Raw genomic sequence first — 56,947 nt, 5'->3', positions numbered from 1 at the left:
GTCGGCTGATCGCGGTCAGCGCCCACGGTGCGGCGGAGTCGCACGACCGCTCGCTCTACTGCCTGGCGCTGTGGGCCGCGCTCCCGCACAAGATGCGCGACAAGGAGCGGATGGAACAGGCCATCCGCGACTCGGGGACGGACTGGACGGTGGTGCGCCCGGCCGCGCTCAACGACAAGCCGTACACCGGCAGGTACCGCACCGGGACCGACCTGAAGATCCCGCTGACCGCCGCCGTCGGCCGCGTCGACCTGGCCGACTTCCTGCTCCGGGAGAGCGCCACCCCGGCGTACCTGCGTCAGTTCCCGAGGATCGCAGCGTGACCGCCGAACCACCCCCGCCCGGCCTGACCGACCACACCGGCTCAGCGGGCCGCACGGGCCGGGCCGACCGCACCGGCTCGGCCGGCCGCACCGGCTCGGCCGGCCGCACCGGCTCGGCCGGCCGCACCGGCTCGGCTGGGCATGATGAGCTGGCGGGGCGGGTGAGTTTGGTGACCGGGGCGACCGGGGGTATGGGGCGGGTGATTGCCACTGAGCTGGCGCGGCGGGGGTCGGCCGTGGTGGCCGTGACTCGGAGTCAGGGCAGTGGGGACAAGCTCAGGGAGTACGTCGCGAGTCAGGTGCAGGCGGATCGCGTGGAGGTTCTGGTGGCGGATCTTGCGTCCCGGGACGATCTGCACGGGGTCGCCGAGGGGTTCATGGCCCGGCACGGCGCGTTGCATCTGCTGATCAACAATGCGGGTGCGCACTACCGGGAGCGTCGCGTCGACGAGCGGGGCGTCGAGATGCATGTGGCGGTGAATCATCTGGCGGGGTTCACCCTGTCCGGGTTGCTGCTCGGTGCGTTGCGGGCGGCCGGGCCGGCCAGGGTGATCAATGTGGTGTCGGCGACCATGGGGGACACCCGTCAGGTGAAGATCTTGCCGCGGCCCCGGCCGGTCGATCTCGACCCGGATGCGCTCGATGATCTGCGTGACGTCAATCCAGCGGACGGATTCGAGCCGTTCAGCGCGTACGCCCGGGCGAAGCTGCTGACCCTCATGAGTGGCTACCACCTGGCGGAGGAGTTGCGGGGCACGGGGGTGACCGTGAACGCCGTACATCCCGGGCTGGTCGCCACGCCGATCATCGGTGACATCGCGCCGGGGGTTGCCAGGCCATTTCTTCCGCTGATCAGGCGGTCGCTGCTGACCCCGGCGGAGGGTGCCGCGTCCGCGTTGTGGCTGGCGACCGCTGCGGATCTGGAGACCACGACCGGGCGGTACTTCAATCGCACCACGGAGGCGGTCTCACCAGCGGTTTCGTACGATCGTGGGCTGCAACAACGGGTCTGGGCTGCGTCGGCCAGGGGATTAAGCATTGACTTAGGTTGGCGTTGACTTCCGGGGCTGAGCGCGGAGCATGGCGGCATGCAGGTTCCCGCTCCGTTCGAGTATGCCCGCGCGACCACGGTGGACGAGGCCGTCGCCCTGATGGGGCGGTTCGGTGACACCGCACGGCTGATCGCCGGCGGGCACAGTCTGCTGCCCATGATGAAGCTCCGGCTGGCCAACTTCGACTATCTGATCGACATCAACGATCTGCACGGCGAGCTCGGGTTCATCGCCGTCGAGCCGGGGGTGGTGCGGATCGGGGCGCTGACCCGGCATCGTGAGCTGCTCGACTCCGCGGAGCTCGCCGGCGTCTTCCCGATCTTCCGGGACGCCGAGCGGGTGATCGCCGATCCCGTGGTCCGCAACCGGGGCACGCTCGGCGGGTCGTTGTGCCAGGCCGACCCGTCCGAGGACCTCTCCGCGGTGTGCACGACGCTCGACGCCTCCTGCGTGATCCGGGGTCCGCTCGGCACCCGCACGGTGAGCATGGCGGACTTCCATCGCGGTCCCTACGAGACCGCGGTGGCCGACGGGGAGATCCTCACGGAGGTGCGCTTCCCGGTGCGCGATCGCGGCGGCAGTGCGTATTCGAAAGTGGAGCGCAGGGCGGGCGACTGGGCCGTGGTGTCCGCGGGGTCCGCGGTCTGGCTCGACGACGGCGGCCGGATCGCCGACGCCCGGGTCGGGCTCGCCGCGGTGGGGCCCAACACCACCGGCATCCCGGAGATCTCGGCCACGCTACGCGGCGAGGAGCCTTCCGACGAGGTGTTCGCGCGGGCCGGCGAGATCGCCGCGCGGAGCTGCGAGCCGGCCACCGACCAGCGTGGCAGCGCCGAGTACAAACGTCATCTGGCTGCGGAGCTGACCGTGCGCACCCTGCGCACGGCCGTTGCCCGCGCCGCCCGCGGGGAGGCCTGAGTGCAAGTCACCATGATCGTCAACGGCGACGAAGTGACCCGGGAGATCGAGGGGCGGCTGCTGCTCGTGCACTTCCTGCGGGACGTGCTCGCGCTGACCGGGACCCACTGGGGCTGCGACACCAGCAACTGCGGCACCTGTGTGGTGTGGCTCGACGGGGAGCCGGTCAAGTCCTGCACGGTGCTCGCGGCCATGGCGGGCGGCCACGAGGTGCGTACGGTCGAAGGCCTGGCCGTGGACGGCAAGCTCGACCCGGTGCAGGAGGGTTTCATCCAGTGTCACGGGTTGCAGTGCGGATTCTGCACGCCGGGGATGCTGATGACCGCCCGTGCGCTGCTCGACCGTAACCCCGACCCCAGCGAGGGCGAGATCCGCGAGGCCATCTCCGGCCAGATCTGCCGCTGCACCGGGTATGCAACGATCGTGCGCTCCATCCGCTGGGCCGCCGTGAACGCCGCCTCGGAGGTGACGTCGTGACCGATACGAGACAGCGGTCCTTCGAGGACAACGATCAGAAACCGATGGGCTTCGGGCGCATGCTGCGCAAGGAGGACCCCCGTTTCGTCCGCGGTCGCGGGAGATACACCGACGACGTGCAGCTGCCCGGCATGCTGCACCTCGCGATCCTGCGCTCGCCGTTCGCCCACGCCCGGATCGTCAGCGTGGACACCTCCGCCGCGGCCGCGTTGCCGGAGGTCAAGGCCGTGATCACCGGCGCCGACCTGGCCGGGCTCGGGCTGGCCTGGATGCCGACGCTCTCCGGTGACGTGCAGGCCGTGCTCGCCACCGACAAGGTCCGCTTCCAGGGCCAGGAGGTCGCGTTCGTCGTCGCCACCGACAGGTACGCAGCCCGCGACGCCCTCGAGCTGATCGACGTGGAATACGACGTGCTGGATCCGGTGATCGACGTGCGGCAGGCGCTCGCCGAGGGCGCCCCGCTGATCCGCGACGACCTCGACGGCAAGACCGACAACCACTGTTTCGACTGGGAGACCGGTGACGCCGACGCGACGGCGGCGGTGTTCGCGAAGGCCGACGTGGTGGTCAGTCAGGATCTCGTCTACCCGCGGGTGCACCCGGCGCCGATGGAGACGTGCGGCTCGGTCGCCGACTTCGACCCGGTCGAGGGCCGGCTGAAGCTCTGGTCGACCACGCAGGCCCCGCACGCGCACCGCACGCTCTACGCGATGGTGGCCGGCATCCCCGAGCACAAGATCCAGGTGATCTCCCCGGACCTCGGTGGCGGCTTCGGCAACAAGGTGCCGATCTACCCGGGGTACGTCTGCTCGATCGTCGGCTCGATCGTCACCGGAAAACCGGTGAAGTGGATGGAGGACCGCTCGGAGAACCTGATCTCCACGGGTTTCGCCCGGGACTACATCATGCGCGGGGAGATCGCCGCGACCCGCGACGGGAAGATCCTGGCGATCCGGACCAACGTCCTCGCGGATCACGGCGCCTTCAACGGTACGGCCGCCCCGGTCAAGTATCCGGCGGGCTTCTTCGGGGTGTTCACGGGCAGCTACGACATCGAGGCCGCGTACTGCTCGATGACGGCCGTTTACACCAACAAGGCGCCGGGCGGCGTGGCGTACGCATGCTCGTTCCGGATCACCGAGGCGGTCTACCTCGTCGAGCGGATCGTGGACTGCCTGGCGTACGAGCTGGACATGGACCCCGCCGCGCTGCGGCTGAAGAATTTCATCCAGCCCGACCAGTTCCCGTACATGAGCAAGACCGGCTGGGAGTACGACTCGGGCGACTACGAGCCGACCATGCGCCTCGCCATGGAGCTGGCAGGCTACGACGAACTGCGCAAGGAACAGGCCGAGAAACGTACGCGCGGGGAGCTGATGGGTATCGGCATCTCCTTCTTCACCGAGGCGGTCGGTGCCGGGCCCCGCAAGCACATGGACATCCTCGGACTCGGTATGGCCGACGGTTGCGAGCTGCGCGTGCACCCCACCGGCAAGGCCGTCGTACGGCTCTCGGTGCAGACGCAGGGTCAGGGGCACGAGACGACGTTCGCGCAGATCATCGCCGAGGAGATCGGCATCGCGCCGGCCGACATCGACGTGGTGCACGGCGACACCGACAACACCCCGTTCGGGCTCGGGACGTACGGCAGCCGCTCGACGCCCGTCTCCGGGGCCGCCGCCGCGCTGGTCGCCCGCAAGGTCCGCGACAAGGCCCGGCTGATCGCGTCGTCGATGCTCGAGGTCTCGGTCGCCGACCTGGAATGGGAGAAGGGCTCGTTCCACGTCAAGGGTGACCCCGGCACCGCGGTCACCATCCAGGACATCGCGATGCGCGCGCACGGCGCCGGCGACCTGCCCGACGGCCTGGAAGGCGGGCTCGAGGCGCAGATCTGCTACAACCCGTCCAACCTGACCTACCCGCACGGCGCCTACATCTGCGTCGTCGACGTCGACCCGGGCACCGCCGTGGTCAAGGTGCGCCGCTTCATCGCCGTCGACGACTGCGGCACCCGGATCAACCCCATGATCATCGAGGGGCAGGTCCACGGCGGGCTCACCGACGGCGTCGGCATGGCGCTGATGGAGATGATCTCGTTCGACGAGGACGGTAACTGCCTCGGCGCGTCCCTGATGGACTATCTGATCCCCACGGCCCTCGAGGTGCCCGACTGGGAGACCGGCTTCACCGTGACCCCGTCACCGCACCATCCCATCGGCGCGAAGGGGGTGGGGGAATCCGCCACCGTCGGATCCCCACCGGCCATCGTCAACGCGGTCGTGGACGCGCTGAAGCCCTACGGCGTCCGTCACGCCGACATGCCACTCACCCCGTCGCGGGTCTGGGACGCGATGCGCGGCACCGCGCAGCCGCCGATCTGATGGCGACCATCACGGACCGCGTCGCGGCCCTCACCCTCCAGCGCCGCCCCTTCGTCCACGCCACCGTCGTCCGCGCCCAGGAACCCACCTCCGCCCGCCCCGGCGACGCCGCCGTCATCCTCGAGGACGGCTCCATCGAAGGCTTCGTCGGCGGCCAGTGCGCCACCAGCACGGTCCGCGCCGCCGCCCTCGACACCCTGCGCGACGGCCGCACCCTGCTCCTGCGCGTCCTCCCCGAGTCCTCGGCCGAGTTCCCCGAGGCACCGGGCGCCCTCGTCGTGGTCAACCCCTGCCACTCCGGCGGCGCCATCGAGATATTCCTCCGCCCGGTCCTGCCCGCCCCGATCCTCCTGGTCGCGGGCGACACCCCGATCGCCCGCGCGGTCACCTCCCTCGCCACCTTCCTGGAATGGGAGGTCACCCCCGCCTCCCCGCCCGCGCCGGATTCCAGCTCGACCGCCCCGGATCCGCATGTCGCGGGCCTGCCCGCTTCCGGCCCGCACATCGCCGGGCCGTCGTCCTCCGGCCCGCACATCGCCGGGCCATCGTCCTCCGGCCCGCATGTCGCGGGCCCGTCTCCTTACGGTCCGCATGTTGCCGGTCCGTCCCCTTCTGGTCCGCACGGCGCTGGGCCGTCCGCCCTGGGCTCGGAGGGTGTCGGGCCGGGTGAGGTCGGGCCGGGTGCTGCGGGGGCTGGGGCAATTGCTGCGGTGGTGGCGGGGCTGGGGGACGGGGACGGGGAAGCGGTGCGGGCGGCGCTTGATGCCGGGGTCGGGTTTGTGGCTCTGGTGGCCAGCCGGCGGCGTGGGGCGGTGGTGCTCGACGGGCTGGGGCTCACGGGTGCGGAGCTGGCGCGGATTCACACTCCGGCGGGGCTCGACATCGGGGCGCGTACGCCGCAGGAGATCGCCTTGTCGATCATGGGTGAGGTGGTGCGGGCCGTGCGGGCGGACGGGCTTGCCGCACCCGCTGCCGCGGTGCTGCCGGGGCCGCGGACGGAGGTCGACCCGGTGTGCGGGATGACCGTGGTGGTGGGTCCGGGTGCGGTGGTTGCCGGCGATCATTACTTCTGCGGTACGGGGTGCCGCGACGCGTTTCTGGCCAGGGCCTGATGATCACGGGGCTGGTGCTCGCGGCGGGGAACTCGGTGCGGTTCGGGGGTGGGCGGGCGAAGCAGCTGCTGCCGTACGGTGGGCGTACGTTGCTGGAAGCGTCCTTGACCGTGGCTCTGAGCGCGGGGTTCGACGAGCTGATCGTCACGATCAGGCCTGAGCTCGCTGAGCGGGTTGATCTCGGTGGGGCGAAGGCCGTTCCGACCGTGGGTACGGGCTGCGGGTCGTCGGTCAGCGCCGGTGTCTCAGCCGTGTCGCCCCGGTCCGACGGCATCGTGCTGCTCCTCGGTGACCAGCCCGGGGTGAGTCTTCAGGCGATCCACGCGGTGCGGTCCACCGGGGCGCCCGTCGCCGTGGGCCGCTACGACGACGGGCTCGGGCATCCGTTCTGGTTCGGGCGGGCCCTGTTCGGCGCGCTGCGGGCGCTGCACGGTGACAAAGCCGTCTGGAAGCTGTTGCACAGCGGGCCGTTCGCCGAGGTTCCGGTCGCGGGGCCGGTGCCGATCGACGTGGACACCCCGGCGGACTACGAGAGGCTCCTGCGTGTTCGCTGATCCCGCCGACGTCCGGCGCCGGCTCGACACGGTCGACTACCTGGTCGATGACGGGCTCGCGATGGCCCTGTTCCTGGCGTCGCGGCTCGGTCGTCCCCTGCTGCTCGAGGGCGAACCGGGCGTCGGCAAGACCGCGGCGGCCAAAGCGCTGGCCCGTGCGCTAGGCGCGGACCTGATCCGGCTGCAGTGCTACGAGGGGCTCGGCGTCAGCGAAGCCCTGTACGAGTGGAACCACCAGCGTCAGCTCCTCGCGATCCGGCTGGCCGAGGCCCGCCGGGAGAAACTCGTCGAAGCCGACCTGTTCACCGCCGAGTTCCTGCTCGACCGCCCGGTCCTGCGCGCCGTCCGCCACCCCGGGCCGGTGCCCCCGGTCCTGCTCATCGACGAGATCGACCGCGCCGACGACGAGTTCGAGGCGCTGCTGCTCGAATTCCTCGGCGAGCACGCGGTGTCCATCCCCGAGCTCGGCACGTTCACGGCGGTCCGGCCACCCACCGTCGTACTCACCTCCAACCGCAGCCGCGACCTGCACGACGCCCTGCGCCGCCGCTGCCTCTACCACTGGATCGAATACCCGGCACCGGCCCGCGCCACCGAGATCGTCCGCCGCACGGTCCCCGGCGCCCCGGCCACCCTGATCGGCGCCGCCGGTGCCTTCGTCGCCCGCGCCCGCACCCTCGAGCTCGACAAGGCCCCCGGCATGGCCGAAACCATCGACTGGGTCGCCGCCCTCACCGTGCTCGGCGTGACCGACCTCCTGGCCCCGGGCCTCCCCGCGACCCTCGGCGCCCTCGCCAAAACACCGGACGACCTCACCCAGCTCACCGCCGCCTTCCCCGAGGGGACCCCATGAAGATCACCAACGAGTTCACCGTCCACACCCCGATCGACCACGCCTGGACCGTCCTCACCGACCTGGCCGGCATCGCCCCCTGCATGCCCGGCGCCCAGCTCACCGGAGTGGACGGCGACACGTACGCGGGCCGGGTCAAGGTCAAGGTCGGGCCGGTCATCTCCGACTTCGCAGGCACCGCCCGCTTCGTGGAGAAGGACGACACGACCCGCCGCGCGGTGATCGACGCCCGCGGCCGGGACGCCCGATCGGCCGGAAACGCCAGCGCCGTGGTGACGGCCCAGCTGCACCCCGCGGGCGACGACACGGTGGTCAGCGTCGACACCGACCTCAAGGTTTCGGGCAAACTCGCCCAGTTCGGCAGCGGCATGATCAAAGAGATCTCCGGCAAGATCCTCACCCAGTTCGTCACCAACCTCGAAGCCAAACTCGCCGAGCCGTCCACGTCCGAGCCGTCGGCTTCCGGGGTGGGTTCGGGGGCGTTGTCTTCCGGCGTTTCCGGCTCGGGTGTTTCTGGCTCAGATGCTTCTGGGCCGGTGGCTTCTGGATCGGATGTTTCTGGATCGGATGTTTCTGGGTCGGATGTTTCTGGGTCGGTTGCTTCTGGGTCGGTCGCTTCCGGTGGGGCGGCCGATGCGACCGGTGCTGTCCCGGTGCTCGCGCCTGTCCCGGCTGATGAGGATGCGACATCGTCGGCGGTCCCGACCACGACCGCGCCTGAGTCGTCCGCGGCGGCGGCGTCGGCGACACCTGCGGCCCAGCTTCGATCGGCTGCGCCCACCGTCGCGGCGGCGGCATCGCTTGAATCGCTGGCGCCCGCCGCAGGGGCCATTGTGGACCCCTCCGCCGCCCCTTCGGTTCACGCGGCGAGTTCGTCGGACGCGGGTCCTTCCGGCACCTTGCCGGACCAGGCAGCGAAGTCGCCCGAACCGGAGGCGCTGGACCTCATGGGGTTCGCGGGGCGGTCGGTGGTCAAGCGGATCGTGCCCGCGGTGGTTGCCGTGGCGGCCGTTGTCGGGGTCGTCGTGTGGCTCGTCGCTCGCAAGTAGGTCAGTGCCACGTCGGGTGGTTCATCGCTCGGAGTGGGGCTGACGGGCGGTGACCGGGTTGGGCTTGCGGTTGGTGAGGGGGAGCGGGGGAGGCGGTGGGTGGGGTGATGGCGGGGGTTGATCGGGCGGCTTTTGCCGTGGGGCTGGTGGAGCGGTTGCGGGGGGCTGGGGTTAGGGGTGGGTTGACCGGGGCGGGGGATCTGGTTCGGGCTTTGGAGGTTGCGGTGCCTCGGGATCGGGGGGAGTTGTACTGGGTGGCCCGGGTGACGTTGGTGCGGCGGGAGGGGGATCTTGGGGTTTTTGATCGGGTTTTTGCCGGGGTGTTCGAGGAGGCTGCCGCGTTGGTGGGGCCGCGGGGGGAGATGGGCGGTGGGGGTGGGGCTTTTGTGAGTGTGCCGGCGGGTTCGGGCGTACCTGATGGGGGTGGGTTGCCTTGGGCTACGCGGCCGGCGGTTGTCGCTGATGCTGCGGTGGGTGGTGAGGGGGTCGCGGTTCCTCGGGTGCGGGCCAGTGCGCTGGTGGGGCTTGCTGACCGTCCGTTTGAGGAGCTGGACGCTGATCACGTCGCGTTACTGGGGGAGTGGTTGCGGTCCGTGACGTGGCCGGTCCGGCGGTCACGGCGGCGGGAGTACGGCGTGACCGGGCGGGGGATCTCGGTGCGGGCGACGCTGGGGCGGGCCCGGCGTACGGGGTGGGAGCCGATCGTGCTGGTGCGGGCGCGGAAGGTGCTGCGGGCGCGGCGGATCGTGCTGGTGTGTGACGTGAGCCGGTCGATGCAGGCTCAGGCGGAGGCGTACCTGCATCTGTTGCGGGCGTTTGCGGCGGTGACCGAGGCGGAGGTGTTCGCGTTCGGGACGTCGCTGACGCGGTTGACGGTGACCCTGCGTGGTACCGATCCGCGGGCGGCGGTGGCCCGCGCGGGTGAGCTCGTCACGGATCGTTTCGGGGGCACCCGCATCGCGGGGTCGTTGCGGTCCTTGCTCGCCTCGCATCACGGTGACCTGGTGCGGGGGTCGGTGCTGGTGATCGGGTCCGACGGGTGGGACAGTGATCCGCCCGGTGAGCTGGGGGCGGTGATGGCACGGCTCGCGCGGCGCGCACATCGGACGGTGTGGCTCAATCCGCGGGCCGGTGCGGACGCTTTCGCCCCGGTGACCGGTGGGATGGCGGCTGCCCTGCCCTTCTGCGACCGGTTGCTGCCCGCCGCGACCTTCGCGGACCTCGCCACCGCGATCCCCGAGATCGTGACCTCCCGGATCTCGCGCCGGCTTTGAGGGCAGGCTTGAGGGCAGGCTTGAGGGCAGGCTTGAGGGCAGGCTTGAGGGCAGGCTTGAGGGCAGGCTTGAGGGCCGGCTTTGAGGGCCGGCTTTGAGGGCAGGCTTTGGGGCAGGCTTGAGGGCAGGCTTGAGGGCAGGCTTTGAGGGCCGGCTTTGAGAGCAGGCTTTGGGGCAGGCTTGAGGGCCGGTTTTGGGGCAGGCTTTGAGGGCCGGGTCGCGGATCGCTTGCCGGCGTGGACGGCGCAGGCACCGCCGCGGTGGCACGCTGGGGCCGGGCTGCGACGGGCCTGGTTGATCACCGGGCCTCAGCCCCACCGGCTGGAGAGCGGCGTGGGCCGGTTCAGCTCCAGAGGGTGACGTGGATCGAGGGTTTGAAGTGGCCGACCGTGACGCCGGCGCCGCGCATCATGGCCTGGATGGCGCGGGGGGTTGAGGCGAAGCGGCTGAGCTCGGCGGCGGGGGAGGTGCTGTCGCCGGTCAGGAGCAGGGAGTGCCAGACCGCGTCGAAGGCGACCTGGGGGCCGGTGAGGTGGACGAGGTCGCCGCGGGCGACGTCCTGGGCGATGGTGAAGGAGAGGCCGGCGGTGATTCCCTTGCCGCGCTTGACTTCGGTGAGGGCGGCGGCGTGGCTCTGGAAAATCTGCTGGTGGTCCTCGGGGACGCCGAGGCGGCGCAGGATGGACGGGACCAGGCCGGCCTCGGCGGCGGCGGAGGGGCCGAGCAGCCAGAGCTGGTCGCGGAGGCGTTGCGGGCCGGCGGGGATGCCGGCGAGGGGGTGGCCGGGGGCGACGGTCAGGATGACCCGGTAGTTCATCACCGGGCGGCTGGTCAGGGCCGGGTCGGGGGCGCCGGGGTGCGGGCCGATGGCGATGTCGGCGGAGCGGGAGAGCAGCAGCGACTCGAAGTGGGCCGGGTTGCGGACGCTCAGCTCGACGTCGAGGTCGGCGGCGCGTTTCGCGAAGAGCTCCAGCAGGCCGGGGGCGGCGTGCTCGGCGAAGAGGCTGGACGCGGCGATGCGCAGCAGGCGCCGGCCGCGGCCGGCGGCGCTGACCTCGAGCACCGTGCGGTCCTGCAGGCCGAGGAGCTCGGTGGCGCGGCTCGCCAGGCGCAGGCCGCCGGGGGTGAAGGCCAGCCCCGCCGCCGTACGCGTGAAGAGCTGGTCGCCCAACTCCTTGCGCAACTGTCCGATGTGCAGGGAGACGGCCGACTCGGAGACGCCGAGCCCGGCAGCGGCCTGCTTGACCGAGCCCTGACGCACGACCGCCGAGTAGGCCCGGAGCTGTGTCGGCGTCATGACCCTGCACCCATTCCGGAAATCTATCGCGGTACGGGACGCCGTGGCGGTCCCGTGACCCGCCCTGTGGATAACTCCCCGCAATTGCCCCGGGCCGATCCGGTGTCGGTTCTGCGGCATACGCCGTCCGGGACTTCGCGCCGGTGACGTCGCCCGATAGGGTGCTTTTCTGTCGGGGGTGAAGGGTCCGCGCGTGCGGGCGCGCGGGGCGAGGCCGGGGGCGTAGGAGCACTGCATGGCGGAGGAGCGGACCACCTCGCTGCGTCCGCGTGACCCGCGCCGTCTCGGGCCCTATGAGCTGCTCGCGCGGCTCGGCGAGGGCGGCATGGGCACGGTCTATCTCGGCCGGAGCGCGGGCGGGACATTGGTCGCGGTGAAAATGATCCGTGCGGACCTCGCCCATGACGACGAGTTCCGGCGGCGGTTCCGCAGCGAGGTCGAACGGGTACGCCAGGTACCGCCGTTCTGCACCGCCGAGGTGCTCGACGCCGACCCGGACCACGAGCAGCCGTACCTCGTCGTGGAGTACGTCGACGGGCCTAGTCTCGCCGAGGTGGTGGAGGAACGCGGGCCGCTGACCTCGGCCAACCTGCACAGCGTGGCGATCGGCGTTGCCACCGCGCTGACCGCCATCCACGGCGCCGGGATCATCCACCGCGATCTCAAGCCGCGCAACGTGCTGCTCGCCCCGGGCAGTCCCAAGGTCATCGACTTCGGCATCGCGCGCGCCCTGGAATCCACGGCTGCTCACACCCGTACCGATCAGATGGTGGGCACTGTCGCCTATATGGCGCCCGAGCGGTTCGGCGACGATCCGGCGGCGGTGCTGACCACGGCGGCCGACGTGTTCGCGTGGGGCGGGGTCGTGGCTTTCGCGGGCACCGGGCGTACCCCCTTCTCTGCCGGATCGCCGCCTGCCACCGCGGCCCGGATCCTGACCCGGCCGCCTGATCTGTCGGGTCTGAGCGGGCAGCTGCACGACCTGGTCGCGCACTCCCTGGAGAAGGACCCGGCCAACCGGCCCACCGCGCGCGAGCTGCTCGACCTGCTGGTCACGAGCCCGCAGCAGGCCGCACCGGCCGCGGCCGCCCTCGCCCATCAGCCCGGTCTGGCCGTCGCGGCGCACGAGGCGCAGGCCGCCACCGGCTACCACTCGGGGCGGCAACTGACCGCGATCGCGCCGCTGCCGGAGATCGTCGGCTACACCGAGGACTCGATCGTCACGCAACCGGTCTCGGAGGTCGGCTACAGCGAGGACACGATCATCACGCAGCCGGTCTCCGGCGCCGGCATCTTCACCCGCGACCGGCACCCGCGCCGGCCGTGGGTGCTGCCGTTCGCGATCGTGCTGCTTATCGTCGCGGTGCTCGCGACCGGTGGCATGGCGGTGGCGTTCTGGCCCACCGGCCGCTCGTCCGGCGGGGTCGCGGAAGGCCCCGACGAGCAGGCGCCCGTGCTGGCGGACGCGCTGACGCAGGAGCGGCTGTGGCAGCCGTCCGACGACGCCGGGGAGAAGGCGAGCTGCTCGTTCCGCGGCTCACTGGTGGTCCACCGCGAGACCAAGGGCGTCTTCCGCTGCCGCGGGCCGGCCGACGCCGAACCCGACAACCTGCAGGCCGAGGTGGGTGTCCAGCTGCTCACCCGCAACAGTTGCGCCGCCATCTGGGTGCGTTTCAGGGTCAATCAGGGCTATCAGGTACGCGTGTGCGAGCGCAACGTCTACGTCGGCACCCACAAGGGCGCTGACATCGAGGTGCTCAAAACGTTCCCGCTCGACGACAGTCCCATCGGGGTCGGGGCCCCGCCGACCCGCATCACGATCACGGTGGCCGACGACGTCCTCGAGGTGCTGCGCGACGGCGAGCTGGTGGGCGAGGTCGAGGCCGACGACAAGGCTATGCGTACGGGCAGAGTCGCGCTCGGCATCTACAACGAGCAGTACGCGCCGGTGCAGGGACCGTACGAGGTGGCGTTCAGCGACATCAAGATCTGGCCCGTGAAGCGCTAGTCACGTGTCGTACTCGCCGCAGTCCCAGGGGGCCGAGAAGGCCATGTAGTCGCCGGGCTGGGCGGTCACCCACCAGATGTCGTCCGCCGTCGCGGGGGCGGTGGCGATCAGGCCGAAGCTCTCCCCGAACTCCTTCACCTCGAACGGCGCGACCTCGATGCGGTCGGAGGTCACCTTGCCGAGCTCGTCGAGGCGCTGGCGCATGATGCGTTTCGTCTCGGCCCTGGTGTCCGCCTCGTCGATCTCGGCCTTCGTGAACGTCCCGTCGGCGGTGAAGAGGTAGAGCGCCACGAAGCCGCGGGCGTTGTCATCGCCTTCCGTGCCGGGGTCGAACGGCTCGGTCAGGAAGAACTGCCCGCCGTCTGCGGTGTGGCCGATGTGCTTGGCCTCGAAGCCGTTGTGATCGATCGCGACCCTGGTGGGTGGTCCTTCGTCGCCGGTCGCTGTGCAGTCGCCGGTGCCGGGGCCGGGGCCGTCGCCTGCGGCGATGCCTTGCACGATGGTGCCGCAGCCGGCGCTGAGTGTGAGCGCGGCCAGGGCAGCCAGCATCGCTACGGCACGTCGGGTCATGATCGGAGACTGTATCCGGGCGGGGCGGATCTCACTTTCGGCCGATCCGGCTCGGTCCGGGAGCCGATCCCTGTGCGTTATCGGCTGTTTAGGGTCTTTACCCGTGACCCTCTTCGTGTACGCCCCAGTCGCCGGGTTCCTGCTCGGCTTCCTGGACTTCGTGTGTATCAAGTTCGTGCCGTTCCCGCTGGGGGACCTGGGCAACTCGCCGGCGGTGTGGGCGGTGGCGGCGTTTCTCTTCGTGCTGCTGGGGCGGCGGTGGCGTGCGGTGCCCGCTGTCGCCGGGGCGTGCGTGATGCTCGTCGTGGCTTCGCCGAGCTATTACCTCGCGGCGGCGTTGATCCAGCACGACGACTACGCGGTGATGGGGAACTCCACGACGGTCATGTGGATGGGGTTCGGCGTCGTGGCCGGGCTGGTGTTCGGGGGCGCGGGCGCTTTGGCGCGTACGCGAATTGTTGCCCTCGCCGTGCCTGTCGCTGTTCTGGTCACTGAGGCAATACGTCTCACACTGCGGATCGGCGGCCCGGACTATGGCATCGAGCCGCTCTGGACCGCGCTGCTCGAGGTCGGCATCGCGGTGGGGCTGGTGGTATGGCTCGCGCGTTCCTGGCGGGAGCGGGCCCGGGTCGTCCTGACTGCGGTGCCGCTGGCCGCTGCCGGGTTTGTGTTGTTCTCCGTCGCCGGCTTCGCGTGAGCGGTCCTCGCAGGGGCCGTATGCCAACGGCACTGCGTTGGCTGAACCAACGGCGGTGCGGTGGCTGAACCAACGGCGGTGCGGTGCGGTGGGATGGGCTGACGTGGCTGACGCCCAGGCCGGGGTGGCCTGGGCGTCAGTCGTTCAGCTGGTTCGTTCGCCGGCGGTTAGCCGGGGGGTGGTCAGTGGGCGATCACCGGGGCGGCGTCAGGGTCGACGTCGAGGGGGCCGCTGCGGAAGGTGACCGCGGAGATGACGGCGCAGAGCAGGAAGAAGCCGGCTGACCACCAGAAGACCGTGTGGTAGCTGTGGATCATCGCCAGGGCCTGGGCCTGCGGGCCTTCGGCGGCGTGGTCGATGGCGTAGTTCGCCGCGGCGGTGGCGGCGAACGAGCTGAGCAGCGCCGTGCCGATGGAGCCGCCGATCTGCTGCATGGTGTTGATCATCGCGGAGGCGACACCGGCGTCGTGGTGCTGGACGCCGGAGGTGGCGGCGTTCTGGGTCGGCGCGAAGATCAGGCCCATGCCGAGGCCGGTGACGATCAGGCCGGGCAGGACGGCGGTGACGTAGCTCGAGTCCAGGTTGATGCGGGTCAGGTAGACCATGCCGGCGGCGGCGATGAGCGCGCCGAGCGGGACCAGCGGGCGCGGGCCGATTTTCGGCGTGAGGATGGAGCCGGCCGTGGTGGCGGTGAGCATGATGCCGGCGAGCATCGGCAGGAACGCCAGGCCGGTCTGGATCGGCGTGAAGCCCAGCACCGCGGTGAGGTAGTAGGTGAGGAACAGGAAGACACCGAACATGCCGGCACCGGCGATGCCGACCGCGGCGTACGCGCCACCGCGGTTACGGTCGAGCACGACGCGCAGCGGGAGCAGCGGGTTGGCGACGCGACGCTCGATGAGGACGAACACGGTCAGGATGACGACGCCGGCGATGATGAACCCGAACGTCTTGGGGTCGCTCCAGCCGTCGCTCTCCGCGCTGCCGAGACCGTAGACCAGCGCGACGAGGCCGCCGACCGCGGTGACGATGCCCGGCCAGTCGAGCCGGTCGCGGTTCTGCACCGGCTCGTCGTGCAGCTTGAAGATCGCGCCGAGCACGGCGGCCGCGGCGAAGAGCAGGTTGACGTAGAGGCACCAGCGCCAGGACGCGTACTCGGTGAGCACGCCGCCGAGCAGCAGCCCGACCGCGCCGCCGGCACCCGAGATGGCGCCGAAGATGCCGAACGCCTTGCCGCGCTCGGTGGGCTCGGTGAACGTCGTCGACAGCAGCGAGAGGGCCGCCGGGGCGAGCGCGGCACCGAAGGCGCCCTGCAGGACGCGGGCGATGATCAGCATCTCGATGCCGTTCGCGGCGCCGCCGAGCGCGGAAGCGAGGGCGAAGCCGATCAGGCCGATGATGAACATCTTCTTGCGGCCGACCGAGTCCGACAGGCGCCCGCCGAGCAGCAGCAGGCTGCCGAACGCCAGGGCGTAACCGGTGACGACCCACTGCCGCCCGGAGTCGGAGAAGCCGAGGTCACCCTGGGCGGTGGGCAGCGCGATGTTCACGATCGTGGCGTCGAGCACCACCATCAGCTGGGCCATGGCGAGCACCACGAGTGCCCACCATCTGCCGTTGCCAGTCGACGCCCGGTCCTGGACCGGGGCCTGCCGTGCGGTGGTCGTTGTCATGGGATTCCTTCGCCGTCGAGCTAAGTTGAGGTTCGTACTCCGCATTCGGAACGCTAGCCACAAAGTTGAGGATCTGCCTCCGGTTGTTGCACTTCCCACATAAAGTTGAGGGGCTCGCTCCGTTTGTTAACCTGGGAAACATGTCTGTCATCGGCAGCGCGCTTCCGGACTCTCAGGTGGCCCTGGATCCTCAAGTGGCCTCCTCGGAACCTCAGGTGGCCATGGATTCTCGGGTGGCCATGGATTCTCGGGTGGCCATAGACGCTCAGGCGTCCACGGATGCCCAGGCGTCCACGGAGTCTTGTCGGCCGTTGCGGCGCGACGCGGAGAGAAACCGCCTGCGCGTCCTCGAAGCCGCCCGCGAGGTCTTCGCCGAGCGCGGCCTCGCCGCGACCCTCGACGACGTGGCGCACCACGCCGGTGTCGGTGTCGGCACCGTCTACCGCCGCTTCCCGACGAAGGAAGCGCTGGTCCACGAGGTGCTCAAGAGCCGCTTCGACGAAATGGTCGAGATCGCCGAGCAGTCCCAGCACGCACCGACCGGCTGGGACGGGCTGACCACCCTGCTGCGCCGCTCAGCCGAGATCCACGCCGCCGACCGCGGCCTGCGCGACGTCGCCCTGAGCGCAGGCTTCGGCACCCACGACCCGGCCAAAAAAGGCGAGCGCATCATCCCGTACGTCCAGCAGCTCGTCGACCGCGCCCAGTCCGAAGGCACCCTGCGCCGCGACATCACCATCCAGGACCTGCTCGTCGGTCTCCTGATGGTCAGCGAGGTGGCACACCACAGCCGGACCATCCGCCCGGACGCCTACTCGCGCTACCTGCAACTCTTCATCGACAGCCTCCGCCCGTGCCCCCACACCGGCGACCTCGGCAGCCCCCTGACCCGCGAGGACGTCGACACCCTCGCCGCCCAATGGCTCCCCAACTGCGACCCACGCCGCTGACCTTGGACACCAGAAAAGGCGGCGGGTACGCCGTCCGCGTACTGGGCACACTCGCCCTGGCAGCGGGATTCCTCGTCGCGGCGATGAACGCGGTGGCCGACAGCGTCGGCCGACGCGTACTTCTTCGCCGGGCTGCTCGTGATCAGCGGGCTGGGTCTGCGGCTCGAGGCCGCGATACGCAACCGGCCCTGACCCGCGGCCTTCCGTCCTCTACACCCGGCCGAACCAGGTCATGGCCTGGCCGTGGCCCTCGACCCAGGCCAGGGGGACGCCGTCCAGGGCGAGGACGTTGTGGAGGCGGTCGTCCGGTGGGGCGGGAAGATCGCGGAAGGGCAGGACCTCCGGTGCCTCTATGGAGATCCAGTGCGCGGGGAGATTGCGCACCAGCGTGGTGAAGGCGGACTTCCGCTCCGGCGGCACCTGGTAGAGCACCGACGTGTGGAAGATGACCAGCGCCGCGTGCGGCGGGGCCTGCCCGGCCAGGGCCGCGAGGTCGTCGACCAGGTCGCCGGTGACCAGGTGCGGCGGGTCGGCCGCGGCGATCGTGGCGGCGGCGCGCAGGCGGGTGCGGCGGTGCGTGTGCTCCGGCCAGATCAGGGCATCGAGCCAGGCGACGTCCGCGGGATCGGTCACGTCGAGCGGATGGAGATCCATGCCCGCACGCCAGACGACCTCGGGCAGCCGCGCCGCCGGCATCGCACCGGTCACCGCGCAGTCGAGAACCGGTGGCAGGTGTGGGGTCCCGGGCTGGACGGAGGTGCTGGTGTCTGCGCGGCCGGGAACCGGCGGCGGGTGATGGGGGCCGGGCTGGACGGAGGTGCTGGTGTCTGCGCGGCCGGGAACCGGTGGCAGGCGTGGGGTCCCGAGCTGGGCGGAGATGCTGGTGTCTGCGCGGCCGGGAACCGGTGGCAGGTGTGGGGGGCCGGGTTGGCCGGGCGTGCCGGTGTAGCGGTAGGCGTACTGGTCGGGGAAGAGATTCAGGCCCGCTGAGGCGCCCACTTCGAGCAGTGCGAGGGGCTGCCTGAGGGATGCCAGGACCGGAAGCAGCGGGGCGCAGCGCCCGGGTTCGTTCGTCTGTGTCGACCGGGCCAGGAGTTCGGCCAGGACGGCCGGCCAGTGGGCCAGGGTGAAGTCGTGGAAGGCGCGCGGGTCGTCGACCGGGCCGCCGAGCAGGCGGATCACGCCGAACAGCAGGTTCGGTTGTTGTTTGGCGGGAGGGAGCCCGGTGAGCAGGGTCAGCAGGGCGGTGTCGGCGCTGACCGCCGTGGCCAGCCGCTCATAGGTGGGTGAGACGCCCCGGGCCTCCCGGACGGCGAACTCAGCGAACCGCTGCCCTGCGTGCATGTGCGTGCCACCTCCGGGACGGGAACGGGCGCGCCGCGTGGAGCGGCGCGCCCGGTGGTTGTCAGTCCTTGGTCAGACCGGCCCGGCGCAGGGCGTCCGCCATCGCGCCGCCGTTGAAGTTCTGCGAGGACTGGCCCGCGCCGCGCTGCTGGCCGCCGCCCTGGCGGGGCTGGCCACCGCGGCCGCCACCCTGGCCGCCGCCTTGACCGCCGCCCTGTCCGTCACGGCCCGCGCCGCCCTGCCCGCCTCGGCCGCCGCCGTCACGGCCTGAACCGCCCTGGCCGCCGCGACCGCCGCCGGGCTGGCCGCCGCCCTGGCCGCTCTGGCCGCCACGTCCGCCCGGACCACCGCGACCGCCGCCCTGCCCACCACGCCCGGCGCCGTCACGACCCGCGCCGTCACGGCCCGCGCCCTCACGGCCCGCAGCGGGCTGGGAGCCGTCGCGGGGGCCGCTGCGGCCGCCCTGGCGGGGTTCGTCGGTGAGGCGCATGGTGAGGGAGATGCGTTTGCGGACCGGGTCGACCTCGACGACGCGGACCTTGACGACGTCGCCGGATTTGACGACCTCGCGGGGGTCGGTGACGAACTTGGTGGACAGCGCGGAGACGTGGACGAGGCCGTCCTGGTGGACGCCGATGTCGACGAAGGCGCCGAAGGCTGCCACGTTGGTGACGACGCCTTCGAGGATCATGCCGGGGGAGAGGTCGGCGATCTTTTCGACGCCGTCGGCGAAGGTGGCTGTGGTGAAGGCGGGGCGGGGGTCGCGGCCCGGCTTTTCGAGCTCCTTGAGGATGTCGGTGATGGTGGGGAGGCCGACGGTGTCGGTGACGAACTTCTCCGGGCGCAGGGCGCGCAGGATGGGGCTGTTGCCCATGGCTGAGCGCAGGTCGGTGCCCGCGTCGGCGAGGATCGTACGGACGACGGGGTAGGACTCCGGGTGGACGCTGGAGGCGTCGAGCGGGTCGTCGGCGTCGGGGATGCGCAGGAAGCCCGCGCACTGTTCGAAGGCCTTGGGGCCGAGGCGGGCGACCTTCTTGATCTCGGTGCGGCTGCGGAACGGGCCGTTGGCGTCGCGGTGCAGGACGATGTTCTCCGCGAGGCCCGCGCCGATGCCGGAGACCCGGGTGAGCAGGGGGGCCGACGCGGTGTTGACGTCGACGCCGACGGCGTTCACACAGTCCTCGACGACGGCGTCGAGGGAGCGGGAGAGTTTCACCTCGGACAGGTCGTGCTGGTACTGCCCGACGCCGATCGAGCGCGGGTCGATCTTCACCAGCTCGGCGAGGGGGTCCTGCAGGCGGCGCGCGATGGAGACCGCCCCACGCAGGGAGACGTCCATGCCGGGGAGCTCCTGCGATGCGTACACAGAAGCGGAGTAGACCGACGCACCCGCCTCCGACACCATGACCTTCGTGAGGTTGAGCTCGGGGTGCCGTTTGATCAGGTCGGCGGCCAGCTTGTCGGTCTCGCGGGACGCGGTGCCGTTGCCGATCGCGACGAGGTCCACATTGTGCTCTTTGGCGAGCTGCGCGATCGTGTGGATCGAGGCGTCCCACTTGTTCTGCGGGACGTGCGGATAGATCGTCGACGTGGCGACACATTTGCCGGTGCCGTCGACGACGGCGACCTTCACACCCGTACGGAAGCCGGGGTCGAGACCCATCGTCGCGCGCGTGCCGGCGGGCGCGGCAAGGAGAAGGTCCCGCAGGTTGGCCGCGAAGACCCGGACGGCCTCGTCCTCGGCCGCCTGCCAGAGGCGCACCCGCAGGTCGGCACCGAGGTGGATCAGGATGCGGGTCCGCCAGGCCCAGCGCACCGTGTCGAGCAGCCAGCGGTCACCGGGGCGGCCGTGGTCGCTGATGTCGTGCCGGCCGGCGATCGCGGCCTCGAACGCGGGTGCGTCGTCCTCGTCGGCGGTCGGCTCCATGGTGAGGTCGAGGACCTCCTCCTTCTCGCCGCGGAACATCGCGAGGATGCGGTGCGACGGGAGCTTCGTGTAGGGCTCGGCGAAGTCGAAGTAGTCGGAGAACTTGGCGCCGTCGGTCTCCTTGCCCTCGCGGACCTTCGCGACCAGGCGGCCCTTGGTCCACATGCGCTCCCGCAGCGAGCCGATCAGGTCGGCGTCCTCGGCGAAGCGCTCGATGAGGATCGCGCGGGCGCCCTCCAGCGCGGCGGTCGCGTCGGCGATGCCCTTCCCGGCGTCGACGAACGACTCCGCCTCGGCCTTCGGATCGCGCGAGGGATCGCCGGCGAGCAGGTCGGCGAGGGGCTCCAGGCCGGCCTCGCGGGCGATCTGCGCGCGGGTGCGCCGCTTGGGTTTGTAGGGCAGGTAGATGTCCTCGAGGCGGGCCTTGGACTCCGCGGCCAGGATCTGCGTCTCGAGGGCCTCGTCGAGCTTGCCCTGCGAGCGGATCGACTCGAGCACCGCGGCCCGGCGCTCCTCGAGCTCGCGGAGGTAGCCGAGACGCTCCTCGAGAACACGCAGCTGCTGGTCGTCGAGGGTGCCGGTGACCTCCTTGCGGTACCGGGCGATGAACGGGACGGTGGCGCCGCCGTCGAGCAGTTCGACCGCCGCGGTCACCTGGCCCTCGCGGACCTGGAGCTCCTGGGCTATGCGCTGATGGATGGCTGTCGTCACGGCACCGATTGTGTCGGAGGGGTCTGACACTTGTCGCGGCGCCCCGCGTTTCCGGGCTGCATGATCACCCGGCCGGGCGCGGTGATCATGGTGCCGCGGTCGCTCTCACATCGCTTTGAACTGCCCAGATCGCTGCTTCGGTACGCGAGGACGCGCCGGTCTTGCGCAGCAGGTTGGACACGTGCACCGTGACCGTACGCACAGAGATGCCGAGCGTTCGCGCTATCTGCTTATTCGTCATGCCTTCAGCCAGGCACCCGAGCACCTCCCGCTCCCGCGTGGTCAGCTCACCCGGGGCGGGCTCCGCGGGCTGACGCTGCCGCACTCTGCGCCCCGCGGGCTGCTGGAGGAGCTCCGTCAGCCCGTTCAGATCACCCGCTTCGGCGAGCAGCTCGGTCAGGCGATAGGGATTTCCCCCGGTCCGCCGCCAGACCGCCTCGCTGACGTCGGCACAGGGCGTGCTCTGCGCGTACACATGGTCGAGAATGTGACCGACGTGGCCGGCGGTCAGGGCACCCAGATGGCGCCGCACGGCCCCGGGTGCCCCCGCAAGCCGTTCGAGCGTGCGCACCGCGAGCTGGGGATTGACCGCCGCATCCGGGGGCCGCGACGTGATCAGCAGCAGCGCGGGAAGCTCTGCGCCCGCCAGCTCGGCGATCAGGTTCAGACTCGCGGGGTCAAGTGCATGAAGATCTTCGACCATGAGTACGCTCGGGCGACCGCCCACCAGGGCGCGAACCGTGGTGACGGCAAGGCGCAGGAGCGCGTCCGGTGTGTAACGCTCCCGGGGGACATCCGGATCCTGGGCGAGCCACGCCAGCGCCTGCGGCGGCACCGGAAGCCGCGGAAGCGGGCCCTGACCGGCCAGCACCGCGGCCAACCAGTCGTAAGGAGCGGGAGAATGCAGCCTCGCCGAGCCGAAGAGCGTCACCTCGGGCGTCGTGACCTGCACGGCCGCGGCGGCGAGCGTGCTCTTGCCCGTCCCCGGCAGCCCCGTGACCACGGCGGGCACGCACCGGCCCCGGCTGAGGGCCTGCTCCCAGGCACGCCGCAGCTCCTCGAGGGCCTCCGCGCGACCCACCATCGGTACCGGCATCACCACCCAACACTACGTAGTACGTACTACAGACTTCTCTCCCGCCCTTTGGCAGGGTTGTGACATGAGCTTCGTGCTACGGGCGGTCGCCGCCTCCGACCAGGGACTGGTCCGCTCCAACAACGAGGACGCGGTCTTCGTGGGCGGCAGGCTCCTCGTCGTCGCGGACGGCATGGGCGGCCTGCCCGCCGGCGAACTGGCCAGCGAGATCCTGGTGACCGCGGTCTCGGTCGTCGACGACCTGCCGGACACCGGCGAGCCGCTGCAGGACCTGATCGCGGCCCTGACCACCGCCAACGAGCGGATCGAGGCGGCGGTCAAGGACGACGACGCCCGCGACGGCATGGGTACGACGGTGACGTCCCTGATGCTCGCCGGAGATCGCGCCGCGGCCCTCAACGTCGGCGACTCCCGCTGCTACCTGCTGCGCGACGGCGTCCTCACCCAGATCACCAAGGACGACACGTACGTCCAGGCGCTCGTCGACCAGGGTGTCCTCTCCCCGGACGACGCCCGCCGCCACCCGCAGCGGGCCCTGGTCACCCAGGCGGTGCAGGGCGGCCCGTTCCGCCCCGCCGGCCGGATGGTCCCCGTCAAGGCCGGCGACAGGTTCCTGCTCAACAGCGACGGCCTCAGCGATTACGTCGACGACGAGGTGATCGCGGCCACGCTGCGGTCCTTCCCGGACCGGCAGGTCTGCGCCGCGGAGCTGATAGCCCGCACCCTGGAAGCTGGTGCCCCCGACAACGTCACGGTCATCGTCGCCGACGTCGAAGAGGCCTGACACCGTTTTTCCAGGAGGGGCTTTCCCCTTCCCCTTTCTGGACGCCGGGCGGGTGTCGCGCGGTGCCGGGCCGGGTGTGCGGCCGGATGTCTCCGGGTGTGCGGCCGGATGTCTCCGGGTGTGCGGCCGGGTACTTACGGGTGTGGGGCCGGATGTCTCCGGGTGTGCGGCCGGATGTCTCCGGGTGTGGGGCCGGGTGCCTTCGGGTGTGGGGCCGGGACGTAGGGTCGGTGGGTGGTGATCGAGACTGAGCGGCTGGTGCTGCGACGCTTCCGGGAAGACGACGCCGCCGTGCTGGCGGCCTACCGGTCGGAGCCGGAGGTCGCGCGCTACCAGTCCTGGAACTCGCCGTACTCGCTGGACAAGGCCCGCTACTCCGTTCAGACCATGGTCGCGGCCGACCCCGCGATGCCGGGCTGGTTCCAGTGGGCGGTAGAACTGGCCTCCGCGAAGACCCTGATCGGCGATGTCGGCGTCAATCTGGCCGACAACCTGAAACAGGCCGAGATCGGCTACACCCTCGCACCCGTCCAGCAGGGCCACGGCTACGCCACGGAAGCCGTCCGCGCGATCCTCGACCACCTGTTCAAGATCCAAGGCCTGCACAAGGTCTCGGCGGAGTGCGACGCCCGCAACCTCTCCTCGGCAAAACTGTTGCAGCGCCTGGGGTTCACGCAGGAGGGGCTGCGCCGCCAGCACACCTGGATCAAGAACGAGTGGACGGATGATCTGCTGTTCGGACTGCTCGCCGGCGACTGGCTCAGCCGCTCCTGACGGCCGGCGATGCGTTCTGACGGCCAACGGTGCGTTCTGACGGCCAACGGTGCGTTCTGACGGTCGGCGGGCCTTCCTGACGGCCTAGCGGGCTACTGACGGCTGTCAGCCCGTTCGACGGCCGGCGGCGTTTCCGGTGGCCGGTTTCAGGGCTGCGCGTTCAAGGCCGCGTATTCAGGGATGCGTATTCAGGGCCGCGTGTTCAGGGATGCGTATTCAGGTCGCGGACGTGCCGTAGGCCGGGACGTCCGTTGAGCATGACCTCCTCCCCGGTCGGCACGAAGCCGGTCTTGCGCAAAACGGCGCGCGAGCCGGCGTTGTCCAGCGCAGCGTCGGCGACCAGCCGTCGCAGCCCGTAGTCGTCGCGGGCGGCCACGAGAATTCTGCCCACGCCGTGGGTCGCGGTGCCGCGCCCGGTTGCGCGCTCGGCCACCCGGAACCCCAGCACCGCCTGCCCGTCCTCGACGTCGATCAGGTTGAACCGTCCGAGCACCGTGCCGGTGTCGTCGACCAGAACGTGGAAGTGGCAGACCCCCGTGTCCTGCTCGTCGAGCAGCGCGGCATGCCGGGCGGCGAACTCGGCGAAGTAGCTGTCGCCGCGATCCGGGATGGACCGGGCGAAGAACTCGCGGTTCTCGCGCTCGAACCGCATCAGCGCATCGGCATGGTCAGCTCTGAGCCGCTGCAGGTGGGGCATCGCAGGACCCTAACAACATCGCCGCCCCACCCGCCGCCGTGTTTCGCCGCGCGGGGCCGGGGTCAGGCCTGGACGCCGGCGATGTTGACCATCCATTCGATGCCGAACCTGTCCTTGCAGGTGCCGAACTCGTCGCCCCACATCTGCTTCTCCAGCGGCAGGGTGACCGTGCCGCCGTCGGAGATCTTCTCCCAGTAGCCGCGCAGCTTGCCCGCGTCGTCGCCGCTGAGGCTGACGGCGATGTTGTTGCCGGGGACGTGCTCCATACCGGGCGGGCTGTCCGCGCCCATCAGGGTGAAGTCGTCGTCGTTGACGAGCATGCCGTGCATGACCTTGTCGGCGAGGGCCGGGTCGGGCGCACCGAACTCGCCGAACGTGCTGATGTCGAGCTTGCCGCCGAAGACCGAGTGGTAGAACTCCATCGCGGCGCGGGCCTTGCCGTCGGCGAAAGCGATGTACGGGTTGAGGCGTACGGGCATGATCGGCTCCTTTGCCGTCGGGAACAATCGCACGATAGCGCTGATGGCCACCGGTCGTGGGATGCCTGTGGACAACGCACGGACGGGTGACAGCGACTTGTCCACAGGCTCGGTTTTCGAGCTGGACAGGCGCAGCCCGGCCGGTTTTGAATGGCGTCCACGTCCGAAAGCGCGAACGGGGAGACACCATGAAGCTTCTGCTCACCTCGGGTGGCGTCACGAACCCGAGCATCAACGCGGCGCTCGTGCAGCTGCTCGGTAAGCCGATCGCTGAATGCCATGCCCTCTGCGTCCCGACAGCGCAGTGGGGTCACCCGAAGTGCGGTCCGTCCTCGGTGCGGGGCTTCGTGGCGGACCCCGATTCGCGGCACCTGACCAGCCTCGGCTGGGCGTCGCTCGGTGTCCTCGAGCTGACGGCGCTGCCCACCATCGGCGCGGAGCGATGGGTCCCGTGGGTCCGGGAGGCCGACGTGCTCCTGGTCGACGGTGGCGACGCGACGTATCTGAGCCATTGGATGCGGGAGTCCGGGCTGGCCGGGCTGCTGCCCTCGCTGACCGGCAAGGTCTGGGTGGGAGTGAGCGCCGGGAGCATGGTGATGACGCCCCGGATCGGCACGGAATTCGTCAAGTGGCCGTCCGCGCCGGACGACCGCACCCTGGGAGTCGTCGGCTTCTCGATCTTCCCGCACCTGAACGCGTTCCCTGAGAACACCCCGGCTGACGCGCAGCGGTGGGCCGCCGAGATCGGCGGGCCGGCCTACGCCATCGACGAGCAGACGGCCATCAAGGTTGTCGACGGTTCCGTTGAGGTGATCTCCGAAGGGGAATGGACGAAGTTCGGGTGACACGGCGGACGGGCACCTCCGTGGGGAGATGCCCGTCCGTGGGTGACGAGCGTCAGCCCTCGTAACGCAGCCAGACCGCGCCGAGCGGCGGGACGCGCAGGGATGCCGAGGCGTTCAGGCCGTGCCAGGGGATCTCCTCGGCGTGGACCTCGCCGAGGTTGCCCACACCCGAGCCGCCGTAAAGGCTGCTGTCCGTGTTGACCACCTCGCGCCAGACTCCGGCGCGGGAGAGCCCGATGCGGTAACCCTCGTGCGGGACCGCGGAGAAGTTGACCACACAGGCGAAGGCGTCACCGTTCGGCGCGAAGCGCAGGAAGGAGAACGTGTTGTGCTGGGAGTCCTCCGAGGTGATCCAGCGGAAACCGCTCGGGCTCGTGTCCTGGGTCCACAGCGCCGGGGTGTCGCGGTAGGCGCGGTTCAGGTCCTTGACCAGCCGGTGGATGCCGCCGCCGCGGTTCTCGTCGGCGATCAGGTCCCAGTTGAGGCCGCGGGACTCGCTCCACTCCTGCTCGTCGCCCATCTCGGCGCCCATGAAGAGCAGCTGCTTGCCGGTGAAGGCCCACATGAAACCGAGCAGGGCGCGCGTGTTCGCGAGCTTCTGCCACTGGTCACCGGGCATCTTGCCGGTCAGCGAGCCCTTGCCGTGCACGACCTCGTCGTGGCTGATGGGCAGGACGTAGTTCTCGCTCCAGGAGTAGACCGTGGCGAAGGTCATCTGGTGGTGGTGCCACTGGCGGTAGATGGGCTCCTTCTCCATGTAGGAGAGGGTGTCGTTCATCCAGCCCATGTTCCACTTGAAGCCGAAGCCGAGACCACCGAGGTGGGTGGGGCGGGTGACACCCGGCCACGCCGTCGACTCCTCGGCGATCGTCACCACACCGGGGTTGTTGCGGTAGACGGTTGCGTTCATCTCCTGCAGGAAGCTGATCGCTTCGAGGTTCTCGCGGCCGCCGTACTGGTTGGGGACCCACTCGCCTTCCTTGCGGGAGTAGTCCAGGTAGAGCATCGAGGCAACGGCGTCGACCCGCAGGCCGTCGGCGTGGAACTCCTCGCACCAGTAGAGGGCGTTGGCGACCAGGAAGTTCCTGACCTCCTTGCGGCCGAAGTCGAAGACGTACGTGCCCCAGTCCGGCTGCTCGCCGCGGCGCCAGTCGCCGTGCTCGTAGAGCGGGGTGCTGTCGAAACGGGCGAGCGCGAACTCGTCCTTGGGGAAGTGGGCGGGGACCCAGTCGAGGATCACGCCGATGTCGGCCTGGTGCAGCTTGTCGACGAGGTAGCGGAATTCGTCGGGGCTGCCGAAGCGCGAGGTCGGGGCGTAGTAGCCGGTGACCTGGTAACCCCACGAGCCGCCGAACGGGTGCTCCATGACGGGCATCAGCTCGACGTGGGTGAAGCCGGTGTCGATGACGTAATCGACGAGCTGCTCGGCGAGCTCGACGTAGGACAGGCCGGGGCGCCACGAGCCGAGGTGCACCTCGTACGCGCTCATGGGCTCCTGGTGCCACTGCTTCGTGGCCCGGGTCGTCATCCAGTCGGTGTCCTGCCAGTCGTACGAGGATTCGTAGACGACCGACGCCGTGGCCGGCGGCACCTCGGTGTGCTGGGCGAGGGGGTCGGCCTTCTCGCGCCAGACACCGTCCTGCCCGAGGATCTTGTACTTGTACTTGGCCCCGGCGGCCGCGCCCGGGACGAAGAGCTCCCAGACGCCGGTGCTGCCGAGCGAGCGCATCGGCCAGCCGTCGTAGGGGCCCCAGCCGGTGAAGTCGCCGATGACCTGCACACCGCGGGCGCCGGGCGCCCAGACGGCGAAGGCGACACCGGTGCCGCGGGGGTGGGCGCCGAGGACGGTCCACAGCTTCTCGTGCCGGCCCTCACCGATGAGGTGCAGGTCGAGCTCGCCGAGGGTCGGCAGGTGACGGTACGGGTCGTCGTCGACGGTGCCGTCGGCGTCGATGCGGTAGTCAAGCACGGTCCCCGGCACCTCGACGGCGAAGATGCCGTCGGGGTGCACCTGGGTCATCTCCGTGCGCTCGTCGTCCAGCACGACGGCGGCCGTCTTGGCGCCCTTGCGCATCGTGCGGATGATCGTGCTGCCGCTGCCCGTGGGATGTGCGCCGAGCAGCGCGTGCGGGTCATGGGTGTTGCCCGAGACGACGGCCGCCAGGAAGCGCTCGTCCCCGGCCATGGACGGCGTGGATGCGGTCTTTCCTATCATCGGTGCGTTCCTCCGGGGGTGGGTGTGGCGGGGTCAGCCGACGAGGCGGGCGATGGACCGCAGCGGGATGCGCAGCCATCCGGGCCGGTGCCGCGCTTCGTACGCGGCCTCGTAGACCGCCTTGTCCAGCTCGTAGGCGGCGAGCAGCGCGGCCTGTTCCCGGGGGTCGGTACCCGAGGCGGCGGCGTAGCCCTCGCAGAAGGACGCCCGGTTGCGGTCGACCCACTCGCGGGCGCGGGCGGAGAGGTGCTCGTCGTCGGCCTGGTCGACGAGCAACTGGTAGGCGGCGTATTCGTAACTGCGCAGCACACCGGCGACGTCGCGCAGCGGGGAGTCCGGCAGCCGGCGCTCCTCCAGGGGCTGGCCGGGCTCGCCCTCGAAGTCGATGAGCAGCCACGCCTCGGGCGTGCGCAACACCTGACCCAGGTGCAGGTCACCGTGGACCCGCTGGACGGTGACCGGCTCGCCGGTGAGCTTGCGGAAACGCTCCTCGATCACGGGGACGGCGTCGCGCAGCTCGGGCACGGACGCCGCGGCCGAGGTGAGCCGTCCGATCACGACGTCGACCGGGAACGGCGACGGGCCGCTGCCCAGCTCGTCGGCGAGGGTCTTGTGCACCGTCGCGACGGCCTCGCCGAGCCGGTAGGACTCGCCCGCGAAGTCGCCGCCCACCTCGTCGGCGCGCAGTTCGGCGTCGGCGAACAGGTCACGGGCGCTGGCGGTGGCCATGGCCCAGCCCTCGGCCGAGTTGGCCGCATACGCCGTGACCATGCCGAGCGGGCACGGGCCCGAGTCGGTGGTCACCTCGAACGAGCCGAGCAGCCGTGCCACGTGCGGGTTCCCGGCGCGGCCCAGCACCCGGTTGAGCTCGATGTCGGGGTTGATCCCGGACTCGACCCGGCGGAAGACCTTGAGGATGGCCTCCTGCTCGAAGATCACGCTGGTGTTGCTCTGCTCGGCGTCGAAGACCCGGGGCGCGGCGTGCAGCGGCAGCTCGACATCCGGCTCCCTGGTGAAGATCAGGTTGCCCGCGGTGGCCGACGAGTCGACCAGGCCGAGCAGGAAACGCGCGGCGTCCGGGTCGTAGAGGGCGTCGTAGCCCGTACGGTCGTCGTCCGTGCCGATCGTGGCGACGGTGCTGTACTCCGAGATCGGGCCGTTGTCCCACGCGACCAGGATCTGGTAACGCTCGGAGCTGCCGTCGGTGTAGGTGGCGTCGACCAGCACCAGGTCCAGGTCCTCGCGCAGCGGGGTGCTTGAGGATGGCACGGCGGAGGCCAGAGTCCGGTTACGGCCCGCGTACCAGCGTTGCTGGGGGAGCCATTCGGCGAAGGGCAGCGTCATTGCTTCTCCTCGGACCCGCAGAGCTGGAACCAGTAGAACCCGTGGCCGGGCAGGGTCAGCAGGTACGGCAGCTGGCCGATGCGCGGGAAGTTCACATGACCGGTCAGCTCGACCGGGGTGTAACCGTTCCAGTGCTGCAGGTTCAGCTCGATGGGCTGGGGGAAGCGCGAGAGGTTGTTGACGCAGAGCACCACGTCGTCACCGTCCTCGCGCAGGTAGGCGAGCACCGACGGGTTCGAGCCGCCGAGCTCACGGAACGTGCCGGTGGCGAACGCGTCGTGGCGGCGCCGGACCGCCAGCATGGTCCTCGTCCAGTTCAGCAGCGACGTGGAGCTGTCCCGCTGGGCCTCGACGTTCACCGACTGGTAGCCGTAGATCGGGTCCTGGTTGGCGGGCAGGTAGAGCCGGCCCGGGTGAGCCGTGGAGAAGCCCGCGTTGCGGTCGGGTGTCCACTGCATCGGCGTACGCACACCGTCGCGGTCGCCGAGCCAGATGTTGTCACCCATGCCGATCTCGTCGCCGTAGTAGAGGACCGGCGAACCGGGCAGCGACAGCAGCAGGGCGGTGAACAACTCGATCTGGTTGCGGTCGTTCTCCAGCAGCGGGGCGAGCCGCCGGCGGATGCCGACGTTGGCCTTCATCCGCGGGTCCTTGGCGTACTCCGAATACATGTAGTCGCGCTCTTCGTCCGTCACCATCTCGAGGGTCAGCTCGTCGTGGTTGCGCAGGAAGATGCCCCACTGGGCCATGTCCGGGATCGCCGGGGTCTGGGCCATGATCTCGGAGATGGGGAAGCGCGACTCGCGCCGCACCGCCATGAAGATGCGCGGCATGAGCGGGAAGTGGAACGCCATGTGGCACTCGTCGCCACCGGCGTCCGCGTCGCCGAAGTACTCGACCACGTCGGCCGGCCACTGGTTGGCCTCGGCGAGCAGCACCCGGCCCGGGAACTCGTCGTCGATCACCTTGCGGCAGTGCTTCAGGAACTCGTGCGTCTCGGGCAGGTTCTCGCAGTTGGTGCCCTCGCGCTCGAACAGGTAGGGCACCGCGTCGAGCCGGAAGCCGTCGATGCCCAGGCCCAGCCAGAAGCGCAGGACGTCGAGCATCGCCTCCTGCACGGCCGGGTTGTCGTAGTTCAGGTCGGGCTGGTGGCTGAAGAAACGGTGCCAGTAGAACTGCCGGCGCACCGGGTCGAACGTCCAGTTCGATTCCTCGGTGTCGACGAAGATGACCCGGGCGTCCTGGTACTTCTCGCTGGTGTCGCTCCACACGTAGTAATCGCCGTAGGGGCCCTCGGGGTCGCGGCGCGACTCCTGGAACCACGAGTGCGTGTCGGCGGTGTGGTTCATGACCAGGTCGGTGATGACCCGGATGCCGCGCTTGTGCGCCGCGTCGAGCAGGGCGACGAAGTCGTCGACCGTGCCGAATTCAGGCAGCACCTTGTAGAAGTCACGGATGTCGTAGCCGCCGTCACGCAGCGGCGAGTCGTAGAACGGCGGCAGCCAGAGGCAGTCGACGCCGAGCCACTGCAGATAGTCGAGCCGCTCGATCAGCCCGCGCAGGTCGCCGGAGCCGTCGGCGCTCGAGTCGTAGAACGCCCGCACCAGCACTTCGTAGAAGACGGCGCGCTTGAACCAGGTCCGGTCCGCGGGCAATGTCCGGGCATGCTCGAAGTCGTCGGCGGTGGGGTGCTCGACCACACCGTCCTCGACGTGGCTGCCCTCAGCGGGATCGTGCTCGACACTCTCGTCGAGTTCGCTTGTAAGGTCCATCAGACGTTCACCTACCCCACCCCGCAGGAACTGAATCGCGTACGCCGCCGGCGCGCTCAATACCGGCCCCGGCTACTTCGCCGGGGACCGGTTCACTACCCGCCAGAGCCGTTACCGGCGCGGGCGTACTACGAAGACGTGTGCCGGCTCGACGAAGGGGTCGATCCGGACGGCGTTGTGCTGGCCCCACTCGTACGAGGCGCCAGTGATCTGGTCGACCACGTCGAAGCGCTCGTGCCAGTCCATGCCGAGGGCCGGCATGTTGATCGTCGTATTGCCCCACTGCACGTCCTGCGAATCGAAGGAACAGATCACCAGGACGGTGTTACCCGTCTCAGCGTCGCGCTTCGACCAGCAGAGCAGCTCGTTGTTGTCGATGTCGTGGAATTCGATGTTCCGCAGCCAGTGCAGCGCCGGGTTCTCCCGCCGGATCTCGTTCAGGCGGGTGATGTACGGCGCCAGCGAGCGCCCGGCCTTCTCCGCGGCGGCCCAGTCCCGCGGCTTGAGCTCGTACTTCTCGTTGTCGATGAGCTCCTCGGACCCCGGCCGGGCCACGTGCTCGAAGAGCTCCAGACCCGCGTACATGCCCCAGGACGGCGAGAGCATGCTCGCCAGGACGGTGCGGATCTTGAACATCGGCGGGCCGCCGTGCTGCAGCGTCTCGTGCAGGATGTCCGGGGTGTTGGGCCAGAAGTTGGGGCGCATCCAGTCGATCGACGCCTTGAGCTGCTGCATGTACTCGCGCATCTCGCCGGCCGTGGTGCGCCAGGTGAAGTACGTGTACGACTGGGTGAAGCCGACCTTGCCGAGCCCGTTCATCATCGCGGGGCGGGTGAACGCCTCGGCGAGGAACAGCACGTCCGGCTCGACCGCCTTGACCTTGGCGATGCACCACTGCCAGAAGCTCAGCGCCTTGGTGTGCGGGTTGTCGACGCGGAAGATCTTCACGCCCTGATCGACCCAGTGCAGGACGACGCGCAGGACCTCCTCGCGCAGGCCCTTCGGGTCGTTGTCCCAGTTCAGCGGGTAGATGTCCTGGTACTTCTTGGGCGGGTTCTCGGCGTACGCGATGGTGCCGTCGGCGCGGGTGGTGAACCATTCCGGGTGCGACTTGACCCACGGGTGGTCCGGCGCGGCCTGCAGCGCGAGATCCATCGCGATCTCGAGGCCGTTGTCGGCGGCCGTCTTGATGAAGGCGCGGAAGTCCTCCGGCGTGCCGAGCTCGGGGTGGATCGCGTCGTGACCACCCTCCTCGGCGCCGATGGCCCACGGCGAGCCGACGTCCTCGGGGCGGGGGACCAGCGTGTTGTTGCGGCCCTTGCGGTTGATCCGGCCGATCGGGTGGATCGGCGGCAGGTACAGCACGTCGAAGCCCATCGCGGCGACGGCGGGGATGCGGCCGGCGGCGGTGGCGAACGTGCCGTGCTTGATCGGGGTCGCGTCGGGGCCGACCTCGGCGCCCTCGGAGCGGGGGAAGAACTCGTACCACGAGGAGTAGAGCGCGCGCTGGCGATCGACCCAGATGACGTACGAGCGGGTGGTGGTCACGAGCTGGCGGACCGGGTTGTGCCAGAGCAGCTCTTCGAGGTCGAGCGCCAGGGCGACCCGGTTGAACAGCGAGCGCTCGTCGTCACGCAGCGCGGCGGCGGCCTCGCGGACCCGCTCCTCGTCGGCGTTCGGGACGATCTTGGCGGCGAGGTCGAGCAGGCCGGCGCCCTCGGCGAGGTCGTTGGCGAGGTCCTCGAGACCCTGGCCGGCGCCGATCTTCTTGGTGACCGCGTTGCGCCACGTCTGGTACGGGTCGTCGAACGCCTCGATGGTGAAGGTCCAGCGGCCGACGCGGTCGGGCTTGATCACCGCGTGCCACTGGTCGAGACCGGGTTCGCCGGGCTCCAGGCGGGTGAACGGCTCGGACTCGCCGTGCGGGCCGCGCCATACCACGTTCACGCCGAGCGCGTTGTGGCCTTCCCGATAGGACACCGCGGAGATCGGCACGAGTTCACCGACCACCGCCTTCGAGGGGTAGCGGCCGCAGGATACGGACGGCGTCACGTCTTCGATGGGAAAGCGACCGGTCATGATCTCCACCGTAATCAGAATGCGCGGGAGCGGGCTCGGCGACGGGCGAAATGCAGCAGCCGTCCACGCAACTTCTCCGCAATGGAGGAACCGCAAACGGCCGGGCACCCGGTGGATGACAACCTACCGGAGCCGCGTTACGGGGAGTCGTCGAGGCGCGCCCTCGCGCCGCCCAGAAACGCGGTCAATTCCTCGCCGTGCCACACCCGGGCGGGCTCCTGGTCCCACGCCACCGACCTGGTAATCCGCGAAACGGGCAAAGAGCCACAAATGGCCGCAGCGGCGAGGACGACATTGCCCAGCTTGCGCCCGCGCAGCATTCCGGGAGGAGCGATCAGAACGACATCCGCAAAGGCGGCACGCAAAGTAGCCGCTTGAATGCGCGAATAGGCGAGCGGTTTCACATCGGTCAGGTTCATCGCCAGCACCCCGCCCGGCCGCAGCAACCGCGCGGCGGCATGCGCGAACGAGGTCCCGGCGACGCTCGCCGGCATCGCCGCGCCCTGGAACACGTCCACGACGATCGCGTCATAGCCCCCGGTCCCGCCGTCCGCATCGGGCGTGGCGCCGGCGAAGGCCTGGGTGTCGGCGAAGGGCCGCGTGTCGGCGAAGGGCCGCGTGTCGGCTAAGGCCTGAGTATTGGCGGAGGGCCGGGTGCCGACGAAGGCCTGAGTATTGGCGGAGGGCCGGGTGTCGGCTGAGGCCTGAGTGTCGACGAAGGTTCGGGCGTCGGCGATCTCGATCTTGATCTCCGGGGGCCAGGGGAGGGTCCGGGCGACCGCGGCGAGCAGCAGCGGGTCGAGCTCGACCACCGTCTGGTCGGAGCCGGGGCGGGTCGCGGCGACCCAGCGCGGCAGGGTCAGGCCACCACCGCCGAGATGCAGGATCTTCATGGGTACGCCCGGAGCGCGCGCCAGACGCAGGATCGTCGCCAGCCGGCGCACGTACTCGAAGGCGAGGTGGGCCGGGTCCGCCAGGTCGACGTAGCTCTGGGGCGCGCCGTCGACGGTGACGGTCCAGGCGCGGTCGTGGGCCGGATCGGGCTCGAATGTCGCGTTTCCCGAGGTGGTGCGGGCGAAGACCGTTGCCCGTCGGTTGCCGTGCGTTGCCATCGGGGCGAGGCTACTCAACCGCAGGGCCGGGCGGCCGAGAGGTATCTCGACGCGCCCCACCCGAGGCCGCGCCCGTCTGCCCCTGGGGGAGTCAATGCCCGGTCCCGGTCCGTCCACCGCCCTGTCACCGGTCATCGCCGCGAGCACCCACTGGCTCGTGCGCGCTTACCCGGCGACCGGCACCGACCAGGCCGCCGCCACCCTCAACGAGCTGCAGGCCCGGCAGGCGATCACCGTCGCGGCGTGGCTGCGCTACCCGACGCCCGTCGACGCGGAGCTGGTCAACATGGCCGGGCCCGGCGGGTCGGCGGCGCTGGACTGGCGGATGGGCAGCGAGCCGGAGGACGAGATGGCCGAGGGCGAGGGCTGGCGTACCTGGGTGGATGAGGTCGTGGTCAGCTGGGCGGCGTGCCTGCTCTCCGACCCGCTGCTCGCGTCGCGTGCGGTGGACGCGGTCGCGGCGGCCGTACCGTTGAAGCCGCTCCCGCAAGGTGAGCGGCCCCGCCCGCGCCGGGTGACCGACCTGCCCGCCGAGTTCCGGCGGCTGACCGCCCCCGATCCCCGCGACAGTGCGGCCGCGGCCCTGCTGCGCCACCCGGACCTGCTCGACTCGGTCGCCGGACTGCACCGCGACGACCTGCTCTACCTGCTCCCCGCCCCGGGCAGCAGCGTCCCCGCCTGACCTGCTCCAGGCGGCACTCTTTCCGGCCGGCCGCCCCGGGCGGCTCTCTCCCTGGCTGCGCCGCCCCGGGTGGCACTCTTTCCGGCCGGGTCGCCCCGGGATGCCCGCAACGGATCCAGCTCCCGAGCCGCGGGGCGGTGTCCCCGGCCCGGGCTACTCGGCCAGGCGTGCGGGGAAGCCGCCGCGGGCGATCGGGCCCCAGGACTCGATGGTGATCCGGATGAGTGCTTTGCCCTGCTCGCGCATGGCCTGGCGGTACTCGTCCCAGTCCGAGTGCTCGCCGGCGATGACCCGGAAGTACTCGACGAGGGGTTCCAGGGCCTCGGGGAGCTCGAGGACCTCGGCGACGCCGTCGAGCTGGACCCATTCGCCGCCGAAGTCGTCCGAGAGGATGCAGACGGTGACGCGGGGGTCGCGGCGGATGTTGGCGACCTTGGCGCGCTCCGGGTAGGTGGAGATGACGACGCGGCCTTCGGTGTCGACGCCGCAGGTGTTGGGGGATGACTGCGGGCGGCCGTCCTTGCGGGTGGTCATCAGGATCGCGTGGTGGCGGGGGCGGATGAACTCCAGGAGCTCGTCGCGGCCGACGCGGTTGTTCGTGGCGATGGTCCTTGCCATGGTCAGTGCACCTCGGGGGCGATGGCGGGCTGACCCGCGATGACCGCGGCACCGATGATGCCGGCGTTGTTGAGCAGTGTCGCCGGGACGATCGGGGTGCGGATCTCGATCAGCGGCAGCCACTTGTCGGCCTTCTTGCTGACCCCGCCGCCGACGATGAACAGCCGCGGCGACAGCAGCATCTCCACGTGCCGCAGGTAGTCCTGCACCCGGCCGGACCATTTCTCCCAGCTCAGGTCGTCCTGCTCGCGGGCCCGGTCCGAGGCGCGCACCTCGGCGTCCTTGCCGTCGATCTCGAGGTGGCCGAACTCGGTGTTCGGGATCAGCGTGCCGTCGAGGAACAGCGCGCTGCCGATGCCGGTGCCGAACGTCAGCATCATGACCAGGCCCTGCTGGTCGTGGTCGCCGAACGCGACCTCGGCGACGCCCGCCGCGTCGGCGTCGTTGAGGACCGAGACGGGCTTGCCGAGCCGCTCGGTGAACAGCCGCGCCGCCGGGGCGTCGAGCCAGGACTTGTCGACGTTCGCCGCTGTCCGGGTCACCCCGTCGACGACGACGCCGGGGAAGGTGACGCCGACCCGCTCGTAGCCGTCGAAGCGGGCCGCCACCTCGGCGACGGCCTCGACCACGCTGGTGACGTCGGAGGGCTGCGGCGTCGGTACCCGGAAGCGCTCCGCGAGCAACTCGCCCGTCGCAGTGTCGACCGGGGCACCTTTCACGCCGGAACCGCCGATGTCGATGCCGAGGATGGTCATTCGAGTTCTCCGTCTCCAAGGTGTTTCCGGCTGTTTACCCACACGCACCCGGACTCGAATCGTGCCATCGACCGACATCCCCCTTGCGAGGCCCCAGGAGAGCAGTGCATACTTGCGTTACAACCTATAACGGTTGCGAGCGATGAACTCTAGAAGGAGCACTGATATGGGCAACAGCATGATCGAGGTCGTTCTCCCCGGCATCGTCGAGCCCGAGGGTCTGCAGCTGCGCGAGCGGGCGATCCCGGCGCCGGGTCAGGGTCAGGCGCTCGTGCGCGTGGAGGCCACGGGCGTCAGCTTCGCCGAACAGCAGATGCGCCGGGGCCGCTACTACGACCAGCCGCCGTTCCCGTTCGTCCCCGGCTATGACCTGGTCGGCACGGTCGAGGAGGCCGGGCCCGGCGCGGACCCGGCCCTGCGGGGCCGCCGGGTCGCCGCGCTCACCAAGACCGGTGGCTGGAGCAGCCACGCGGTGCTCGACGCCGCCGACCTGGTCCCGGTGCCGGACGGCGTCACCGCCGTCCAGGCCGAGACCGTCGTGGTCAACGGCATCACCGCCTGGCAGATGCTGCACCGCCTCGCGCACGTCCGCGCCGGGCACACCGTCGTGGTGATGGGCGCCAACGGCGGCGTCGGCTCGATCCTCGTGCAGCTCGCCCAGCTGGCCGGGGCCCGCGTGATCGGCACCGCGTCGCCCCGGCACCACGACGCGCTGCGGGCCGCCGGCGTGGTCCCGGTCGACTACCGCGGCGACGTGCCCGCCCAGGTCCGCGCGATCGCTCCGGAGGGCGTGGACGCGGTCTTCGACCATGTCGGCGGTCCCGGCCTCACCGGTTCGTGGAAGCTGCTGCGCCGCGGCGGCACGCTCGTCTCGTACGGGAGCGCGTCGACCCGCGACGACAGCGGCAGCAAGCAGCTGCCCGTGCTCAAGCTGCTCGGCCGGCTGTGGACGTGGAACGCGCTGCCCAACGGCCGGCACGCGTACTTCTTCAACGTCTGGGGTGGTCTGTGGCGCAAGGACCGTTTCCGCGCCAAGCTGCGCGCGGACCTGACCGCGGTCCTGGAGGCGATGGCGGCGGGCAAGGTCACCGCGGCGGTCGGCGCCGAGCTTCCGCTGGCCCGAGCGGCCGAGGCCATGCGCCTGGCGGAGTCGAAGACCGTCGCCGGCAAGGTCGTTCTCACCCCCTGAGCGCTTGTTCCGGAACTGCACTCATACTTTCGGCTAGGCAGGGCTCGACCGAGCGGTTAGCGTGAGAGGGAGTGAACGGTCGCCGCGTGCGGGCACGGCTCTCTGCCCGCTGATGGAGGACCTCATCCGATGACCCTTACCGCCTCGCGCCGCGCCTCCTCCGGCAGCGCCGCCGATCTGCTGGCCGAGATGGCAGCCGTTCCCGCCGGCGACCGCCGCCGTCCGGCTCTGCGTGACCGGGCGATCGAGGCCTGGCTGCCGCTCGCCCGCCACCTCGCCCACCGCTACTCCGGCCGCGGTGAGCCCACCGACGACCTGTTCCAGACCGCGACGGTCGGCCTGATCAAGGCCGTCGACAAGTTCGACCCCGACCGTGGCGTCGACTTCGCCGGCTACGCGATCCCGACGATCATCGGCGAGATCAAGCGCCACTTCCGCGACCGTACGTGGTCCGTGCGCGTCCCGCGCCGCCTGCAGGAGCTGCGCCTCTCCATCACCGAGGCCAACGCCACCCTCACCCACAGCCTCGGCCGCTCCCCGACCGTCCCCGACATCGCCGTGCACCTCGGCGTCACCGAGGAAGAAGTCCTGGAAGGCCTCGAAGGCGCCCGCGCCTACAACGCCACCAGCCTCTCCACCCCGATCAGCGCCGACGGCACCACCGAGCTCGGCGACACCCTCGGCGGCGAGGACCACGAATTCGAGGTCGCCGAAACCCGCGTCGCCCTCGGCCCGGCGCTGGCCCTGCTCGACGAGCGCGAGCAGAAGATCCTCACCCTGCGCTACTACGGCAACCTGACCCAGTCGCAGATCGCCGACCGGCTCGGCATCTCCCAGATGCACGTCAGCCGCCTGCTGACCAAGGCGCTGGCGAAGTTGCGCACCCAGCTGCACAGCGCTCTTTAACCGCGTCGCCCGGCGTTCCCGCGCCGGGCACAATGTGGCGCGTGGCGGAGACTTTGCTGTTCCTCGATGTCGACGGCCCGCTGAACCCCTATGCCGGCAAGCCGACGCAGCGCCCCGAGGGCTACCTGACCCACCGCATCCGGCCCGCGTCGTGGGTGGACGAAACGCTCTCCCATCGCCGGACGCTACGACTGTGGCTGCATCCCGGGCACGGCGAGCAGTTGCTCGTCCTGCCGTACCGCATCGTCTGGGCCACGACCTGGGGTGACGAGGCCAACGAGTGGATCAGCCCCCGCGTCGGCCTGCCCACCGACCTGCCGGTCGCTGCCGTCCCGAACAAGAATTCGACGGGTACGGACGGAGTGCACTCGAAGACCCGCCCGCTGCTCGACTACGCAGCAGGCCGCCCCTTCATCTGGGTCGACGACGAGATCACCGACGCCGACCGCCACCACGTCGCCGCCCACCACCCGGCCCCCGCACTGCTCCACCACGTCGACGCGCGGCACGGACTGCGTACCGCCGACTTCGAAGCTCTCCGAAAGGCCGCGATCTAACGGCCGGGAGCCGCCACCTGCCAGAGCGCACTGACGGGCACAGCCCGAAGCTTCTCCCCGAACGGAAGTGTGCCCGTCCCGGTGTACAGCACGATGCCCACAACAAAATCGTCACCCAGCCGATCAGCCAACCGCCGCAGCCCCCGGAAGTCACCGGGCCTGACCGTGGACGCGGCTTTGACCTCGATGCCGATGACCTGGCCCCGGCGATTCTCCAGGACGCCGTCGACCTCGTACCTGGACCGATCGCGATAGTGACAGAGACCGGCGAGCTGATCCGACAAGGTCAGCTGGCGGGCCAGCTCGGATAGCACGAAGGACTCCAGCAGCGGGCCGAACGGGGCACCCGGCCGCACCAGCCCCCGTGCGTCGGCGGCGAGTTCGTTGGCGGCGATGCCCGAGTCGGCGAAGATGAGCTTGGGCGCCGCCGTGGCTCGGGTGCCGAGGTCGCGGGACCAGCCGGGGATCCGCTTGATGAGGAGGGTCTCCTCCAGCGCCTGCAGGTAGCGTGCGATGGTCGGCCGGCTCAGTCCGAGCACGGGCGCGAGGGACCCGGCTGCGACGGTTGTGGCTGACCGGCCGGCGAGCAGCCGGATCATGGTGCGCAGCTCGGCTCGGTGCCGGATGACGGTGAGCCGGCGCATGTCGTGGTCGATGAGTTTCTGGATGCAGGCGTCGAAGAACGCTTTGCGACGCCGCGGATCGTCCAGGGAATCAGCTCCTGGTAGGCCTCCCCGCACGATGCGGGCCGCATAGCCGGCCCGTGAGACGTCCGACCCGTGCCGCAGGCCGGGTCCGAGCGTGAACGCTGCGTCGACGAAGAGGTGAGACCGGGCCATGCCGCGCTATTCAACCCTCGTTACTTTCGATTTGCGAGGCCTGCCGTGTTCGTTCTGCGGGCGTCCCGGTCAGGAGATCGCGGGGTCGGCGGGGCCCTGGTCGTGGAGGTGGTAGGTGGTGGTGAGGGATTCGGGGAGGTCGGGGACGAGGGCGTTGGTGCCGTCGATGACCTGGAGGTAGTGGTTGTTCTGGAAGAGGGAGTAGGTGCCGTCGGGGGTTTTGGTGAGGGTGAAGAGCTGGGTGGACAGGGCGGGGTCGCAGACGCGGTCGCGGACTGTGCCCGGGGCTTTGTCGTGGATGGTGGTCATGCAGACCGGGCTGGTGCCGTGGAGGGTGCCGAGGGCGATCTGGAAATTTTTGCCGCGGGGACGCAGGACCCACAGTGAGCGGGTGCCGGTGTTTGTGGCGGTGGTGGCTTTGACCTGGTCGTCGTCGCCGCGGCCGAGGGCGAGGACGGCGCCGTTCATGCCGGCGACCTCGATTGTCACCTGCCGTTTGCCGTTGAGGACGGTGGCGGGTGCGGACGACGACGGCGGTGGGGCTGCGAGGGTGGACGGGGCGGAGGCGCGGGTCTGCCAGAAGGCTGCGCCGCCGGCTACGGCCAGGACGGCGAGGCCTGCGGAGGCGATGACGGTACGGCGGCGGTTGCTCCGTACTCGCAGGGTTCCGGCCGGGGGGAGTGTGGCCGCGTGCTTGGCGCGGCCTGCCGGGGGGAAAGTGGCCGCGTGCTTGGCGGGGCCCGCCGGGGCGGTGAGGTTGTCGTGCAGGTCAGGCATGGTGTCCCTTCCGGGAGTCCGTCGTGGCCGGCGGGGCGGCCGGCGTGCGGCGGCCCCGGGAGTCCAACGAGCGGATGCGCGGGAAGGGAAGCAGCCTTGACGTTACTTCCGGCGCACCGGGTGGCGGGATGCCGGTGCTGAGGGCCGTGCTGAGGGCCGTGCTGAGGGCGGGGTGGACGCCTCGGGTCCGGGTTCGGCCAGGGCGACGGTGACCGAGCCGACGCCGGTCTGCGCGTCGAGGGTGTTGCGGGCGTCGAGGATGTTGAAGACGGTGCTCGTGACCGTGCCGCCGGCGGCGCTGAGGGCGGTGACCTCGTACTGGCCGGGTGGGACGGTCACGCTGACGTCGCCGGTGGCGGACTTCGCGCTCACGTTGGCGACCTCGGTCAGTGCCACCTTGACGTCGCCGTGGTCGGAGCGGGCCCGGACGCCGCCGGTTGCCCCGGTGATGGTGATGTCGCCGGCGGAGACACCCACGTCGGCGCTGCCGACACCGTCCAGGGTGAGATCGTTGGAGGTGATCCCGCCGCTGACGGCCACCCCGGCGGGCGCCTCGATCGAGTAGTCCTGGTCGCAGCGCAGGCCGCAACTGGTGTTGATCAGCAGTACGCGGCCGTCCACGCGGTAGAACTTCCCCGGGTCGGACTTCGCGGTGGTGGTCCGGCTGATCCGGGTCGCGGCGTTCGGCGTGGTGCGCACGGTGACCTTCCCGTTGCCGCCCTCGAGCACGATCTGGGTGATCCAGTCCTGCACGGTGGTGTCATAGGTGCGCGCCGAGCCGCCACCCCCGCAGCCGGCCAGCACCGCACCCGCCGCCACCGCCACGACAACCAGCCCCGCGCCCCGTCCCCGGTTCATGCGCAGAGATTAGCGGCCCCGCGCCGCCCGCATCGAGGGCGGGAGCCGATGGAGATCCGTGGGCGGGGTGCGGCCGTTGGGAGCAGCGACCCGCGTGACGCGCGCTACCGGGCGGGGTTGCGGTCGTGGGGTGCGGCTTGCGTGACGCGCGCTACCGGGCGGGAGTGGAATGGGAGGTCGCGGCCGTTCGATGCGGCCGGCGTGGTGTGAGCGCTTCGGGCACGGTTGGCGTACATGGAAAAAGCGCCGCCCCCTGCGGAGGCGGCGCCGGGAGATGAGAAAAAGGGGTCAGCTGGCGCCGCTGTTGTTCCAGTTGAGACGGGTGAGCAGGGCGCGGCCCTCGTCGGCGACCTCGGCGTCCGCGGTGACGGCGTACTGGGAGGCCTGCAGGGAGCTGCGGGAGGTGAAGTCGCGGCGGCCGCCGGTCATGGCCTGGGCGATCGCGCCGAAGACGGCGCCCCAGATGGCGCCGATGAGCAGGCCCAGGAAGATGACGCCGTACCAGTTGGCGTTGCTGAAGATGCCGAAGAAGAGGCCGATGAACAGGCCGAACCAGGCGCCGCTGGCCGCGCCGGCGCCGGCTGCGCGCAGGGTGGTGATGCGGCCGAGGACGTTTTCGACCAGGCGGAGGTCGGTGCCGATGATGGCGGTGCGTTCGACCGGGAACTTGTTGTCGGAGAGGTAGTCGACCGCTTGCTGGGCGAGGGCGTAGTCGGCGTACGTGCCGATGGTGAGTGACGGGCCGGTCTGGTCCGCGGCCGCCTGGGCCAGGGGGTCGGCGGCGGGGAGGACCGGGACGCCGGCCGGGCCCGGGGGGACGGCGCCGGCGGTGGGTTCGGTGGCGGGGGGAGTCGGGGTGGTCATGGGTGCCTCCTGCGAAGGGGTCATTCGGGCTGGGGCGCGGGGGTGGGGCGGTCGCCTGCTGCCAGACGTACCCAGATGGCGAAGGTTGCAGCGACCACTGTGGTGACCGCCGCAATTCCGGCGGCGAAGACGTAGCGTCCGGAGACGAGGTCCGGGGTGAGGTGCTCGCCGAGGGCGAGGGCGCTGAAGCCGACGACGGCCGCGACGGCGCTGAGGGCGCCGACGACGCCGAAGATCCACATGGCGATGCGGTTGGGGCGGGCGGTGACGCCGGTGATGCGTACGCGGCCGAGGCGAACGACCGCCGAGGCGAGCGCGCTCCAGGCCAGCACCACGAACAGGGCCGCGACGGTGTCACTGGGGCGGTGCCATTCCGCCCAGACCGTGGCGACGGCGATGGTGGTCGTGTACGCGGCCCCGATCATCGCGACGGTGCCCCGGATGGCGTAGGGGAGCACCAGGATCAGGGCGAACGCGACGGACGCCGCGGCGGTGGTGTGCCCGCTCGGGAAGGAGTTCGGCATGCCCGTGCCGTCGAGGTCGGGGCGTTCGAGGTAGGTCTTGAGCAGCCGGGTGCTGGCGTTGGCGCCGAGCACGAGCAGCGCGGCGGCGATCGCCAGGTCCTTGCGCCGGCGGACGAAGCCGATCAGCGCGGCGGCGACGCAGATGGCCACGAGGCTGACCAGGGTCGTGCCGTTGAGGGCGCGCTGCATGACCTCGACGAAGCGGGGATGGCTCACGTCGGCGCCACGCATGGCCAGGGTGTCCGCCTTCTGCCCGATCGTGGTGAGCACGCAGACGTAGTACGCGGCGGCGACGCCGCCGGCTGCGAGCAGCGCGACGAACAGGTTCCCGAACACGCTGCCGGCCCCGCGGCCTTTCGGCGCCGGGTCGGACGGGGCGGGGGATGCAACGGAAGGGGCGGCCACGGCCGTCATCGGGGGTCCTCCTGGGGGTGAGGTGGGCGGCTCAGCTTTGCCCATACCGCCAGGGTTTCAACCGCCCGGAATATAGCCCTGTCACCCGGCGGGGAACGCGGCAACCCGACTGCACCCCGCATCGCTCTCGGGCGGCAACGGCGCACCGAGACCTTCGAACAGAGCCGAGGCACGGATGCCGACGCCGCGATCGAGGGGATGTCAATGACGCACACCGCCCGACGACTGCTCACTGGGCCGTTGCTGCTCGCCGCCGTATGCGCCGGGTTCGCAGCGCCGCAGGCCGCGAGCGCCGCCGCCACCGGTGTCGCCACGACCGTCAAGGTGACGGGCTCACTGAAGGTGCGCTCGGCGCCGTCGCTGACCGCCGGGGCGGTCGGCACGCTGCGCGGCGGGGACAAGGTCACCGTGGTCTGCCAGACCGCCGGGCAGAAGGTACGCGGTTCCGTGCGCACCTCGGCCGCCTGGGACCGCCTCGGCGCCGGCCGCTACGTGTCCCACGCGTACGTCGCCACGTCGAAGAAGATCCCCGTCTGCGCCGCCGAGTCCGGGGCCGCCGTCCCGACCAAGGCCAAGCCGGTCACCTCCGCGAACGCCAGGCGTTTCGTGGTCGGCACGGTGAAGAGCCTCGAGGGCAAGGTCAACCTGCGCTCGGCGCCCGCGACGTCCGGAGCAGTGCTCGCATCGGTGAACACCGGTCGCACGATCAACCTGCTCTGCAAGGTCGCCGGGGAGAGCGTCACCGGAACGGTCCGGACCACGAAGCAGTGGGACCGGACGTCGGTCGGCACGTACATCTCGCACGGCTTCATCTACTCGGGGCCGCTGCCGGTCTGCGCGGGTGCCGTCGTCAGCGACGAGCCGGCGGTCACGCTGACCCCGGAGCAGTTCATCAGGGCGTCGGTCGCCGGTGCGCAGCGTGGCTGGCGCGAGTTCGGCGTCCCGCCGTCGGTCACGATCGCCCAGGCCATCCTCGAGTCCGGCTGGGGCCGCAGCGGCCTCGCCGCCGTCGACCGGAACTACTTCGGGATCAAGTGCTTCAACGGCGCGTTCGGCAGGTACGCGGACGGCTGCCACGTCTACAACACCCAGGAGTGCACGAAGGCCGGCACGTGCTTCGCGACCACCGGCGCGTTCCGGACGTACCCCACCATGGCGCACTCGTTCCGGGACCACGGCAGCTTCCTGCGGGTCAACCCCCGCTACGCCGGCGCGTTCGACTACACCACCGACGCGAACAAGTTCATCTTCAAGATCTGGAAGGCCGGGTACGCCACCGACCCCAACTACGTCACGAAGGTCACCGGGATCATGGCCGCCTGGAACCTCTACCAGTACGACACCTGGAAGTAGCGCTGAGTCAGGTTGTGTGCAATTTAGTTGTGCACAACTAAATTGCACACAACCTTTCTGGGGCGCGCGGGCGGCAACGGGCGCCGCGGGTTGCGGGAAGCGCACGGACGGCACCTCCGTCGGCGGAACCTCGTCGGCGGGGGTGTTCTGCGTCCTATGCTCCTGTCAGTGAGCAGCAGAAACGGGCCGAGCGCGTGGCAGGGACGCTTCGTCGGTCCGCTGCTCGCCGCGAACGTGCTCGTCGTCGGCATGACCGCGACGCTGCTCACCGTCGGGGCTCTGCGCGAGGATCAGCGCGCGGCGGCCGCCCGGGTGATGGATCAGCGCACGGCCGTCGCCCGGACCGCGGTCACGACGGAGACGGGCCGGTACCGCGACCTCATGCAGGCGGTCGCCGCGGGTCTCGGCACCAACACCCGGCTCACGGCGTCCGACTTCGCCGCCGGCACGGCGCCGCTCGACCGGGCGACGCTGCCCGGAGCCACCTCGGTCGCGTTCGTGGTCCCGGCGGTGGCGGGCCAGGTCGCTGCCACCCAGGCTCTGTGGCGCGGCCGCGGGGCCACGGACCTGGTGCTCAGGCCGAAGGGTACGCCCGCCGAGCACTACTTCTCCGTCTTCCAGCGCACCCTCAACAACAACGAGGAGCGCCCCGCCGGTATCGACGTGGCGGAGTCCCCGGAGGGCGCCGCGGCGCTGGTGGAAGCGCGGCACACCGGCCGGCCCACGGTCTCCGCGGCGTACGTGCTCCTGCGTGACCGCGACCTGCCCGCCAACCGCCAGCAGCTGTCGTTCCTGTTCGTGACGCCGGTGTTCGCCCCGGAGTTCCGGGGCTGGCTCGCGCTCGGCCTGCACGGCGAGGACTTCCTCGGCGGCGTGCTCGGCCAGGCCAGCCAGGGACTGCTCGACGGCCGCCTGGTCGCGAGGGACGGCGCCGGCAGACCCGTCCAGGTGGCCTCGTACGACGCGAAGGGCCGCCTCGACCTCACCCGCACGGCGAGCTTCCCCGTCGCCGACACGCAGTGGACGCTGACGACCGGCGCCGACTCGCGCAACCTGCCCGGGGCACGGACGAGCACCCCGGCGACGGTCCTGCTCGGCGGTCTCGTCGTCACGCTGATGCTCGCGCTGCTGGTGTGGATCCTGGCCACCGGGCGCACCAGGGCCCGCAAGGAGGTGCTGGTCGCCACCGCCGAGCTGCGCGCCGCCGAGGCCGAGAGCCGTCGCCAGGCCGGTCTGCTCACCGCCGTCATGACCAGCATCGGCGACGGGGTCGGCGTCGTCGACGAGGACGGGCACTTCCTGCTGCACAACCCGGCGGCGAAGGGGCTGCTCGGCATCTCCGACGACATCGACGAGCCGGAGGGCTGGCAGGAGCACTACGGGCTGTTCCGCGGTGACGGGCGCACCCCGTTCCCCCTGGAGGAGCTGCCGCTGATGCGGGCGCTGCGCGGCGAGTCCTGCGACGGCGTCGAGATCCTCATCCGTAACGGCCAGCGCAAGGACGGCATCCTGGTCAGCGTCGACGGGCGCCCGCTCGACCCGAGCGCCGGGCAGCACGGCGCGGTCGCGGTCTTCCACGACATCACCGAGCTGCGCCGCTACGAGACCGACCTGGCCGTCTTCGCCGGGGTGGTGGCGCACGACCTCAAAGCGCCCCTCGCGGTGATCCGCGGGCACTGCGAGACCGCCGCCGACGAGCTCGCCGACGCCCCCGAGGGCCCGGAGGTGTTCGAGGCGCGCGCGGCGATGGACCGGATCGCCAACGCGGTGGACCGGATGGCGGCGCTGATCGACACGCTGCTCGCGTACACGACGTCGCGGGACGCTCCGCTCAAGCTGGAAGCCGTCGCTCTCGGCCCGCTGGTCGCCGACGTGATCGCCCAGCGCACCGAGCACGTACGCCCGGACGGCGCCGCCCCCGACTTCTACGTGGGCCGGCTCCCCGAGGTCCGGGCCGACCCGGCGATGCTGCGGCACGTCCTCGACAACCTCATCGGCAACTCGCTCAAGTACGTCCCGAGCGGCCGGGGCGCGCGGATCGACGTGACCGCGGGACCGGGTGCGCCGGGCTGGACCCGGATCGAGATCGCCGACCGCGGCATCGGCATCCCCGACTCGGACAAGCCCAACATCTTCGACTCGTTCCACCGGGCCCCGGCCGCCGCCCGGTACGCCGGCAGCGGGCTGGGCCTGGCGATCTGCCGCCGCATCGTGGAACGCCACGGCGGCAGGATCGGCGTGTCCGACAACCCGGGCGGGGGCACGCGCTTCCACTTCACCCTGCCGCTCGCCGCGGTGACCCTCGACCGGGCCCTCGCGGAACGCGCCGACGTGGTCGAACTGACCCGCCTCGGCGAGAGCGTCAGGCCGGCCGGCGAGGGCATCAGGCCAGCCGGGGAGAGCGTCAGGCCAGCCGGGGAGAGCGTCAGGCCCGCCGGGGAGAGTGTCAGGCCGACCGGGGTGGCAGCAGCGACGCCACGCACGCCAGGAGCTGGGCGGGCAGGAACGGCTTGAGCAGGGTGGCGCTCGCACCCGCCTCCGCGGCGCGGGCGTCGCCGGGCAGCATCGACCCGCTGGCCAGGACCACGGGGATGTGCCGCAGGCCCTCGTCCGCGCGGATCGCCCGGCACAGGTCCAGCCCGGTCATCTTCGGCATGTCGACGTCGGTGACGACGATGTCGGGCAGGTGCTTGCGTACCGCTTCCAGGGCTTCCTCGCCGTCGGTGGTGGTGACCACCTCGTGCCCGGCCCTCTCGAGAGCGCGGCGCAGCACGAACAGAATGTCCTCGTGGTCCTCGGCGACGACGATCATGGGGCCCGGCCTCCGGTTTTGCGTTGTAGTCGCAGGGTTAAAGACCGAGGCCGCGTCCGGACACGGGCACGTGACCAATTTCCTTGTCGTGCGGCCGCTCCGACCGGGAGTTCCCAGAGGGTCCACCCCCAGGAGTTAGATGGGGGTATGACGATTGCTTCCGTACCCCTCGACGGGGGCCTCTCCATGCCGCTGCTCGGCTTCGGCACCTGGCAGATCGAAGGACAAGCCGCGTACGAAGCGGTCCGTGAGGCTCTCGAGGCCGGATACCGGCACCTCGACACCGCGACCGTCTACGGCAACGAAGCCGAGGTCGGGCGTGCTTTGGCAGATAGTGGCGTACCCCGTGACGAGGTGTTTGTAACCACCAAGATGCCCGCTCATCAGGCCGGGCAGGAGCGCGAGGTCCTCGCGGCCAGCCTCGAGGCCCTGCGCCTGAGCGCCATCGACCTCTGGCTGATCCACTGGCAGCCCAGCGCCGGGCACTCCGTGCCGATGTGGCGCGCGATGCTCGCCGCCCGCGACGAGGGCCTCGTCCGGGCCGTCGGGGTCAGCAATTATGACATCAAGGACATCGACGAGCTGATCGACGAGACCGGTCAGAAGCCCGCCGTGAACCAGATCAAGTGGGGACCCAGCCTGTACGACCCGAGCCTGGTCGCCGAGCACCGCGACCGGGGCGTCGTCGTCGAGGGCTACTCGCCGTTCAAGACCACGAACCTCAAGGACCCGGTCCTGACCCGGATCGCGTCCGCGCACGGCGTCGACACCGCCCGGGTGGTGCTGCGCTGGCACATCCAGCACGGGATCGTCGTCATCCCGAAGAGCGTGACCCCGGAACGCATCTCCAGGAACGCCCAGATCGACGGTTTCGTGCTGTCGGAGGAGGAGATGGCCCACATCGACAAGCTGCGGCGATAATCACCAGGCGCTCGGGGGCGCGGATGCCTATTGTTGTGTCGCCATGTCTGTAGCCCCCGTAAGCCCGGATCTTGCCGAGCTCCGCCGCCGGATGTCCGAACTCCTGCCCCGCGACGAGCGCCGCCTGCGCCGCCGTCTCGACGGCACCCGCAGGATCCGCGACGACGTCGCGCGCTCCGCGGCCCTGACCGAGATAGCCGGCGAGATCGAGCGGGCCGAGGCGCGCCGCGCGGCCCGCGTCGCGTCGATGCCGGTCGTCACCTACCCCGCGGAGCTGCCGGTCAGCGCCCGCAAGGACGACATCCTCGCCGCGATCCGCGACCACCAGGTCGTGATCGTGGCGGGGGAGACCGGGTCCGGCAAGACCACCCAGATCCCCAAGATCTGCCTCGAGCTGGGGCGCGGCCTGAACGGCCAGATCGGGCACACCCAGCCCCGCCGGATCGCCGCGCGCACGGTCGCCGAGCGCATCGCCGAGGAGCTCGGCACCGAGCTGGGCGCCACGGTCGGCTACAAGGTCCGCTTCACCGACCAGGTCTCCGACGAGACCATGATCAAGGTGATGACCGACGGCATCCTGCTCGCCGAGATCCAGCACGACCGGATGCTGCGCCGCTACGACACGCTGATCATCGACGAGGCCCACGAGCGCAGCCTCAACATCGACTTCATCCTCGGCTACCTGCGCCAGCTCCTGCCCCAGCGCCCCGACCTCAAGCTGATCATCACCTCGGCGACGATCGAGACCCAGCGTTTCGCGGAGCACTTCAGCGATGCGGCCGGCAAGCCCGCCCCGGTGATCGAGGTATCAGGCCGGACATATCCGGTCGAAGTCCGATATCGGCCCCTTGTGCAGGAAACCGAGGAGGAGCGCGAGGAGCCGATCGACCTCGTCGACGGCATCTCCGACGCGGTGGCCGAACTCGGGCGCGAGAGCAGCGGCGACATCCTCGTGTTCCTCAGCGGCGAGCGCGAGATCCGCGACACCGCCGACGCCCTGAACAAGCTCGACCTGCGCAACACCGAGGTCGTCCCGCTCTACGGCCGGTTGTCCGCCGCGGAGCAGCACAAGGTCTTCGAGCGTCACACCGGCCGCCGCGTCGTGCTCGCCACCAACGTCGCCGAGACATCGCTGACCGTGCCCGGCATCCGGTACGTGATCGACCCCGGCACCGCGCGGATCTCCCGGTACAGCAGCCGGCTCAAGGTGCAGCGGCTCCCCATCGAAGCCGTGTCGCAGGCGAGCGCCAACCAGCGAAAAGGCCGCTGCGGGCGTACCTCTGACGGCATTTGCATCAGGCTCTACTCGGAGGAGGACTTCGAGGGGCGGCCGGAGTTCACCGAGCCGGAGATCCTGCGTACCAATCTGGCCTCCGTCATTCTGCAGATGACCAACCTCGGCCTGGGTGACCTGCAGAAGTTCCCCTTCATCGACCCGCCGGACAAGCGCAACGTCACCGACGGCGTCAAGCTTCTCGAGGAGCTCGGCGCGCTCGAGCAGCGCAACCTGACCCCGATGGGCCGCAAACTCGCGGCGCTGCCGGTCGACCCGCGGCTCGCCCGCATGGTCGTCGAGGGCGGCGTGCAGGAATGCGTCGCCGAGGTCATGGTCATCGCCGCGGCGCTGTCGATCCAGGACCCGCGCGAGCGCCCTGCCGAGCGCCAGCAGCAGGCTGACGAGAAGCACGCCCGGTTCGTCGACAAAGAGTCGGACTTCTTCAGCTACCTCAACCTGTGGCGCTACCTGCGCGAGAAACAGCGGGAGCTGTCCGGCAACCAGTTCCGCCGGATGTGCCGCAGCGAATACCTCAACTACCTGCGCGTACGCGAATGGCAGGATCTCTACGCCCAGCTCCGCCAGACCGCCCGGTCCCTCGATCTGGCCTTCTCCGAGGACGACGAGAGCGTGCCCGAGGCGCAGCGGCTGCACACCGCCCTGCTGTCCGGCCTGCTCAGCCACATCGGGCTCAAGGACACCGACAAGCGTGAATACCTCGGCGCGCGCGGTGCGAAGTTCGCGATTTTCCCCGGCTCGGCGCTGTTCAAGAAGCAGCCACGCTGGGTGATGTCCGCGGAGCTCGTCGAGACCTCCCGGCTCTGGGGCCGCGTCAACGCCCGCATCGAGCCGGAATGGGCCGAGAAACTCGCCCCGCACCTGGTGAAACGCAGTTACAGCGAACCGCACTGGGAGAAGAAGCAGGGCGCCGTCATGGCGTACGAGAAGGTCACGCTCTACGGTCTGCCGATCGTGCCGCGCCGCAAGGTCGGCTACGCCAAGGTCGACCCGATCGTCTCGCGCGAGCTGTTCATCCGGCACGCGCTGGTCGAGGGCGACTGGGAGACCCACCACACGTTCTTCGCCGAGAACACCACGCTGCTCGCCCGCATCGAGGAGATCGAGAACAGGGCCCGCCGCCGCGACATCCTCGTCGACGACGAGACCGTCTACGCCCTGTACGACGCGCGCATCCCCGCCGATGTGGTCTCCGCCCGGCACTTCGACTCGTGGTGGAAGAAGGCCCGCCACGATGATCCGCAGCTGCTCACGTTCACGCGCGAGCTGCTGGTCAACACCGGGCGTGACGGGGTCGACCCGGGGGCGTATCCCGACGCCTGGCTGGTGCCGACCAACGATTCAAAAAGCGACAAGAGGGCCAACGGCGTACGCCTCCCGTTGTCCTACCAGTTCGAACCCGGCGCCCGGGCCGACGGCGTGACCGTGCAGGTGCCGCTGCCGCTGCTCAACAAGCTCGACGCCGCCGACTTCGGCTGGAACGTCCCGGGCCTGCGCAAGGAGATCGTCGTCGCGCTGATCCGGGCGCTGCCCAAGCATCTGCGCACCAGTTTCGTGCCGGTGCCGGACTGGGCCGACACGGTGCTCTCCCGCATCCCGGCCCGCCGCGGTGACCTCAGCGACGCGGTCGGCGCCGAGCTGCGCAAACTCACCGGCACGATCGTGCCGCGCGACGCCTGGCGCCCCGGCGCCGTGCCGGACCACCTGCGGATCAACTTCCGGGTCGTCAACGAGCAGGGCGCGCCGGTGGGGGAGGGCCGCGACCTCGACGTGCTGCGCGCGAGCCTCGCACCCAAGGTGCAGCAGACCATCTCCGCTGCCGCCGGCGACATCGAACGGCGCGGCATCACCACCAATGATTTCGGTACGCTCGCCAGGTCGATCAAACAGGTCCGTGGCGGGTACGAGGTCACGGTCTACCCCGCGCTCGCCGACGAGAAGGACAGCGTCGCGATCCGGGTCTTCGAGAGCGAGGCCGAACAGCGCGAGGCGATGCGCAACGGCACCCGGCGCCTGCTCCTGCTCACGCTGCCCCCGGCCGCCCGCTACCTGCAGGGGCGCCTCGACAACCGGGCCAAGCTGGAGCTGTCGCGCGGCAACCCGTACCGTTCGATCGCCGACCTGCTCGACGACTGCGCCGGGGCCGCCGTGGATCGCCTCGTGCAGGACTCCGGCGGGCCGGTCTGGTCGACGCCGGAGTTCGCCAAGCTGCGCGACGAGGTGCGCGCCGACCTGGTCGACGCGACCGCCGCCGTCGTGACCCAGGTGCAGGCGGTGCTCGCCACGGCGTACGACGTCGGCCAGCGGCTCGGCACCACCCGCGACCCGTCCATGGTTCCGGCGCTCGCCGACATCCGGGCCCAGCTCAAGGCGCTGGTCTACCCCGGTTTCGTCACCGACACCGGCTGGCGCCAGCTGCACCAGCTGCCCCGCTACCTCAAGGGCATCGTGCACCGCCTCGACCGGCTCGGTGGCAACCTCGCCCGCGACCGGCAACTGATGGGCCAGCTGCAGGAGATCGAGCGCGAGTACCGCGAGCTGCGCGCCGACCTGCCGGTGGGCGGGCCCGCCGACGAGGGGCTGCGCGAGATCCGCTGGATGCTCGAGGAGCTGCGGATCAACTTCTTCGCGCAGGCGCTCGGTACGGCGTACCCCGTATCGGACAAACGCATCTACAAGGCGATGGACCAACTGCCGACCTGACACGTTCTGTCCCGTTCCGCCCGTAGCCGTACGGTCCGCATGCGACCGTGGAACGGCAATGGCGGACGGGCAAACGACAGCGCGGGCGGGCGGGCCTCCAGGCCCTGCCCGCCGGTGGTGGTTGTGGTACCTGAGCGTTCTCGGGTCAGCAGCCGTTGTCCTGCCGTTCCTGCCCTGGCCGGCCGCTCGTACGGCGCTGCGGCTGCTCGGCGCCCTCGCGGTGATCGCGGCCCTCGTCGCGGGGCTGCGGGTGCACCGGCCCCGCCACCCGCTCGGCTGGTACCTGCTGCTGACCGGGGTCGGCTACGCCCTGTTCTGCGACCTGGTCTGGCCTCTGCCGCAGTCGGTGGGCGGCATGAGCGACTATGCGGCGACCGGCCTGTTCCACCTCGTCACCTACCCGATCCTCGCCTGCGCGCTGATGGTCCTTCCCGGTCAGAGCCGGCGTGCCCTGCGCTTCGCCGGCTACACCGAGACCGGGATCATCACCAGCGGCGCGGCGGTGGTCTGGTGGACGCTGGTGGTCGACCCGTACGTGCTCGACCCCGGCCGGATCCCCAGCCAGCCCCACCTCGTCGCGCTCCCGATGCTCGACATGGCGATCTTCGCCCTCGGCCTGCGGCTGCTGCTGGTCGGCGGCACGAAGTCGGCAGCCTACGTCCTGCTCTGCGCCGCGACCGCCGGGCTGCTGGTCGCCGACAGCGCGCTCTTCCTCTCCACGATCAACGGTGGTCACCTCCCCGTGCTCAGCATGGCCTCCTGGATGGCGGCCAACGCGCTGCTCGGCGCGGCCGCCCTGCACCCGTCGATGGCGGTGATCCAGCCCGCTCCGAGCGAGGACGACGCGCTCGACGACATCGGCACCGCCCGGATCTACATCGTCACGGTCGTCGCCACCCCGATCATGACCGGGATCTTCCTGCTGCACGAGAGCGCCGTGGACCGGGTCACCGCCGGCGACGTCATCGTCCCGGTCGGCGCCACCGCCCTGACCGCCGCGCTCGTCGTGACCCGGATGCGGCAGCTCAACCTCGTCGGGCGGCGACGCGCGGTAGCCCTCGAACAGTCGCTGGGCCGGCAGCAGGAGCTCCAGGACGAGCTGCGCCACCAGGCCCAGCACGACAGTCTCACCGCCCTGCCCAACCGGGAACTGCTCTACGAACGGGTCACCGCGGCGTTGGCCGCCGAACGTCCCGGCGCGCTGATCGTCCTCGACCTCGACGAGTTCAAGGAGGTCAACGACCGGTTCGGGCACGCCGTCGGCGACGAGCTGCTCGTCGCGGCCACCGGGCGGCTGCACGAGATCCTCCCGTCCGGCGACCTGCTCGCCCGCCTCGACAGCGACGAGTTCGCGATCCTGGCCCACGACGAGGACGCCGCCGGCTGCACCCGGATCGGCGAGCGGGTCCTCTCGGCGATGCGCAGCCCGTTCGCGGTGCAGGGCCACGAACTGTTCGCCACGGTGAGCATCGGGCTGCGGGCGCTCGACGGGGAACTGCTCACGGGGGATGTGCTGCGGGACGCGTACATGGCGCTGCACGCCGCCAAGGCGGCCGGGCGGGACCAGATGACGCTGTTCGACCGGGCGCTGAGCGAGAAGAAGCTGGCGGTCTCGCGTACGGTCGAACGCCTGCGCGGGGCCATCGACCGCGACGAGCTGATCGTGTACTTCCAGCCGCTCGTGCGGCTCGCCGACGAGCGGATGACCGGGGTCGAGGCGCTGATCCGCTGGCAGCCCGCCGGCGAGACGATGATCGCGCCCGACCAGTTCATCCCGGCCGCCGAGGACAGCGGCCTGATCGTGCCGATCGGCGAATGGGTGCTGCGGCGCTCCTGCGAGGTCGTCGCCGAATGGCACCGCCGCCGCCACGCCGTCGTCGTGTCGGTCAACGTGTCGCCGCGCCAGCTGCGGGAGACGGATTTCGCGGCCCAGGTCTTCAGCGCGCTGCGCGATTCGGGGCTGCCCGCCTCCGCGCTCATCCTGGAGATCACCGAGGGTGTCCTCGTCGCCTCCGGAATGGTCACCGACCAGGCCATCCGCCACCTCGAGACGCTGCGCGGGCACGGCGTGAAGGTCGCGGTCGACGATTTCGGTACGGGCTACTCGTCGCTCGCGTACCTGCGTGACCTCCCGATCGACCACGTCAAGATCGACAAGTCCTTCATGCCCGGCCCCTCGGCCGAACCCGGATCCGACGGCCCCGACCCGGCCGCCCGCACCATGGTCAAGGCGATCATCGACCTGGCCGCCGGTCTCAAGCTCGGCACCATCGCCGAGGGCGTCGAGACCCGCGAGCAGGTCGACCTGCTGCGCGAACTCGGCTGCGACCGGGCCCAGGGCTACTACTACGCCCGCCCCCTGCCCGCCGGCGACGCGGCCAAGCTGCTCACGAGCGCCGAATGGGGCACCAGGGTCTGAATCCGTGCCCTCGCCGAATGGGGCACGAGGGCGGAATCCGGTGCCCCCGGGTGCGCTGCGGGCATGGGTCGGGTGCCGTTCGGTTACCCCGCTGTCAACCGGTGCCCGCAGGCCCTAGCGTCCTTCCCATGACGAACGAATTCCTCGCCTTCGCCCCGATTTCCACCGCTCCCGCCGCCGACCCGGCCCGCGCGCTCCTGGACGAGATGATGGCGCGGGTGGGCGTGGACGGCCTGGCCGCCGCGCTCGGCGACGCCGGCCTGCTCGCCCAGGTCGACCAGCACGCCGCCGCCGTCCGCGACGCCCTCGGCCAGGCCGGCCGCGAGGTCGACGCCGACGGTCTCGCCGCGTACACCAGGTCGATCGTCGCCGCCGCCAAGCGCATGGGCCGCCCGATCCCGGAGCCCGGCCAGGCGTACGTGTCCGGCCCGGCATGGCTCGCCGCCGAGTGGCACCTGATGCGCCTCGTCGCGGTCTGCCTGATCGCCGAGTCCGCCGGGCTGCTCTAGCCCCCGGCCGGGCTGCTCCGGCTCCGGCCGCCCGCCGGCTTCTGGCCGGCCCTCCCCGGGCGCTCCAGGTGATTAGCCCGCTCGGGTGATTCGCACCGGCCGCTTTTCCGCCGGTCCTGGGCCTTCCCGGTTCGTAACCAGGCTGAAACACCTATATTTTGCATTTCGCGATCTACCGGGTGAAAAGTACGTTTCTCGGATGCGATTCACCGCCACGACCGCTCTGATCAGCGCCCTCGCTCTTGCTTCGGTTTCGGCACCCGCTTCTGCATCCCCTGCTCCTGGCTCTGCTGCCGCCGGCTTTGCGGCCGCTGCGGCTGCCGGACCGGTCACCGTCGCCCGGTACACGTTCGACACCGGCACCACCTCCGCCACCAAGGTGAGCGACCTCTCCCAGCGCGGCTCCGCCCTCACGATCCGCACCAAGGACAAGGGCCGGATCAACTTCAACGGCACCAGGCCCCACACGTACGCCGCCTTCGCCGCCCCCTGCCCCGCCAAGGCCCCCACCTGCCCCCGGGCCCTGCTCGAAGGCACCGACGACGCCGATCTCGACCCGGGCACCCGCCAGTTCCGCTGGGGCGCCTCGGTCCGCCTGACAAAAGCCCAGGTGGCAGGCTCGTCCAACGTCATGCAGAAGGGTGTCGTCGACACCCAGAGCCTCTGGAAAATGCAGATCGGCGCCACCCACGGCAAAGCCCAGTGCATCGCCATCGGCACCGGCTCCCCCACACCCGTGATCTACCTCATCCGCTCAGCCGTCACGGTCGCCGACGGCACCTGGCACTCGGTCCTGTGCCAGCGCTCGGGCGCCCGCCTCAGCGTCTACGTGGACGGCAAACTCAGCGGCACCCTCGCCATCCCCGCCACCCTCTCCATCAGCAACGACCTCCCCCTGCGCATCGGCGGCCCCAACTTCAACACCACCAGCGACATGTACCACGGCCTCCTCGACGACGTGTACGCCCGCCTCGGCTGACCCCCACCGGTAAGAACCCCGGCCCGCCGTCCCCGTCATCCACCGGCGGCGCCGGGCACGCGGAGGGCCGGGACCTCGGCAAAGGTCCCGGCCCTCCGTCCCCGCTTTCCGCTTCTGCTCCCGCTTCCCTCGCGCGAGTGGGTTTTCGCAAGGAGACCGACTGCGGTCTGCCGTCGGCCATGCCGTTGACGCCTGGAGTCCGGGACCCGGATGTCGATGTCGTGACTGGCCCCGATCGTCGGTCAGGACTGCAGGGTGACAAGGGCCAGCAGATAAGTGCTGGTCAGAGCCTCGGCCAAAATGTATATGTGTTGTCGCGAGACGCGATTGCGCCGTGCTTGACGGCTGACATCACCAAAAGTTGCGGCAACTCGGTCTTTCGCGCAACATCACACCGCGCCCAGAACCCACCTCTCGCGCCCGCGCCTTCGCGCCCGCGCCTTCGCGCCCGCGCCGAACGGTCCCGAGTCGAACGGTCCCGAGTCGAACGGTCCCGAGTCGAACGGTCAAAATTTCTAGCCTGCGCCGATCAAGGCCTGCGCCGATCAAGGCCTGCGCCGATCAAGGCCTGCGCCGATCAAGGCCTGCGCCGATCAAGGCCTGCGCC

Annotated in this window: 47 protein-coding genes and 2 pseudogenes (1 of these 49 cut by a window edge); 28 read left to right on the top strand and 21 right to left on the bottom strand. The window is 70.5% G+C overall.

Annotated features, from left to right (window positions below; genetic code table 11):
- The 11 genes and pseudogenes from Ahu01nite_RS27730 to Ahu01nite_RS27685 all read left to right on the top strand — a co-directional run.
- On the top strand, window positions 1–323 hold the 3' end of the coding sequence (locus tag Ahu01nite_RS27730) for an NAD(P)-dependent oxidoreductase (RefSeq protein WP_203839580.1). Its footprint begins 403 nt before the window's first position; 323 of the gene's 726 nt are visible here — the last part of the coding sequence; its start codon lies off the left edge, out of view; its stop codon occupies window positions 321–323.
- Window positions 320–1,381 (top strand): SDR family NAD(P)-dependent oxidoreductase, encoded by a 1,062-nt coding sequence (locus tag Ahu01nite_RS27725; protein WP_203839579.1) that lies wholly within the window; start codon window positions 320–322, stop codon window positions 1,379–1,381. The genes Ahu01nite_RS27730 and Ahu01nite_RS27725 overlap by 4 nt, the downstream gene beginning before the upstream one ends.
- A gap of 30 nt (window positions 1,382–1,411) precedes the next feature.
- Complete coding sequence (locus Ahu01nite_RS27720; protein WP_203839578.1) at window positions 1,412–2,293, top strand: FAD binding domain-containing protein; 882 nt, start codon at window positions 1,412–1,414, stop codon at window positions 2,291–2,293.
- Complete coding sequence (locus tag Ahu01nite_RS27715) at window positions 2,294–2,770, top strand: (2Fe-2S)-binding protein (protein WP_239159188.1); 477 nt, start codon at window positions 2,294–2,296, stop codon at window positions 2,768–2,770. It abuts the gene before it with no gap.
- On the top strand, window positions 2,767–5,151 hold the full coding sequence (locus Ahu01nite_RS27710; protein ID WP_203839577.1) for an aerobic carbon-monoxide dehydrogenase large subunit: 2,385 nt from the start codon (window positions 2,767–2,769) through the stop codon (window positions 5,149–5,151). The genes Ahu01nite_RS27715 and Ahu01nite_RS27710 overlap by 4 nt, the downstream gene beginning before the upstream one ends.
- Window positions 5,151–6,263: an XdhC family protein gene (locus Ahu01nite_RS27705; RefSeq protein WP_203839576.1), complete on the top strand. Its 1,113-nt coding sequence runs from the start codon at window positions 5,151–5,153 to the stop codon at window positions 6,261–6,263. Before Ahu01nite_RS27710 ends, Ahu01nite_RS27705 begins: the two co-directional genes overlap by 1 nt.
- Window positions 6,263–6,817, top strand: coding sequence for a nucleotidyltransferase family protein (locus Ahu01nite_RS27700; RefSeq protein WP_239159187.1), 555 nt, complete (start codon window positions 6,263–6,265; stop codon window positions 6,815–6,817). Before Ahu01nite_RS27705 ends, Ahu01nite_RS27700 begins: the two co-directional genes overlap by 1 nt.
- Window positions 6,807–7,670: an AAA family ATPase gene (locus Ahu01nite_RS27695; RefSeq protein WP_239159186.1), complete on the top strand. Its 864-nt coding sequence runs from the start codon at window positions 6,807–6,809 to the stop codon at window positions 7,668–7,670. The genes Ahu01nite_RS27700 and Ahu01nite_RS27695 overlap by 11 nt, the downstream gene beginning before the upstream one ends.
- Window positions 7,667–8,719 carry an SRPBCC family protein gene (locus Ahu01nite_RS27690; protein ID WP_203839575.1) on the top strand — a complete coding sequence of 351 codons (1,053 nt, stop codon included), beginning with the start codon at window positions 7,667–7,669 and terminating at the stop codon, window positions 8,717–8,719. The genes Ahu01nite_RS27695 and Ahu01nite_RS27690 overlap by 4 nt, the downstream gene beginning before the upstream one ends.
- Window positions 8,720–8,826: 107 nt before the next feature.
- Window positions 8,827–9,039 (top strand): annotated as a pseudogene (locus Ahu01nite_RS52145) (CoxE); the annotation flags it as partial.
- 180 nt (window positions 9,040–9,219) lie between these two features.
- Complete coding sequence (locus tag Ahu01nite_RS27685; RefSeq protein ID WP_239159185.1) at window positions 9,220–9,993, top strand: vWA domain-containing protein; 774 nt, start codon at window positions 9,220–9,222, stop codon at window positions 9,991–9,993.
- Window positions 9,994–10,336: 343 nt separating this feature from the next.
- Here the strand turns inward: Ahu01nite_RS27685 and Ahu01nite_RS27680 are convergent, their stop codons facing one another.
- Window positions 10,337–11,290 carry a LysR family transcriptional regulator gene (locus Ahu01nite_RS27680; protein WP_203839573.1) on the bottom strand — a complete coding sequence of 318 codons (954 nt, stop codon included), beginning with the start codon at window positions 11,288–11,290 and terminating at the stop codon, window positions 10,337–10,339.
- Between the two features lie 235 nt (window positions 11,291–11,525).
- Here Ahu01nite_RS27680 and Ahu01nite_RS27675 point away from each other — a divergent pair, with 235 nt between their 5' ends.
- Window positions 11,526–13,298 carry a serine/threonine protein kinase gene (locus Ahu01nite_RS27675; RefSeq protein ID WP_203839572.1) on the top strand — a complete coding sequence of 591 codons (1,773 nt, stop codon included), beginning with the start codon at window positions 11,526–11,528 and terminating at the stop codon, window positions 13,296–13,298.
- Here the strand turns inward: Ahu01nite_RS27675 and Ahu01nite_RS27670 are convergent, their stop codons facing one another.
- Window positions 13,299–13,868: a hypothetical protein gene (locus Ahu01nite_RS27670; RefSeq protein WP_203839571.1), complete on the bottom strand. Its 570-nt coding sequence runs from the start codon at window positions 13,866–13,868 to the stop codon at window positions 13,299–13,301. It abuts the gene before it with no gap.
- A 103-nt stretch (window positions 13,869–13,971) separates the two neighbouring features.
- On the opposite strand from Ahu01nite_RS27670, the gene Ahu01nite_RS27665 reads away from it, so the two are divergent.
- Complete coding sequence (locus Ahu01nite_RS27665) at window positions 13,972–14,565, top strand: DUF6518 family protein (RefSeq protein ID WP_203839570.1); 594 nt, start codon at window positions 13,972–13,974, stop codon at window positions 14,563–14,565.
- A gap of 182 nt (window positions 14,566–14,747) precedes the next feature.
- On the opposite strand, the gene Ahu01nite_RS27660 is transcribed toward Ahu01nite_RS27665, so the two are convergent.
- Window positions 14,748–16,238, bottom strand: coding sequence for a DHA2 family efflux MFS transporter permease subunit (locus Ahu01nite_RS27660; RefSeq protein WP_203839569.1), 1,491 nt, complete (start codon window positions 16,236–16,238; stop codon window positions 14,748–14,750).
- A 251-nt stretch (window positions 16,239–16,489) separates the two neighbouring features.
- Here Ahu01nite_RS27660 and Ahu01nite_RS27655 point away from each other — a divergent pair, with 251 nt between their 5' ends.
- Window positions 16,490–17,188: a TetR/AcrR family transcriptional regulator gene (locus tag Ahu01nite_RS27655; RefSeq protein WP_239159184.1), complete on the top strand. Its 699-nt coding sequence runs from the start codon at window positions 16,490–16,492 to the stop codon at window positions 17,186–17,188.
- 210 nt (window positions 17,189–17,398) lie between these two features.
- On the opposite strand, the gene Ahu01nite_RS27650 is transcribed toward Ahu01nite_RS27655, so the two are convergent.
- The 3 genes from Ahu01nite_RS27650 to Ahu01nite_RS27640 all read right to left on the bottom strand — a co-directional run bounded on the left by Ahu01nite_RS27650 (window position 17,399) and on the right by Ahu01nite_RS27640 (window position 22,266).
- On the bottom strand, window positions 17,399–18,532 hold the full coding sequence (locus Ahu01nite_RS27650; protein WP_239159183.1) for a DUF2332 domain-containing protein: 1,134 nt from the start codon (window positions 18,530–18,532) through the stop codon (window positions 17,399–17,401).
- A gap of 61 nt (window positions 18,533–18,593) precedes the next feature.
- Window positions 18,594–21,170, bottom strand: a complete 2,577-nt coding sequence (locus Ahu01nite_RS27645) for a Tex family protein (protein WP_203839568.1) — start codon at window positions 21,168–21,170, stop codon at window positions 18,594–18,596.
- Window positions 21,171–21,255: 85 nt separating this feature from the next.
- Entirely contained in the window at window positions 21,256–22,266 is a 1,011-nt protein-coding gene (locus Ahu01nite_RS27640) for a helix-turn-helix transcriptional regulator (RefSeq protein WP_239159192.1), read from the bottom strand.
- Between the two features lie 64 nt (window positions 22,267–22,330).
- Here Ahu01nite_RS27640 and Ahu01nite_RS27635 point away from each other — a divergent pair, with 64 nt between their 5' ends.
- Window positions 22,331–23,050: a PP2C family protein-serine/threonine phosphatase gene (locus Ahu01nite_RS27635; RefSeq protein ID WP_203839566.1), complete on the top strand. Its 720-nt coding sequence runs from the start codon at window positions 22,331–22,333 to the stop codon at window positions 23,048–23,050.
- Window positions 23,051–23,284: 234 nt separating this feature from the next.
- A complete protein-coding gene (locus Ahu01nite_RS27630) occupies window positions 23,285–23,824 on the top strand; it encodes a GNAT family N-acetyltransferase (RefSeq protein WP_203839565.1) in 540 nt (179 codons plus the stop codon).
- A 202-nt stretch (window positions 23,825–24,026) separates the two neighbouring features.
- Here the strand turns inward: Ahu01nite_RS27630 and Ahu01nite_RS27625 are convergent, their stop codons facing one another.
- The gene (locus Ahu01nite_RS27625; RefSeq protein WP_203839564.1) at window positions 24,027–24,521 is read right to left on the bottom strand and encodes a GNAT family N-acetyltransferase; all 495 of its coding nucleotides are present in this window, start codon (window positions 24,519–24,521) and stop codon (window positions 24,027–24,029) included.
- Window positions 24,522–24,583: 62 nt separating this feature from the next.
- On the bottom strand, window positions 24,584–25,000 hold the full coding sequence (locus Ahu01nite_RS27620) for a VOC family protein (protein WP_203839563.1): 417 nt from the start codon (window positions 24,998–25,000) through the stop codon (window positions 24,584–24,586).
- Window positions 25,001–25,188: 188 nt separating this feature from the next.
- Here Ahu01nite_RS27620 and Ahu01nite_RS27615 point away from each other — a divergent pair, with 188 nt between their 5' ends.
- A complete protein-coding gene (locus Ahu01nite_RS27615) occupies window positions 25,189–25,845 on the top strand; it encodes a Type 1 glutamine amidotransferase-like domain-containing protein (RefSeq protein ID WP_203839562.1) in 657 nt (218 codons plus the stop codon).
- Window positions 25,846–25,897: 52 nt separating this feature from the next.
- Here Ahu01nite_RS27615 and glgB read toward each other — a convergent pair whose 3' ends face one another.
- From glgB to Ahu01nite_RS27590, 5 genes are all read right to left on the bottom strand, one after another.
- Window positions 25,898–28,060: a 1,4-alpha-glucan branching protein GlgB gene (gene glgB, locus Ahu01nite_RS27610; protein WP_203839561.1), complete on the bottom strand. Its 2,163-nt coding sequence runs from the start codon at window positions 28,058–28,060 to the stop codon at window positions 25,898–25,900.
- A 33-nt stretch (window positions 28,061–28,093) separates the two neighbouring features.
- Entirely contained in the window at window positions 28,094–29,404 is a 1,311-nt protein-coding gene (locus tag Ahu01nite_RS27605) for a maltokinase N-terminal cap-like domain-containing protein (protein WP_203839560.1), read from the bottom strand.
- Window positions 29,401–31,176 (bottom strand): maltose alpha-D-glucosyltransferase, encoded by a 1,776-nt coding sequence (treS, locus tag Ahu01nite_RS27600; RefSeq protein WP_203839559.1) that lies wholly within the window; start codon window positions 31,174–31,176, stop codon window positions 29,401–29,403. Before treS ends, Ahu01nite_RS27605 begins: the two co-directional genes overlap by 4 nt.
- A 111-nt stretch (window positions 31,177–31,287) precedes the next feature.
- Entirely contained in the window at window positions 31,288–33,255 is a 1,968-nt protein-coding gene (locus Ahu01nite_RS27595; protein ID WP_203839558.1) for an alpha-1,4-glucan--maltose-1-phosphate maltosyltransferase, read from the bottom strand.
- Between the two features lie 137 nt (window positions 33,256–33,392).
- A complete protein-coding gene (locus Ahu01nite_RS27590) occupies window positions 33,393–34,367 on the bottom strand; it encodes a spermidine synthase (RefSeq protein ID WP_203839557.1) in 975 nt (324 codons plus the stop codon).
- A 94-nt stretch (window positions 34,368–34,461) separates the two neighbouring features.
- On the opposite strand from Ahu01nite_RS27590, the gene Ahu01nite_RS27585 reads away from it, so the two are divergent.
- Window positions 34,462–35,049 (top strand): hypothetical protein, encoded by a 588-nt coding sequence (locus Ahu01nite_RS27585; protein WP_203839556.1) that lies wholly within the window; start codon window positions 34,462–34,464, stop codon window positions 35,047–35,049.
- A 153-nt stretch (window positions 35,050–35,202) separates the two neighbouring features.
- Here Ahu01nite_RS27585 and Ahu01nite_RS27580 read toward each other — a convergent pair whose 3' ends face one another.
- Together Ahu01nite_RS27580 and ppgK are read right to left on the bottom strand one after the other, a co-directional pair.
- On the bottom strand, window positions 35,203–35,667 hold the full coding sequence (locus Ahu01nite_RS27580) for a PPOX class F420-dependent oxidoreductase (RefSeq protein WP_203839555.1): 465 nt from the start codon (window positions 35,665–35,667) through the stop codon (window positions 35,203–35,205).
- Window positions 35,668–35,669: 2 nt separating this feature from the next.
- Window positions 35,670–36,422: a polyphosphate--glucose phosphotransferase gene (gene ppgK / locus Ahu01nite_RS27575; RefSeq protein ID WP_203839554.1), complete on the bottom strand. Its 753-nt coding sequence runs from the start codon at window positions 36,420–36,422 to the stop codon at window positions 35,670–35,672.
- A gap of 166 nt (window positions 36,423–36,588) precedes the next feature.
- On the opposite strand from ppgK, the gene Ahu01nite_RS27570 reads away from it, so the two are divergent.
- The 3 genes from Ahu01nite_RS27570 (at window position 36,589) to Ahu01nite_RS27560 (ending at window position 39,074) form a co-directional block, all read left to right on the top strand.
- Entirely contained in the window at window positions 36,589–37,611 is a 1,023-nt protein-coding gene (locus tag Ahu01nite_RS27570) for a medium chain dehydrogenase/reductase family protein (protein ID WP_203839553.1), read from the top strand.
- Between the two features lie 129 nt (window positions 37,612–37,740).
- A complete protein-coding gene (locus Ahu01nite_RS27565; protein ID WP_203839552.1) occupies window positions 37,741–38,517 on the top strand; it encodes a SigB/SigF/SigG family RNA polymerase sigma factor in 777 nt (258 codons plus the stop codon).
- A 41-nt stretch (window positions 38,518–38,558) separates the two neighbouring features.
- Window positions 38,559–39,074: an HAD domain-containing protein gene (locus tag Ahu01nite_RS27560; RefSeq protein ID WP_239159182.1), complete on the top strand. Its 516-nt coding sequence runs from the start codon at window positions 38,559–38,561 to the stop codon at window positions 39,072–39,074.
- On the opposite strand, the pseudogene Ahu01nite_RS27555 reads toward Ahu01nite_RS27560, so the two are convergent.
- The 5 genes and pseudogenes from Ahu01nite_RS27555 to Ahu01nite_RS27535 all read right to left on the bottom strand — a co-directional run.
- Window positions 39,071–39,895, bottom strand: a pseudogene (locus Ahu01nite_RS27555) (ATP-binding protein); the annotation flags it as partial. The gene Ahu01nite_RS27560 and the pseudogene Ahu01nite_RS27555 overlap by 4 nt on opposite strands.
- Window positions 39,896–39,982: 87 nt before the next feature.
- Window positions 39,983–40,690, bottom strand: coding sequence for a hypothetical protein (locus Ahu01nite_RS27550; protein ID WP_203839549.1), 708 nt, complete (start codon window positions 40,688–40,690; stop codon window positions 39,983–39,985).
- A gap of 102 nt (window positions 40,691–40,792) precedes the next feature.
- Window positions 40,793–41,548, bottom strand: a complete 756-nt coding sequence (locus tag Ahu01nite_RS27545) for a DUF4097 family beta strand repeat-containing protein (RefSeq protein WP_203839548.1) — start codon at window positions 41,546–41,548, stop codon at window positions 40,793–40,795.
- Window positions 41,549–41,836: 288 nt separating this feature from the next.
- Window positions 41,837–42,412, bottom strand: coding sequence for a YflT domain-containing protein (locus Ahu01nite_RS27540; RefSeq protein ID WP_203839547.1), 576 nt, complete (start codon window positions 42,410–42,412; stop codon window positions 41,837–41,839).
- Between the two features lie 20 nt (window positions 42,413–42,432).
- Window positions 42,433–43,350, bottom strand: coding sequence for a phosphatase PAP2 family protein (locus Ahu01nite_RS27535; protein WP_203839546.1), 918 nt, complete (start codon window positions 43,348–43,350; stop codon window positions 42,433–42,435).
- 204 nt (window positions 43,351–43,554) lie between these two features.
- Here Ahu01nite_RS27535 and gsmA point away from each other — a divergent pair, with 204 nt between their 5' ends.
- Window positions 43,555–44,703 carry a sporangiospore maturation cell wall hydrolase GsmA gene (gene gsmA / locus Ahu01nite_RS27530; protein WP_203839545.1) on the top strand — a complete coding sequence of 383 codons (1,149 nt, stop codon included), beginning with the start codon at window positions 43,555–43,557 and terminating at the stop codon, window positions 44,701–44,703.
- Between the two features lie 168 nt (window positions 44,704–44,871).
- On the top strand, window positions 44,872–47,217 hold the full coding sequence (locus tag Ahu01nite_RS27525; RefSeq protein WP_239159181.1) for an ATP-binding protein: 2,346 nt from the start codon (window positions 44,872–44,874) through the stop codon (window positions 47,215–47,217).
- Here Ahu01nite_RS27525 and Ahu01nite_RS27520 read toward each other — a convergent pair.
- Window positions 47,150–47,515: a response regulator gene (locus Ahu01nite_RS27520; RefSeq protein ID WP_203839543.1), complete on the bottom strand. Its 366-nt coding sequence runs from the start codon at window positions 47,513–47,515 to the stop codon at window positions 47,150–47,152. The genes Ahu01nite_RS27525 and Ahu01nite_RS27520 overlap by 68 nt on opposite strands.
- Window positions 47,516–47,662: 147 nt before the next feature.
- Here Ahu01nite_RS27520 and Ahu01nite_RS27515 point away from each other — a divergent pair, with 147 nt between their 5' ends.
- The 5 genes from Ahu01nite_RS27515 to Ahu01nite_RS27495 all read left to right on the top strand — a co-directional run bounded on the left by Ahu01nite_RS27515 (window position 47,663) and on the right by Ahu01nite_RS27495 (window position 56,340).
- Window positions 47,663–48,436, top strand: coding sequence for an aldo/keto reductase (locus Ahu01nite_RS27515; protein WP_239159180.1), 774 nt, complete (start codon window positions 47,663–47,665; stop codon window positions 48,434–48,436).
- Window positions 48,437–48,479: 43 nt separating this feature from the next.
- Window positions 48,480–52,433 (top strand): ATP-dependent RNA helicase HrpA, encoded by a 3,954-nt coding sequence (hrpA, locus tag Ahu01nite_RS27510; RefSeq protein ID WP_203839542.1) that lies wholly within the window; start codon window positions 48,480–48,482, stop codon window positions 52,431–52,433.
- A gap of 58 nt (window positions 52,434–52,491) precedes the next feature.
- The gene (locus Ahu01nite_RS27505; RefSeq protein WP_203839541.1) at window positions 52,492–54,852 is read left to right on the top strand and encodes a putative bifunctional diguanylate cyclase/phosphodiesterase; all 2,361 of its coding nucleotides are present in this window, start codon (window positions 52,492–52,494) and stop codon (window positions 54,850–54,852) included.
- Between the two features lie 128 nt (window positions 54,853–54,980).
- The gene (locus Ahu01nite_RS27500) at window positions 54,981–55,361 is read left to right on the top strand and encodes a DUF6401 family natural product biosynthesis protein (RefSeq protein ID WP_203839540.1); all 381 of its coding nucleotides are present in this window, start codon (window positions 54,981–54,983) and stop codon (window positions 55,359–55,361) included.
- Between the two features lie 199 nt (window positions 55,362–55,560).
- A complete protein-coding gene (locus Ahu01nite_RS27495; protein WP_203839539.1) occupies window positions 55,561–56,340 on the top strand; it encodes a LamG-like jellyroll fold domain-containing protein in 780 nt (259 codons plus the stop codon).
- The last annotated feature ends 607 nt before the right edge of the window (window positions 56,341–56,947 follow it).

The organism is Winogradskya humida (assembly GCF_016862215.1).
Taxonomy (GTDB): Bacteria; Actinomycetota; Actinomycetes; order Mycobacteriales; family Micromonosporaceae; genus Actinoplanes; species Actinoplanes humidus.
This window is presented reverse-complemented; position numbering and strand designations above follow the sequence as displayed.

Bases quoted from the DNA above. Each gene is read 5' to 3' on its own strand.
- Ahu01nite_RS27550 (WP_203839549.1), bottom strand. From the start codon at position 40,690: ATGCCTGACCTGCACGACAACCTCACCGCCCCGGCGGGCCCCGCCAAG.
- Ahu01nite_RS27505 (WP_203839541.1), top strand. From the start codon at position 52,492: ATGGCGGACGGGCAAACGACAGCGCGGGCGGGCGGGCCTCCAGGCCCT.
- hrpA (WP_203839542.1), top strand. From the start codon at position 48,480: ATGTCTGTAGCCCCCGTAAGCCCGGATCTTGCCGAGCTCCGCCGCCGG.
- glgB (WP_203839561.1), bottom strand. From the start codon at position 28,060: ATGATAGGAAAGACCGCATCCACGCCGTCCATGGCCGGGGACGAGCGC.
- Ahu01nite_RS27690 (WP_203839575.1), top strand. From the start codon at position 7,667: ATGAAGATCACCAACGAGTTCACCGTCCACACCCCGATCGACCACGCC.
- treS (WP_203839559.1), bottom strand. From the start codon at position 31,176: ATGGACCTTACAAGCGAACTCGACGAGAGTGTCGAGCACGATCCCGCT.
- Ahu01nite_RS27620 (WP_203839563.1), bottom strand. From the start codon at position 25,000: ATGCCCGTACGCCTCAACCCGTACATCGCTTTCGCCGACGGCAAGGCC.
- Ahu01nite_RS27640 (WP_239159192.1), bottom strand. From the start codon at position 22,266: ATGCCGGTACCGATGGTGGGTCGCGCGGAGGCCCTCGAGGAGCTGCGG.
- Ahu01nite_RS27545 (WP_203839548.1), bottom strand. From the start codon at position 41,548: ATGAACCGGGGACGGGGCGCGGGGCTGGTTGTCGTGGCGGTGGCGGCG.
- Ahu01nite_RS27635 (WP_203839566.1), top strand. From the start codon at position 22,331: ATGAGCTTCGTGCTACGGGCGGTCGCCGCCTCCGACCAGGGACTGGTC.
- Ahu01nite_RS27585 (WP_203839556.1), top strand. From the start codon at position 34,462: ATGCCCGGTCCCGGTCCGTCCACCGCCCTGTCACCGGTCATCGCCGCG.
- Ahu01nite_RS27500 (WP_203839540.1), top strand. From the start codon at position 54,981: ATGACGAACGAATTCCTCGCCTTCGCCCCGATTTCCACCGCTCCCGCC.
- Ahu01nite_RS27705 (WP_203839576.1), top strand. From the start codon at position 5,151: ATGGCGACCATCACGGACCGCGTCGCGGCCCTCACCCTCCAGCGCCGC.
- Ahu01nite_RS27675 (WP_203839572.1), top strand. From the start codon at position 11,526: ATGGCGGAGGAGCGGACCACCTCGCTGCGTCCGCGTGACCCGCGCCGT.
- ppgK (WP_203839554.1), bottom strand. From the start codon at position 36,422: ATGACCATCCTCGGCATCGACATCGGCGGTTCCGGCGTGAAAGGTGCC.
- Ahu01nite_RS27535 (WP_203839546.1), bottom strand. From the start codon at position 43,350: ATGACGGCCGTGGCCGCCCCTTCCGTTGCATCCCCCGCCCCGTCCGAC.
- Ahu01nite_RS27595 (WP_203839558.1), bottom strand. From the start codon at position 33,255: ATGACCGGTCGCTTTCCCATCGAAGACGTGACGCCGTCCGTATCCTGC.
- Ahu01nite_RS27540 (WP_203839547.1), bottom strand. From the start codon at position 42,412: ATGACCACCCCGACTCCCCCCGCCACCGAACCCACCGCCGGCGCCGTC.
- Ahu01nite_RS27670 (WP_203839571.1), bottom strand. From the start codon at position 13,868: ATGACCCGACGTGCCGTAGCGATGCTGGCTGCCCTGGCCGCGCTCACA.
- Ahu01nite_RS27660 (WP_203839569.1), bottom strand. From the start codon at position 16,238: ATGACAACGACCACCGCACGGCAGGCCCCGGTCCAGGACCGGGCGTCG.
- Ahu01nite_RS27605 (WP_203839560.1), bottom strand. From the start codon at position 29,404: ATGACGCTGCCCTTCGCCGAATGGCTCCCCCAGCAACGCTGGTACGCG.
- Ahu01nite_RS27590 (WP_203839557.1), bottom strand. From the start codon at position 34,367: ATGGCAACGCACGGCAACCGACGGGCAACGGTCTTCGCCCGCACCACC.
- Ahu01nite_RS27520 (WP_203839543.1), bottom strand. From the start codon at position 47,515: ATGATCGTCGTCGCCGAGGACCACGAGGACATTCTGTTCGTGCTGCGC.
- Ahu01nite_RS27580 (WP_203839555.1), bottom strand. From the start codon at position 35,667: ATGGCAAGGACCATCGCCACGAACAACCGCGTCGGCCGCGACGAGCTC.
- Ahu01nite_RS27570 (WP_203839553.1), top strand. From the start codon at position 36,589: ATGGGCAACAGCATGATCGAGGTCGTTCTCCCCGGCATCGTCGAGCCC.
- Ahu01nite_RS27625 (WP_203839564.1), bottom strand. From the start codon at position 24,521: ATGCCCCACCTGCAGCGGCTCAGAGCTGACCATGCCGATGCGCTGATG.
- Ahu01nite_RS27615 (WP_203839562.1), top strand. From the start codon at position 25,189: ATGAAGCTTCTGCTCACCTCGGGTGGCGTCACGAACCCGAGCATCAAC.
- gsmA (WP_203839545.1), top strand. From the start codon at position 43,555: ATGACGCACACCGCCCGACGACTGCTCACTGGGCCGTTGCTGCTCGCC.
- Ahu01nite_RS27515 (WP_239159180.1), top strand. From the start codon at position 47,663: ATGACGATTGCTTCCGTACCCCTCGACGGGGGCCTCTCCATGCCGCTG.
- Ahu01nite_RS27650 (WP_239159183.1), bottom strand. From the start codon at position 18,532: ATGCACGCAGGGCAGCGGTTCGCTGAGTTCGCCGTCCGGGAGGCCCGG.
- Ahu01nite_RS27700 (WP_239159187.1), top strand. From the start codon at position 6,263: ATGATCACGGGGCTGGTGCTCGCGGCGGGGAACTCGGTGCGGTTCGGG.
- Ahu01nite_RS27680 (WP_203839573.1), bottom strand. From the start codon at position 11,290: ATGACGCCGACACAGCTCCGGGCCTACTCGGCGGTCGTGCGTCAGGGC.
- Ahu01nite_RS27565 (WP_203839552.1), top strand. From the start codon at position 37,741: ATGACCCTTACCGCCTCGCGCCGCGCCTCCTCCGGCAGCGCCGCCGAT.
- Ahu01nite_RS27720 (WP_203839578.1), top strand. From the start codon at position 1,412: ATGCAGGTTCCCGCTCCGTTCGAGTATGCCCGCGCGACCACGGTGGAC.
- Ahu01nite_RS27495 (WP_203839539.1), top strand. From the start codon at position 55,561: ATGCGATTCACCGCCACGACCGCTCTGATCAGCGCCCTCGCTCTTGCT.